The following is a 57,671-nucleotide window of genomic DNA, read 5'->3' as shown; positions in this document are numbered from 1 at the left end:
TCTATTTGTTTCAGAGTTCGGTATCCGACAGGTTGTCGTCGATCTGGGCCGCGATATCTTCATTGACGACATTGCTGATAACGTCAATGTTCTTATACCGCTTCATACCCGTACCGGCCGGAATCAGCTTACCGATGATGATATTCTCCTTGAGGCCGAGAAGCGGGTCCACCTTTCCTTTGATTGCCGCCTCGGTAAGCACCCTCGTCGTTTCCTGGAAGGAAGCCGCCGAAAGGAAGCTGTTCGTGGAGAGCGACGCCTTGGTGATTCCGAGCAACACGCGCGACGCGGTTGCCGGTTCCTTCCCTCCCGCGATCATCTGTTCGTTTTCCTTATCGAACTGGAAAATGTCCACAAGCTCGCCCGGAAGCATGGACGTATCGCCCGCATCCTCAATCTTACACTTTTTGAGCATCTGGCGTACGATGATCTCAAGATGCTTATCGGAAATTTCAACACCCTGCATCCGGTATACCATCTGGACTTCCTTCAGGAGGTATTCCTGAACGCCCTTGACGCCCTTGATTTTCAATATATCGTTCGGGTTGATCGAGCCTTCCGTGAGCTCGTCGCCCGCTTCAATCGTCTGCCCGTCCACAACCGTTACGCGCGAGCCGTACGGAATGAGATAGGTTTTCGCCTCTCCCGAATCGTTTGCCACGGTGATTTCACGCTTTTTGCGCGTATCGTTGATGGCGACCGTACCGGCAATTTCGGAAATAACCGCAAGGCCGCGCGGCTTCCGCGCCTCGAACAGTTCCTCGACACGGGGGAGACCCTGCGTAATATCTCCGCCGGCGACGCCGCCCGTATGGAACGTCCGCATCGTAAGCTGCGTACCCGGCTCGCCGATGGACTGTGCCGCGATGACGCCCACCGCTTCACCGATATCCACCGGTCCGCCTGTGGCCATGTTCGCGCCATAGCACTTCGCGCATACGCCATGCTCGCTCTTGCAGGTGAACACCGTACGGATATAAACCTCTTCGATGCCCGCCTTTTCTATCCGTTCGGCAATTTCATTCGTAATCATCTCGTTGGCCTTAATGATTACATTGCCGTCCTTATCAATAACATCCTGCGACGTATAGCGCCCGCGGATTCTGTCTGCAAGCGGCTCGATCACTTCCTTGCCGCTCGTATTCGTAAGCTTCCTGATCGGCACGCCCTGCACCTGTTCGCCAAGGCTTTCAAAGCAGTCCACCTCGCGTACAATAACGTTATGCGAAACGTCGACCAGACGGCGGGTAAGGTAACCCGAGTCTGCCGTACGGAGCGCCGTATCGGCAAGGCCCTTGCGCGCGCCGTGCGAGGAAATAAAGTATTCCAGAACGGTAAGGCCTTCACGGAAGTTCGCACGGATCGGGATTTCAATGATTTCACCGTTCGGGTCCGCCATGAGGCCGCGCATACCGGCCAGCTGCCTGATCTGGTTCGTGGAACCACGGGCGCCGGAGTTCGCCATCATATAGATGGGGTTGAACTCGTCAAGGCTCTTCATGAGCGCATCCGTAACCTTGTTGGTCGTTTCCTCCCAGACCTTGACCGCATTGTCTTTCTTCTCTTTATCCGTCAGCAGGCCGCGCTTATACTGCTTTTCAATCGTAAGGACGCGGTCTTCCGCTTCGGCAAGCAGTTTCTTCTTCGCCGGCGGAATCTTGATATCCGATACGGAAACCGTAATCGCGCCGATCGTCGAATAATGGAAGCCCTGCTTCTTGATATTATCGAGCACATGGGAAGTCCTTGTGGGCCCAAGCTTGGCGAAGCAAAGGTCAACCAATTTCCCGAGCTGCTTTTTGTCGATCAGCTGGTCTACCTCGAACTTCAATTCGTTTTCGGGGATGGAACGGTCCATATAACCGAGGTCCTGCGGGATTGCCTGGTTGAAAATCACGCGGCCCGTCGTCGTCTCGATGATACCCGTTTTCATCTCGCCGTTTACTTCTTTTGTCACACGGATTTTCACCATCGCCTGGAGGTCGATATTCCCCGTGTTGTATGCAAGGATCGCTTCATCCGGCGAAGCAAAGATGCTGCCTTCACCCTTTGCGCCTTTTCTATGGATGGTCAGGTAATAGGAACCGATGACCATATCCTGCGTAGGCGATACAACCGGCTTCCCGTCCTGCGGCTTCAGGATATTGTTTGCCGCAAGCATCAGGAACCTTGCTTCAGACTGCGCCTCCACCGAAAGCGGAACGTGCACGGCCATCTGGTCGCCGTCAAAGTCGGCGTTATATGCCGTACAGGCAAGCGGATGCAGCTTGATGGCGCGGCCTTCCACGAGGATCGGCTCAAACGCCTGGATTCCAAGCCTGTGCAGCGTAGGCGCACGATTGAGGAGCACCGGATGTCCCTTAATCACTTCTTCAAGCACGTCCCAAACTTCGGGGCGCACCTTTTCCACCATCCGCTTTGCGGATTTGATGTTATGGGCAAAGCCTTCCTCAACGAGCTTTTTCATGACGAACGGCTTAAAGAGCTCGAGCGCCATTTCCTTCGGAAGGCCGCACTGGTACATTTTGAGTTCCGGGCCGACCACAATAACGCTTCGCCCGGAATAGTCGACACGTTTGCCGAGCAGGTTCTGGCGGAAACGCCCCTGCTTGCCGCGCAGCATATCGGAAAGAGACTTAAGCGGCCTGTTGCCGGGGCCCGTCACCGGGCGTCCGCGCCTGCCGTTATCGATTAATGCGTCCACCGCTTCCTGCAGCATGCGCTTTTCGTTCCTGACGATGATGTCCGGCGCACGCAACTGCAAAAGCCTGTTCAGGCGGTTGTTGCGGTTGATTACACGACGGTACAGGTCGTTGAGGTCCGACGTCGCAAAACGTCCGCCGTCAAGCTGTACCATCGGGCGCAGCTCCGGGGGAATCACCGGGATAACGTCCATAATGATCCACTCCGGCTTATTCCCGGACTGGCGGAATGCCTCCACCACCTCGAGGCGCTTGATCGCACGGATGCGCTTCTGGCCCGTAGAGGTTTTCAGCTCCTCGCGCAAGGCCTTGGCTTCTTCCTCAAGGTCGACTTTTTTCAGCAGCACCTTGACCGCTTCCGCGCCCATGCCCGCCGAAAACGCATCCTCGCCAAACTTGGCCTGTGCCTCGCGGTATTCCTTATCTGTCAGCAACTGCTTGTATTCAAGGGGGGTTTCACCCGGGTCCGTTACGACAAAGGCGGCAAAATACAGCACCTTTTCGAGCGAACGCGGGGACATATCGAGGAGCAGGCCCATGCGGGATGGAATCCCCTTAAAATACCAAATGTGGGAAACCGGGGCGGCAAGCTCGATGTGGCCCATACGCTCGCGGCGCACCTTGGCGCGCGTCACTTCCACACCGCATTTTTCGCACACAATTCCCTTATAGCGGATTCTTTTGTATCTTCCGCAGTGACATTCCCAGTCCTTTGTCGGTCCGAAAATGCGTTCACAGAACAGTCCGTCCTTCTCCGGCTTCAATGTGCGGTAGTTGATCGTTTCCGGCTTTTTTACCTCGCCGTGCGACCATTCGCGTATTTTTTCCGGAGATGCCAAACCAATCTGTATCGAATCAAATGTATTGAGTTCAAACAAAGGTAACTCCACTCCTCTCTGCTATCTCAAAAAAATTATAAACCATTCATACGTCCGCGCCGGGTGCGCAGGGCGTTACATATCGTCGGGGTCGTCCATGCCTTCCGTATCGATGTTGAGGTCTTCGCTGATATCGATATCCTCTTCAAGGTCGCCGATCACATCGTCGTCAAAATCGTCAAAATCAATATCCTCGTCTTCAAGCAGGCCGATGTCCGGCAGGTCGAGCTCGTCCATCGAAATATCGTCGAGGTCCTCGATGACCATATCGCCCGCATCAAAGTCTTCGCCATCCTCCGGAAGGTCTTCCGCTCCGGCAATGTTGATATCGATTGCCATGCCGTCGTCATCGTCCGTTTCCTTGATGGCAATTTCGCCCCTGTCTTCGGAGAGCACCTTGATATCAAGGCCAAGGCTCTGCATTTCCTTAATCAGCACCTTAAAGGATTCCGGAACGCCCGGTTCGGGGATATTCTCTCCCTTAACGATCGCTTCGTACGTTTTGACACGGCCCACAACGTCATCCGATTTCACGGTCAGGATTTCCTGCAGCGTATTTGCCGCGCCGTATGCCTCGAGCGCCCACACTTCCATCTCACCGAAACGCTGGCCGCCGAACTGCGCTTTACCGCCGAGGGGCTGCTGCGTAACGAGGGAATACGGCCCCGTGGAACGCGCGTGAATCTTATCGTCCACCAGATGGTGCAGCTTTAAGATGTACATATAACCGACGGTAACGCGGTTTTCAAACGGCTCGCCGCTGCGGCCGTCGTAAAGCACCGTTTTGCCGTCGGGCGAAAGCCCGCTCTGCGCGAGAAGCTGTTCGATGTCTTCCTCGGAAGCCCCGTCGAATACCGGCGTCGCCACATTGAACCCAAGAGCGCGCGCCGCCATGCCGAGGTGAACCTCAAGCACCTGCCCGATGTTCATACGGGAAGGTACGCCGAGGGGGTTAAGAACGATATCAAGCGGACGGCCGTCCGGCAGGAACGGCATATCCTCCATCGGAAGGATACGCGAGATAACGCCCTTGTTGCCGTGGCGTCCGGCCATTTTATCACCCACGGAGATTTTCCGCTTCTGTGCAATGTAAACACGCACGAGCTTATTAACGCCCGCCGTGAGTTCATCCTTGTTTTCACGCGTGAATATCTTGACATCCACGACCACGCCGCCCTCGCCATGCGGCACCCGCAGGGAAGTATCGCGCACCTCGCGCGCCTTTTCACCGAAGATCGCCCGCAGGAGCCGTTCTTCCGCCGTGAGCTCGGTCTCACCCTTGGGCGTAACCTTGCCGACAAGGATGTCGCCGCTGCGAACCTCCGCGCCGATGCGGATAATACCGCGCGAATCGAGGTCCTTCAGCGCGTCTTCGCCTACATTCGGAATGTCGCGCGTAATTTCCTCCGGCCCGAGCTTCGTGTCCCGCGCCTCCGCTTCATACTCCGCCACGTGCATGGAGGTGAACACGTCGTCCTTTACAAGGCGCTCGGAAAGGAGCATTGCGTCCTCGTAGTTATAGCCTTCCCATGTCATGAACCCGATCAGCACATTTTTGCCGAGGCCAAGCTCGCCCTGCGCCGTGGAAGGCCCGTCGGCGACCACCTGCCCCGCTTCAATCTTCTGTCCTTCATATACGATCGGAAGCTGGTTGATGCACGTTCCCTGGTTGGAACGCGCAAACTTAATCAGGTGGAACTCGGATTCCGTTCCGTCGTCGTTTGCAATCACAATATTTTTTGCGTCTACGCTCTTTACGACACCGCTCTTCTTGGAAATGGAGAGCACGCCGGAGTCGTACGCCGCTTTATATTCCATACCCGTTCCAACCACCGGCGCTTCCGGAATCAGCAGCGGCACCGCCTGCCTCTGCATGTTGGAACCCATGAGGGCGCGGTTTGCGTCGTCGTTTTCAAGGAAGGGAATAAGGGAAGTCGCGACCGAAACAAGCTGCTTCGGCGAAACGTCCATCAGGTCCACTTCGTTCCTCGTTACCTCGACGATCTGGTCGCGCACGCGGCACATAACGCGCTCGCGTACAAACTGCCCGTTCTCGTCGATCGGCTCGTTTGCCTGCGCAACGATGAGGTCTTCCTCCTCGTCCGCCGTCATATACTGCACCTTATCCGTCACAAGCCCGTTTTTCTTGTCAATAATACGGAAAGGTGTTTCGATAAAGCCGTATTCGTTTATCCTTGCATAGGTGGAAAGAGACCCGATGAGGCCGATGTTCGGGCCTTCAGGCGTCTCGATCGGGCACATGCGGCCGTAATGCGAATGGTGAACGTCACGCACGTCAAAGCTTGCACGGTCACGGTTGAGGCCGCCCGGCCCCAGGGCCGACAGCCTTCTTTTATGCGTGAGCTCGGCAAGCGGGTTCGTCTGGTCCATAAACTGCGAAAGCTGGGACGAACCGAAGAATTCCTTGATGGAAGCCGTCACCGGGCGGATATTGATCAGGTTTGAGGGCGTCGCCACGTCCATATCCTGAATCGACATCCGCTCGCGCACCACACGCTCGAGCCTCGTAAGGCCGACGCGAATCTGGTTCTGCAAAAGCTCGCCCACGCTGCGCAGGCGCCTGTTGCCGAGATGGTCGATGTCGTCCGTCACGCCGAGGCCGTATTTAAGGCCAAGGAAATAACTGACCGAAGCGAACATATCGTCGATGATAATGTGCCGCGGAATCAGCACATGCAGGTTTTCCTTAATCGTTTCCTTAAGCTTTTTCTTATCTGCTCCGTACTCGTCAAGCATTTCTTTTAAGGCCGGATAATAGACCTTTTCATTGATCCCGACGTCCGCAGGTTTGAAATCGAGGTATCCCTTTGCGTCCACAAAGCGGTTGCCGTGTACGCGCGCCACCTCTTCCCCAACGGAAATATCCACCGAGGGAATGCCCGCGTTCTCAATCGCCAACGCCATTTTCGGCGTAATTACGTCGCCCGCGGAGGCAAGAAGCTCGCCGGTATCCTCGTTTACCACATTTTCTGCGGCAACCTGGTTTTCGATCCGGCTTGAAATCGCCAGTTTTTTGTTGAATTTATACCGTCCGACGCGCGCGAGGTCGTACCGCTTATTATCAAAGAACAGCGAACCGATCAAAATATTGGCGCTTTCCACCGTCGGCGGCTCGCCCGGACGCAGGCGCTTGTAAATTTCAAGCAGGCCTTCCTCCTTGACGGAGGTATTATCCTTTTTGATGGTAGCCTCGATATTAATATCGTCGCCAAAAAACGCGCGCAGGTCCGTATCCGTGGAAAGCCCCATCGCACGCAGGAACACCGTCACCGGAAGCTTCCTCGTCCGGTCTACGCGGATATACATGCAATCGTTGGAATCCGTCTCATATTCCAGCCATGCGCCCCGGTTCGGAATTACCGTGGAACTGAAGAGGTCTTTGCCCGTCTTGTCCTTCGCAACCCCAAAATAAACGCCGGGACTCCTGACGAGCTGCGACACGATAACGCGCTCGGCGCCGTTGATGATGAAGGTTCCCTTCTCAGTCATCAGCGGAAAGTCGCCCATGAACACTTCCTGTTCCTTAACTTCGCCCGTTTCCTTATTGAAGAGGCGCACCTGTACCTTGAGGGGCGCGGCATAGTTCACGTCGCGTTCCTTGCATTCCTCTACATCATATTTAGGTGAATCGGAAATGTGGTAGTCCACAAATTCAAGTACCAGGTTTTCGGAATAGTCCGTAATGGGGGAGATGTCTTTCAGTACTTCCCCAAGGCCCTCCTCTAAAAAGCGTTTGTAAGAGTTCTTCTGGATTTCGATTAAGTCCGGCATATCAAGAACTTCTTTGATCTTGGAAAAGGTCATTCTCTTATTCGTTCCAAACTTAACTTCATGCATACTAAACAACAACTCCTATATTTAAATTGATTATTCACGACCGAAAAGCACATGCACGTCTATCACACCGCTTTTCCAAACACCCCGGAATTGGCTTTCCAGAGGCATTTTGGCCCGGACCGGTAGAGCCAGTCCACCACAGTACAACTATGCTAATGCAGTTTACTATATTATCACAGGAAAAACAAGATGTCAACAAGAATTTTTTTGCCCTGCCGCAATTTTTTTCGTATCAGCCAAAGCATGTCCCGTTTCCTTCCCCGCTGCCGGAAAATTGGAAACGCGGGCGAGGCCGCCCGCGCTTTTCCCGCATTATTTTGTTTTGGCAAAAATCATCCGGCCCGCCGCGGTTTGCAGCACACTGGTGACAATCACGTCGAGCGTCTCGCCTTCCCGGCCCTTCGCTCCCTCCACGACGATCATCGTCCCGTCGTCGAGGTACGCGACGCCCTGGCTTGCCTCCTTGCCGTCCTTTACAATGGTAACCGACATTTCCTCGCCCGCCATCAGGATCGGCTTGACCGCATTGGCAAGCTCGTTAATATTGAACACCGGAACGTCCTGCACCGCCGCCACCTTGTTCAGGTTGTAGTCGTTGGTGACAACCTTGCCCCCGAGGTCCTTCGCCAGCTTCAAAAGCTTGATGTCCACCTCGGGCACATCCTCATAATCCGCGTCCGTAACCCGGACGGAATTCTTGAGCTCCTTTTGCATGCTGCTTAAAATATCAAGCCCGCGCCTGCCGCGCGTCCGCTTCATGGAATCGCTTGAATCCGCAATTCTCTGCAGTTCTTTCAGCACGAACTCCGGCACCACGATATCTCCCTCGAACATTCCCGTTTTGCAGATGTCAAGGATACGCCCGTCGATAATAACGCTGGTGTCAAGTATCTTCGGCGAAATAAAGGTTCCCGGTTCTTTCCGGGCCTCCGTTCCTTTTCCCGATTTGCGCGAATGCAGGAACGCCGTGAAATCAAACCGGCGGCGGACACCCATGGAAAGGCCGATGGACCCGAACACAAGGTATACGAGGATCGTAAGCGGTATCGATAACCACGCAATCGGGATCAGCCCGATAATAATGGAAATAAGCGCCGCCACCACAAGCCCCAGAATCAGCCCGATCGTTCCTGAAAGAAGCGTTACCGACGGCGTCGCCGCAAGCTTTGCCTCCACCTTTTTCGTGTTCTTTTCAAACGCGCCCGCCAAACGTTTGGATAAAATAAAAAATATGATTCCGGAAATAATTCCACTTGCGATATACGCGACGAATGGCACCCATGTCTGGAGCGTGCTGAAAAGGTCCGCCGATGCGAAGTAGTTGTACAGCGTCACCCCGAGGAGCACCAGCCCCGGGCCGATGAAGCATCCGACTACTACAATAAAGAGCCGCATCAGTTTATAAAACATCCTATCACTCCTTCCTATTTAATTTTCATAATATTAAGCCATACCTCCCGCTACAGGGAATGCTTACCAGTATAAAATAAAATTATGTCTTTTCTATGAACAATACCTTACAAATCTTAAAAAACCTTCGCGAGGACATCCGACAGCGTGCTGACGCCCTCCACCTTTGCCTTGTACTCCACGCCGCGTTCAAGACTGCTTTTGGGCACAAACACCCGCCCGATTCCCATCTTGGCACATTCGGATACCCGCTTCGAAAGCTGGGCCACATGGCGTATCTCGCCCGAAAGCCCGACCTCGCCGATGAAGGCCGTATCCCTCGGCACCCCGAGGTTCCTCAGGGAAGACACGATGGAAACCGCCATCGCAAGGTCCGCCGCGTGTTCGCGCACCTTGATGCCGCCCGCCACGTTTACAAAAATATCCTGCTGATACAGTTTTAAACCAATTTTCTTTTCCAAAACCGCACATATCATATAAAGGCGGTTCTGGTCAATTCCCGATACAAGCCGCCGCGGGATATTAAGCTGGGTATGCGCGCACAGCGCCTGGATTTCAAGCAGCATCGGCCGCGTGCCCTGGGTGGCGGCAAAAACGGAGACGCCGCTCATATCCTGCCCGAAGTCTCCCTCGAAAAGCATCGTGGGATTTTTTACCTCCATCATGCCCGCATCGCGCATTTCAAATACGCCGATTTCGTCCGTGGAACCGAAACGGTTTTTCACCGCGCGCAGGATGCGCAGGTTTGACGTGCGTTCCCCCTCAAAATAAAGGACCGTATCCACGATATGTTCAAGCACGCGCGGACCCGCAATCGCGCCCTCTTTGGTTACGTGGCCCACGATAAACACAGCTATTCCCATATGCTTTGCGGCCTGGGTAATGCGCGAGGCGCAGCCGCGCACCTGCCCGACGCTGCCCGGCGCCGAGGAAAGGCCCGCGTCGTAAAGCGTCTGGATAGAATCGATAATCAGGAATTTAGGCGAAAGCTGCTCCACCCCCGCAAGGATGCTGCCCACTTCCGTCTCCGCCATCAGGTAAATATTTTCTTCCACCCCAAGGCGTTTCGCGCGCATCTTAATCTGCGAGGGCGATTCTTCCCCCGACACATAAAGCACGCTCCCGTAGGCCGTCAGTTGTTTGGCCACCTGCAAAAATAGCGTTGATTTCCCGATCCCCGGTTCCCCGCCCGCGAGGGTAACTCCCCCCGGCACGACGCCTCCCCCGAGGACGCGGTCGAACTCTTCAATTTCCGTGCGGAACCGTTTCCCTGATTCCAGCGGAATTTTATCAAACGTTACGATGCGTCCGGGAACGGAGGTGCTTTTCCCCGCCGCCGCAGGCGCGGTCACGACGAGCTCTTCCACCATGGTATTCCAGCTTTCGCAGGACGGGCACTGGCCCGACCATTTCCCGCTTGCATATCCGCATTCGCTGCATATAAACTGCGTTTTGCTCTTTGCCACTTAAGTTCCTCCGTCAGTTTCCGGGCACATACGCATACTGGACCACTTCGTCAAGCACGGCGTTTTCGGTGGATTTGTCCGTTTCATCGTAATAGCAAACGCCGTTCCCGTTTGCCGAAGCAAGCCGGTTGCGCGTCACGTCGTTCGTGAGTTTCACCGTATCCGTCGAATTGGTATAGGCCACGTAAATCTGCCCGTCCTTGGAATAGGCCACAAAATTATCTCCAATGTCGTAATCGAACACGCCTTCCGCAAGCTTTGCCGGCTCGCCGCCCTCCGTGGATATCATCAGCGTACAGGAGGAGCTGTTTTTTTCTGTCCTGAACACAATTTGCTTTCCATTCGTTTTCGGCCCGTATACGGTATTTCCAAAATTGTAATCGTCAAATGTCGAAGTGTCCCCATCGAAAGCAATCCGCTTCAAAACGCTGTTCCCTTTGCCGTCCTCCACCGCCCATACCATGTCGGACTGTGAAATGTCCACGTTGCTGTTTCCCGTGGTCGGCTCATACAGCTTGATCGTCGCGGGCTCGCGCGTCTCTACGTTATAGATATAAAGGCGCTGTGTTTCTTCCCCCGCCCACTGCATGAAAGCGAGCCGGTCTCCGCTGATCGAAAGGCCGGGCGGGGCGTATGCATATTCCTTAATCAGGAACTGTTCGTCTTTTTCAAGGTCATAACCCAAAATCCGTCCGCCGCCGGTTACCAGGCTGTCAAGATAAACGGCAATGTTTCCCGACAACACGGGTGAAATGAAATTATTGTACTTTTTTTCCGTATTTGCGAGCAGCCGTTCCTCGCCCGTCCGGGTGTTGTAGACGACCACGCCGTCAAGCTGCTGGATATTTCCCTTCTGCACCTGGGTGGTAAAAATAATATTATCCCCGTCAATATACGGCTCGTTTTTGAGCTGGTATTTTTTATCAAAGTACATTTCCTCAGATTTGATTGCCTTGGGCGCGCCTTCCTCATCCAGGGAAAAGCTCGCTTCCACCTTCGGCTGGTAACGCAGCGAAGGGTCTACCCCCTTAATCAGGTCTTCCACCAGTGGAAATCCGAAAAATATAATCGCCAAAACACCCGCCGCAATCCCGGCGATAAACAGGACGACCCGAAAGCGCATCCAGAAATTATTCCGTTTGATGCGGCTGAGCATCATTGGCTGCCGCACGGTCGTTATGCTTTTATGCCTGTGTCTGCGCATACTTTCGTTTCCTTTGTGTTATTGCCGCTTTTTCTGGAGGATACACGCCGCCTGCGCGGCGGCGCCCTCGCCCCGGCCGACCGCGCCGAGGTATTCCGTCGTGGTCGCCTTTACGTTCACATAGGAACGCGGCATACCGAGCGCATTCGCAATGTTTTCAACCATCGCGTCGCGGTAAGGCATTACCTTGGGCTTCTGCATAATCAGCGTGCTGTCAATATTAATCACGCAATATCCATACCTGGCCAGCAGCGTTCCCACTTCCTTTAAAAGATCGATGGAATAGATATCCTTATATTTCGGGTCCGTATCCGGGAAGAGCTCCCCGATATCGCCCATACGCGCGGCGCCGAGGAGCGCGTCCATAATCGCGTGCACCAGCACGTCCGCATCGGAATGGCCGTCAAGGCCGAATTCGCAGGGAATCTCCACCCCGCCGATCACGAGCCTGCGCCCCTTTGCAAAGGCATGCATGTCAAAGCCGTTCCCAATCCGGATATCGGAGGCCTGCTGCTTACGGGCAATATCCTCTCCCTGCTCCACGTCGGCGCGGGTCGTGAGCTTGATATTGTCCGGCGAACCGGGCACAATATGCACTTCGTCGCAAATGCGTTCCACAAGCGACGCATCGTCCGTACCCAGGAAGCCGTCTTCCGCCGCCTGCGCATAGGCCCGCATAATGAGGTCGCGCGAAAAGGCCTGCGGAGTCTGCACGCATACCAGTTCCTCACGCGGAAGCGTTTCCTCCACCACGTTGCGCCTGGTACGCTTGATGGTATCCGTCGCCGGGATGGCGGTAACGCCGCTCCCGCAGCGGATGGCGCTCGCCGCGCAGTCGCGGATGATGCGCTCCGTCACAAAGCACCGTGCCGCGTCGTGGACCATTACGATGTCCGCATCGCCCGGCACAAGGCGGAGGGCGTTGGCCACGGAATGCTGACGCTCCCTGCCTCCTTCGCAGAAAACACAGCGGACGCCTTTAACGTATTTATTTGCCTTGCGTTCCATGGTTTCGCGCTCTTCCGGTTTACATACGACGATAATATCCGAAAAAAGTCCCGTCGCTTCAAATGTCTTCAGGCAGCGCACCACAGCGCTTTGTTCGTCAAATTTAATAAAAACCTTATTGGTATCCATTTTCATGCGGCGGCCGCTGCCCGCCGCAAGGATAATCGCACAAATCTTCATCGCCTATTCCAGCACCTCATACATTCCTTCGGCTTCCTGCTTCCTCGTTGTATCCACAAGGGCAAGCACACGCACGCGGAGCGGCTTCGAACCGAATTCAATGGTGATTTCGTCCCCCACCTTCACCGCATAGCTTGGCTTGCGTTCCTTTCCGTTCACAAGGACGCGGCTGCCCGCGCATGCGGACTGCGCCACCGTGCGGCGTTTTATGAGCCGAGATACTTTCAGGTATTTGTCCAGTCTCAAATCTTTATTCCTCGCTTACAGCAAATTGAAACAGGATATACGGCTGTACCAGCGTATGCCGTATATAGTTTCCGGCAAATATTGCCCGTTCGAACATTCGAAAAACTATAACAGTACATAGATAGTTATATTATATCTCTTTTTATGGCAAGATTCAATTGGCCGGCAGGCATGCGCTCCTGAATTTACGAATTGTTAAAATTATTCGCGCGGTACTCCCCAAAACCGGTCTGTTCCTGACGGCTCCTGTCAGATTGTTTTCGTGCAACAAAAAAGGCACCCACCTTATGGCGCTCGCCCCGCTCGCTTCCCAAGGGGAACACGCTGTTCCCCTTGGGTGATCCCCTCGCTCAATGTTGTTTTGCCCGGCGAAAACGCCGCCGCGCAAAACCGATTTGTTCCTGACGGCTCCCGTCAGATTGTTTTCGCACAACAAAAAAGGCACCCACCTTATGGCGCTCGCACTGCTCGCTTCCCAAGGGGAACACGCTGTTCCCCTTGGGTGATCCCCTCGCTCAATGTTGTTTTGCCCGGCGAAAACGCCGCCGCGCAAAACCGATTTGTTCCTGACGGCTCCCGTCAGATTGTTTTCATGTAACAAAAAAGGCACCCATTATTGGATGCCCTGTTTGCATTCTCAGCTTATTTTACAGCATCTTTGAAAGCTTTGCCGGCTTTGAAAGCGGGAACTGTGGAAGCAGCGATCTTGATCTGCTCCTTCGTCTGCGGGTTGATGCCCGTACGTGCAGCGCGCTTTCTTGCTTCAAACGTACCGAAGCCAACAATCTGTACTTTTCCGCCCTTTTTGATTTCTGCGATAATGCTGTCTGCAAATGCGCTCAGAGCAGCGTCTGCGTCCTTCTTGGAAATTCCGGCCTTTGCCGCGATAGCAGCTACGAGTTCAGTCTTATTCAAAACTTTACCCTCCTTGAGATTTTTTAATAAATTTCCGGGCGGAGGCCACTCCGCGCGGTTTGACACTGTGATGATTATAATACAATCAAATGCATAAATCAACCTATTTTTTCAGCATTTTTGCCTATTTCATCCGCTTTTTCACGCTTTGCACGCTCCCACAAACCGTTGAGCTCGGAAAGTGTGAGCCCGGCGAGTTCATTTTCCGCATACTTTTCCATCAGTGCCAGCCGTTCAATAAACTTTTCGCATGTTTTATTGAGGCATAACTCGGGATTGGTCTTTTTAAGGCGCAGGACGTTGATTACCGCAAACAGCAAATCGCCTGCTTCGCCCTCCATAGCGTCCTTTGTCCCGTTTTCAAGCTCTTCCTTCCATTCGGCAAGCTCTTCCTCTACCTTGGGGAACGCCGCGTTCGCATCGTTCCAGTCGAAACCGACCGCCGCCGCTTTTTTTTGCAGCTTATACGCCCGCATCATCGCCCCCATCGAGCGCGGTACGTCGCGCAGCACGGAAACAAAGGTCTCATTGTTTTTTTCTTCCCGCTTAATAGCTTCCCAGTTGGTAACGACCTCTTTCGCCGTATCCGCCCTGCCGTCCCCAAAAATATGCGGATGCCGGCGGATCATTTTTTTGCATACCGCCGTCGCTACGTCGTCAATATCAAATTCCCCGCACTGGCGCGCCACCTCCGCGTGGAACACAACCTGCAGGAACACATCGCCGAGCTCATCGTACAGCGCACAGATATCGTCCGCGTCAATCGCGTCCACCACCTCGTAGGCTTCCTCGAGGATATACTGGCGCAGGCTTTCGTGCGTCTGCTCCCTGTCCCACGGGCAGCCGTTTTCCCCGCGCAGCACCTTCATCACGCGCACGAGGTCGTAAAGCCCATACCGTTCCTTTTCATATAACGGGACCGCGGGCAACACAAAAATCCCGCCCGTTCCAAGCTCTATATTCCGGTCTAGGTCGTAAAGCTTCACCAGCGCGGATTTCCCGCCCGCGTAAAGCATTCCCCGGGTGTCCTCCGCGTAGTATTCGGACAGGGCGCACTTCACCCCTTCCGCAGAATAGGCATTATCCACGCCCGTAATGACCAGCGCACCCGTGGTGTCGAAAACCGCGCCGCCTATGTCCCGGGCGCTGAACACGCCGTATTCCCCAACCGGGAACTCGCTTCGCGCCGCAGTAACCGCCGCCGCGACTGCACTGCCGCAGGAAATATAGGTAAGGCTGGCCCCCTGCCGCAAAAGTTCCCGGATAAAACCGTTCGTTCCCGCATCGCCAAGCACACAAAAAACCACACTCCCGCGCGCCGCCTGCCCGATGCGTCCGGCGCCCGCGGCATACAGTGCGTCAAAATCCTCCGCCGTTTCAAACAGGTCGTCCAGCGTAACAATATTCCGGTTCCATTCCCGGACTTGTTTTGCGCATTCCGCCCGTTCACTTTGCAGGACAACGGCGTCCGCCTCCCGGATCGCGCGGGCAGCGCGCAGCGGCAGCATATCCGCTTCGGGCACAAGTTCTACAATCTGTAATTCCATCAGCTTCCACACTTTCCGTTCATCGTTATCCCAAAATTATATCCGCTTTCCTTCCTCTTTGCAACCAACGCCGGAAAAGCAGAAGAGGAAACCGATTCCGCATGGCGGCCGGGAAAACCATTGTTTCCAAGGAGGAATTCATCCGTACCTGCAGATAGGTACGGCAAATTCTTTGAGGTTCCCCCGAAAAATATTTCAGTACCTAATCATTTTTCTGTTGACATCGGCTTTCAATGGAGCTATATTATTTAATAAGGTGCCTAATCAATTGAAAGGAGCACGATGAAATGGATTCACACTTACAAAAAAAACTGATGGATCAATCCTTCCGTTTTTCCCGCCTGATGGGGCGTATCTATCACTTTTACCACAAACAGGGGGAAAACCCGCTGCTGCATCCCGGCCAGGGACGTCTGCTTTTCCAAATTCTTGAAAACGAGCCTGTCGGTCAGAAGGACCTTGCTTTCCTGCTCGACATCCGTCCCTCCTCCTTAAGCGAGCTTTTGAAAAAGCTCGAAGATAAAGGCCTTGTCGCACGCACGCCGGACGACAGGGACAAGCGCAATATGATTGTTACGCTTACGGAACAGGGGAAGGAGCTTGTGCAGCAGACAACGCAAGGCCGGGAGGCATTGGATGAAACAATATTCGGGGCGCTTTCCGAAGACGAACGGAAACAGTTTTCTTTCCTGCTCGGCAAACTGACAGATTCATGGCAGTCCGTCCTTGCGGAGGCAGGCGAACCCGAGGAACCGCTTGGCCGCGGTCCTCACTGCGGCCCCCGGGGAGGTTCGCCGGAGCATGGCCCGCACCACGGGCCATGTCCCGAAATGGACCCCCGCTTCCGCCGCCACCACAAAGGCGCATGGGATGAGCGCTTCCGTAACTGGGGCCGCTGCGAATAGCATTTCCCCTGGAACGATACTTCCAAAAAGGGACTGTACAAAATCTGTACAGTCCCTTTGTTTTACCCTGTTCAGCTTATGCAAATGTGGAGAGCCGGTCCGGATAGGTCTTGATGCTTTCCTCACTCTTCCATTGCTCGATCGTTTCATCCTGATGCGCCGTCTGTACCTCATTCAGCTTTTTGCTGGTGATGCTTTCTTTCACATCTTCAAAGGGCACTTCTCCGCCGCCCTCGCTCGTATACTGGATGATATGGTAGCCGTAATCCGTCGGCACAAGGTCGGAAATCGAACCCACGGACGGAAGGGCCATCGAGGCCGTTTCAAACGGTTCCACCATGCCCGAGCCCGGGAATACGAGATAGCCCTTCGTTTTCGCCGGTTCAGACTTCATTCCGGTATCCGTGCCCAGTTCTTCAATCAGCGCGTCAAAATCTTCGCCGGATTTCGCGCGTGCAAGCGCGGCGTCCGCGGAATCTTTGATTTTAGCAAGCTCTTCCTGCAGCTTTGCGTCCGCTCCTTCGTCGTCCCCATTCTGGCGCAGGGTTTTAATTTCACTCTGTACGTCGTCGGGCAGGCCGATCAACAGGTTTTTGACATACCGCGCGCCCTTGGGCTCGTACACCACCGTGCCGGAATTTTTATACGTCGTATAGGCTGTCGCGTCTTCTTCAATCGCAGGCTTCTGCGTTTCCATCAGCTCGTCGTAATATGCTTTCGCTTCTTCCTCGGAATAGCTCACTTCCCCGTTCAGCTTTTCCACTTCCGCATTGATCGCATCCGTCTTGATCGAATCTTCAACCGCTTTGTCGATATCCTTATATCCGTACAACTCGGAATATTTTGCATACTGCTCTTCGATATAAGCGTCCTTATCCGTGATTGTATCGTCGGCGTTCGCCGTATCCTCAATGCCGCTCTTAAGGCTTGCAAGCGTATCTTCAATGCCCTTCCGCTTTTCCGCGCGCACTTCTTCCGTATCCTCGACAAGGCCGTCCGCCTGCGCGTGCTGGTACAAAAGCTCGCCCTTTACAAACTGGTCGAGCATATCTTCCTTCATGGCTGTAAACTGCTCCGCGCCATATTGCTCGGCAAACTGTTCCCGCGTCATACCATAAACCGCAAGGTTCATATCGACCTGGTCCATCACCTCGCCTTTGGTGATCTGCGTCCCGTTTACCTCTGCCACAACCTGTGCGCGGTCTTTATCTTCGTTGACCGATACCATGGAACACGATGCAAGCGCAACGCACAGGACGGCGCACACTGCCGTTACCATGATTTTTTTCATTCGATTCATAATTGCTATTGTTCCTTTCCAATAAATGCATAATGGATATATTATACAGGATGTCCCCATATTTTGCAACGCAGGCCCATTATACGGATTTCCATTCAACCCTTCCGGCGGCGCATCTTTATCCCACCCAAAAACTCAAGGAACGCGTTCGTATCAAATCCCTTTTCCGTCCGATAAACAAGCGTCGGCGGGGTCGACGGTCTCAGTATAACATCATTTGCGCGTCCGCTCACCATTTTTAACAGTTTCTTTACATTCGGGTTCACCGTTTCCGAATATTTCAGCTCGATTCCGTCCGCCTTCTTAATCACGCTGGCAATCCCGGCGGCAGCCGCATAGCTTTTCACCGTCGCCGTAACGATCAGGTTGTTGACCTCTTTCGGGATTTTGCCGTAGCGGTCGGCGATCTCCTTCGCCGCGGCCTTTGCGTCCGCTACCGTCTTGATTTTTGAAATCAGCTTATAGATATCCATCTTATCCGTCTGGCCCGCGATATAGCTGTCCGGAATATAGGCGGGTACGCCAAGCTCTACCGAGGTTTCAAATTCCGCCTCCACATGCCTGCCCCTTGCCGTTGCAACCGCCTCGCGCATCAGCTTGCAATACATGGCATAGCCCACGGTCGCCATATGCCCGCTCTGCTCCGGCCCTAAAAGGTTCCCCGCGCCGCGAATCTGCAAATCCCGCATGGCAATTTTAAATCCGCTCCCAAGCTGTGTAAACTCACGGATCGCCGCCATGCGCTTGGCCGCGTTTTCCTTCATGCTGCCGTCGCCAAGATAGGTAAAATAGGCATATGAATTTTTATCCGAACGGCCCACGCGCCCCTTCAGCTGATAGAGCTGTGAAAGGCCGAATTTATCCGCCTCATATACAATGATCGTATTCACGCTGGGGATATCGATACCGCTTTCAATAATCGTCGTGCACACAAGCACGTCGTATTCCCCGTCGATGAACCCTCCCACGACGCGCTCGAGCTCAGCCTCGCCCATCTGCCCGTGCGCGGCCGCAACCCGTGCCTCGGGCACATTGCGTTTCACATCGGCCACAAGCCGGTCCATTTCACTGATCCTGCGGCATACAAGGTAGGCCTGTCCGCCCCGGCCGATTTCGCGCATAATCGCGTCGCGCAGAAGTCCGTCCGAATAGCGCATCACATAGGAATACGGTTGTTTGCGCATGGAAGGCGGCGTATCGAGCGTACTCATATCCCGGATACCCACGAGCGACATTTCGAGCGTACGCGGGATCGGCGTCGCCGAAAGCGTCAGCACGTCCACGCTTTGTTTCAAAAGCTTGATCTTCTCCTTGTGCGTCACCCCGAAGCGCTGCTCTTCATCCACAATCAAAAGCCCCAGGTCGTTGAACTTCACGTCGCCCGAAAGAAGCCGGTGGGTGCCGATGATAATATCAATTTTTCCCCGCCGCAAATCTTCCAGCACTTGCTTGTGCTGTCCCTTGGAAAACCGCGTCAGGCCCGCGATGGTCACGGGAAAATCATGGAACCGTTCCCGGAAGGTCTTTAAATGCTGCCGGGCGAGCAGCGTCGTCGGTACGAGCACCGCCACCTGCTTGCCGTCCCCCGCCGCCTTCATCGCCGCGCGCATAGCGACCTCCGTCTTGCCATACCCCACATCCCCGAGCAAAAGCCTGTCCATCACGCGGGGAGATTCCATATCTTTTTTGATTTCCTCGATACTCTCCCGCTGTCCATCCGTTTCCTCATATTCAAAGGCGTCTTCGAACTGCTTTTGCCACACCGTATCCTCCGGGAAAGCATGTCCCTTGCTTTCAAACCGCTGGGCATACAAATCCACAAGGTCAAAGGCCAGTTTTAAAGCCGATTCGCGCGCCTTTGTTTTGGCAGTTTCCCATTCGCGGCCGCCGAGCCTTGAGAGCTGTGGCGGCGCATCCTCGCTGCCGATATATTTCTGCACGCGGTCGATCTGCGCGGTGGGAATATAGAGCTTGTCTCCCCCGCGGTATTCGATTTCCATATACTCCGCGACCGTCCCGCCCGCTTCAAGCGTTTTGAGCCCAAGGTATTTCCCTTTGCCGTGCACGTCGTGCACCACAAAATCCCCGGGGGAAAGATCGCTGAAAATATCTTCCTCCGCATGCTGCCGCTGCTTTTTAACCGGCGCTTTCTTTACGCGCCCGTAAATATCATTCGCACCCAGCACGAGGAGCTTTCCCGATGGAATTTCAAATCCATAGGAAACATATTCCCCGCTGACCGAAAGCGGGGACGACATTTCCTTTTCCACAGGCGCGATTACGTCAAGCTCCGCAAGGGCGGAGGAAAGCGCCTGCGCCTTGCCCCCCGCAAACATGCGCACGGAATAGCCGTGTTCCCGCCGTCCCAGCAGGTCCTTTGCAAGCTGATCCACACGGCCGCGGTATTCCACCGCCCCGTGCATCTCCATATCCACCTCGCCCACCGTTTTCAGCCGTGCGTTTTTCGTGCCCGCCATATCGATGATATCGGCGTTTTTGTTTTTAATAAGCGTCCGCAGCTCGCCCATGCTTTCGCCCTGGACAGGAAAGGCGTCGCCTTCCGCCGTAACGTGGGCGACCATATCCGAAAACTCCGTCAGGATGCGTTTTCCCTCGCCGTAAATCCGTTCAAAATCATCAAACAGGAGGAGGGCGTCCGGAAAATAATCCGTAATATATGCCGGGGGAAACATCACCGGCAGGAAAGTTCCGGCGTTTTCAAAATTGCCGTATTCCTCCACATCCGCCATGATGCTGTCCGCAAGCTTTTTGTTCTCCTGCTGTTCGAGATAGCTGAACAGCTTTTTCTTTTCCTCTTCGCCCAGCACCACCTCGCGCGCCGGCGGCAGGAGATATTCTTTCGCCGGTTTTCCCGCCGACCGCTGGGTCTCGCTGTCAAAGGTGCGGATGCTTTCAATTTCATCGTCAAAAAACGTAATGCGCAGCGGCATTTTGGAATCAGGCGGATAAATATCAAGGATTTCCCCGCGCCGCGCAAATTCCCCGCGCGAATAAACGGTTCCCACGCGTTCATATCCGTTCCGGGTAAGCTCCTGCATTAGCGCTTCGCCGTCATAGCTGCTTCCCGTTTCAAGCAGCAGGCAGGTCCCGTTAAACTTTTCCCGCGGGACAACTTTCCCGAGAAACGCGCGTATGGAAAGGAATACCGGTTTCCTTACCGCCCCGGCATTTTTCATGACCTTTACGCGCACGAGTTCTTCATCGCGCCCCTTGGCCTGTGCCGCGCGTATGGAATCATCGTTTTCAGGGAACAGTACGCCTGCCGCGGCCGCATATTCACGCGCCGCCTGTTCCGTATTTGTGACGCACAGCACCTGCCTGCCTGCGCTCCTTGCAACCGCTTCGGCAAAATATGCCTTGGCATGCGGGGTAACGCCAAAAACCGAGCAGGGCAATTGCCCTCCCCGGATACATTTCAATACATCCTGGAACGCGCCGCTTTTTATAATCAGCGGGCTTACCGCGTCGTTCAAATCACGCTTCCTTTCATTCAATAAGCATTGCTATTTATTAAATTTCGCCTGGGCACGCGCAACACCTTCGAGCACGATACTTTCGCAGGCGTCCGCCGCACGGCTGAACAGTTCCTGCGCTTCGTCGCGCTTTTCCTTCTCAAATTTTCCCAGCACATGCCCGATCAGGTTTCCTTCCGGTTTGCCGATCCCGATTCGGATGCGCGGGAAATCGCCGGAACCGGTATAGCCGATAACCGACCGCATTCCATTGTGCGTTCCCGCGCTGCCCTTTTCACGAATGCGCAGCGCGCCAAAGGGAATATCGATATCGTCATACATCACGATCAGCCGGGAAAGGTCGGCATTGTAATAATTGAGAATTCCGTCCACCGCATAGCCGCTGTTGTTCATAAAGGTCGTCGGGCGGATCAGCATGACCTTCTCGCCGCCGATCATTCCCTGCCCGGCATGTGCGTCAAATTTTGTCGACTTCAGCTTGATACCATGACGCCTGGCAAGAATATCCAGTGCCTGGAAGCCCGCGTTATGCCGCGTATTTTTATATTTCAGGCCCGGATTCCCGAGCCCGGCGATAAAATACATAGATTCCTCCAAAAATGCAGAATAAGCCCCGCGCTTCCTCTTCCGGCGGCAACGCTTTTATTTCCGCTTATCTTTCCAATCCGTCTTTACAGTCTGCCTGCTTCGCGCATTCGCTCGTCACAACTCGCCTCTTTGCTTGTTTCGCCGCGCCGCGGCAAAACTTCGCTCTGTCGGCGGTTGCTCCTCTTCCCCGTCGAACCCACTTCGTTGGGCTTCGCCGGGGTCCCCTTTTTGCCTTTGCTCCGCGCTTCCTCTTCCGGCGGCAATGCTTTTATTTCCGCTTATCTTTCCAATCCGTCTTTACGGTCTGCCTGCTTCGCGCGTTCGCTCGTCACAACTCGCCTCTTTGCTTGTTTCGCCGCGCTGCGGCAAAACTTCGCTTTGTCGGCGGTTGCTCCTCTTCCCCGTCGAACCCACTTCGTTGGGCTTCGCCGGGGTCCCCTTTTTGCCTTTGCTCCGCGCTTCCTCTTCCGGCGGCAACACTTTTATTTCCGCTTATCTTTCCAATCCGTCTTTACAGTCTGCCTGCTTCGCGCGATCGCAAAGGCGTTATCCGGAATATCTTCCGTGATGGTGGAGCCTGCCGCGATATATACGCCGCCGCCCACGCTGACCGGCGAAATCAGATTCGTGTTGCATCCAATGAACGCATCATCGCCCACGGAGGTGCGGAATTTGTTTTTCCCGTCATAATTTACAACCACAACGCCGCAGCCCACATTAATCCCTTTGCCAAAATCGGAATCGCCAATATACGTAAGGTGGGATACCTTTGTGCCGTCGCCAATCGTTGAATTTTTGATCTCCACAAAATCCCCGATGCGGCAATGGCTGCCAATATGCGAATCCGGGCGCACATATGCATTTGGCCCTACGGTGGAATGTTCCCCGATTTCCGCGTTTAAGACCACCGAGTTCTGCACCTGTGTGCCGCTTCCGATTGCGCTGTCTTTGATACGCGAGCCGGGATAAAGGGTCACGTCTTCGCCAATCCGGGTGTTCCCTTCAAGGGTAACGTTCGGATAGATAACCGTGTCCTGCCCGATTTCGCAGTCCGCGCCAATATAGGTGTTTTTCGGATCGATCAGCGTTACGCCGTTCCGCATATGCTGCTCAAGGATACGTCCGCGAAGAATTTCTGAAATTTGCGCAAGCTGTACCCGGTCATTCACACCCATGCATTCCTGCGCATCTTCCGCAATATAGGCCCCTACCTTCTCGCCCCGCGCATTCAGCAAGCCGACAATATCCGTCAGGTAATATTCCCCCTGCGCGTTCGCCGGCTTGATTTCTTTCAGGCATTCCAGCAGAAGCGGCGTGCATACGCAATAGCACGAAGCGTTGACCTCTTTGATTTCACGCTGTTCTTCCGTCGCGTCCTTTTCCTCTACAATGGCGGTTACGTCCCCGAGCTCATTGCGCAGTATCCTGCCGTACCCATACGGGTCCTCAAGCTGTGCGGTAAGCATTGTGCAGGCGTAATTGCCTTTTTCAGCCGCATCCACCAGCGCGCGAACCGTCCCGGCACGCAAAAGCGGCATATCCCCCGCAATGATAAGCGTATATCCCGTAAAGCCTTCAAGCTCCCGGGCAGCGCACATGACGGCATGCCCGCTGCCTTTGCGTTCCGCCTGCTCCGCATAGGACGCCCCATCGCCAAGGCGCTCCTTTATTTCGTCCATTCCCCGGCCGCACACCACGACACATTTCTTTGCATCCACTTCGCGCACCGCATTTACGACCCACTCGAGCATACTGCGCCCCGCCGCTTCATGCAATACCTTCGGTATCCTGGATTTCATACGCGTTCCCTCGCCCGCCGCAAGGATTACCGCCATACATTCTTTCATAACCGCTTCTCCATCGTCCTTTACTTTTTTACCCCAACTTTGTTTATTATACACAAAAGCAATTCCCTATGCAAAACAAAAAAGACCCTTCCCGGCGGAAGGGTCCCGTTTCTGAAACTCAAAATTCTTCGTGCGCAGCGGTCGCTTCTTCGTCCGGCAGGTTTTCATACTCCTTGAGTATGATCTGCTGGATCATTTCGCGCGTATCCGAGTTGATCGGATGCGCGATGTCTTTATACTCTCCGCTGGGTGTTTTCCTGCTGGGCATTGCGATAAACAGGCCGCTCGCACCTTCGATGATCTTCATGTCGTGGATCACAAACATGTCGTCGAACGTCACCGAAACGATCGCCTTCATTTTCCCCGTACCGTCAATTTTCCTGATGCGAATATCTGTAATTTCCATTCTTCAATCCTCCACCTTGTTGTTAGACTATGCCGCTCTCCAAAAGCGGCGCTAAGCAAATCCACCCCATTGATTTTACTCAATTTTAATCTAGCACATTTCGCGTAAAATTGCAACCGTCGCGCATCAGCAGGCCGAAATCTCTATTTTTGTCTCGCTCAGTTCCTCCAGTTCAAAAATCGCCTTATATCCGCTGATCCGTTTTTTCTGTGGATAACGGTTCACAATGGCCGCCCCAACGCCCACCACTTCGATATTGAATTCCGCAAGCATATCGCAAATTGCCCTTATCGTACCGCCGCCCGCAATAAAATCATCGACCACAAGGGCGCGCGTCCCCTCTTTTATCATCCGCTTGGAAAGCGACATCGTTTGCAGCCTTCGGGACGAGCCCGAAAGATAGTTCATTGAGAAAACGGAGCCGTCCGTAAGCTTGCTTTCCCTTCGCGCGATGGCGAGCGGCAGGTTCAAAATACGCGCAACGCTCATGGCGAGCGGGATGCCCTTGGTTTCGACCGTCACGATAAAATCCGCCTTCGCCCGGGAAAACCATTCCGCCATAATCTGGGCCATCCCGTCCACATAATAAGGCGTACAGAACAAATCCGCAATGTACATATATCCTCCCGGCAGGATGCGGGAAGTGTCCCTCATTTTTTCCGTCAGCTCCTTCAAAAGCAGCAGACGCGTATTTTCAGGCATTTGCGGCACATAGCGGATGCCTCCGTGCGCGCCCGCCACCGTTTCCACGCGCCCGATTCCCGTATCCGCGAACACCTGTTTAATGACTGCCGCATCTTCGGAAAGGCTGGATTTTGCCGCGCCGAACATTTCCTGGAAAAATTTAAGCGGATAGAGCTTATTGGGATTTTTGGCGAGGATAGCGCACATAGCCGCGATCCTTTGCTTTTTGTTCTGCATTTTCCCTCCCCTATACGGACAATTCCATCACATGATCGTCCATCACGAAGCCGCCGCCGATCTCTTTGCAGATATCCTCCGTATTGGTAAAGCCGAGACGTTCATAGGCCGCAACAGAGGAGGTATTATTCTTGGCGACGGTAAGCCGGATGCTTTTCAGGCGCAGTGCCCGCGCCATTTCGCGCACTTCGTTTACCACATCACGGGCATACCCTTTTCCGCGGTATTCCTTTAAAAGGTAAATCTTGCTGAGGAACATTTTCCCCTGCGGGTTGTTGGGTTCTATGGCAACATATCCCACGTTTACTCCCAGCACGCGGACCAGGTAATATTCACAGCCCCGCGCGTCCGCTTCCCGGATGGCCGCAACCGACTGGAAATGCTCCAGCATATACTCGATCTGGTCGCTGGAGATGATTCCCGCATAGTGTTCCCGCCAGATGGTATGCGCCAGGTCTGCCGCCGCAAGGAATTCGCGTTCGCGGCTCACGCGTTTCAACTTCGCCTTTGCCATTACCGCGCGTTCCAATCCCGGAGAAACGCTTCCACGCTGCGGTCGCCCGTCGCTTCCGCTCCCTCCGAAAAATAACATGCGGGAAGCTGTCCAAGTTCCCTGTGATATTTTACGCACTCGCAACAAAGTCCCATTTTTGAACAATGGAACGAGCAATTGCACATATTCTTATTTTGTTCCTTTCTGCATTCCATCCAAAACACCTCATTTTCGCTTTTTTTTGAAATACGAGCTTAGCATCTGCGCACATTCCGCTTCCAGCACGCCGCCCGTAACCTCCGGCTTATGGTTGAGTTTCCCCTCGGCCAAATCGTACAGGGTCCCGAACGCTCCGGCCTTCTTATCATACGCCCCAAAAACGACGCGCGGAATCCGCGCGTTGACCGCAGCGCCCGCGCACATGGGACAGGGCTCGAGCGTCACATACAGGGTGCACCCGGGAAGCCGCCAGCCGCCGAGCACCTTCGCCGCTTTCGCAATCGCGCTGATTTCAGCATGGCAAAGGGGATTTTTGTCCGTTTCCCGGGTATTGTGCGCCGCCGCGATTACCTGCCCGTCGCGGACGATTACCGCACCGATCGGCACCTCGTCAATTTTCTCCGCAAGAAGCGCCTGTTCAATTGCGGCATGCATCCATTTCTCGTCATTCACTGGCGTTCTCTCCTCCGCTTGTTTCGAGCGAGGAAAACAGCAGGAATCCCTCGTCAAAAGAATCCTTCGCCGCTTCTAAAAAAGCATGCGCGGCATCCTCGTCGTCTTTTACGGCATCCATACTTTCCTGCAAAAGGCGCGCCGTACCGACAAAGTTTTCATTGATTTCCCGTATTTCCTTATCCGGCGTATCCAAGGAAGAAAGCTCCCGTTCCAGTGTTTTCATATCCGCCCTTACATAAAGGGTCAGCCCTCCGTTTTCCATTTGCTGCAAGCCCGTTTGCAGGCGGGTGATCGCGTCGAGGTCGTTGATAAAATTGTCGTATCGGTCGGCAGGCGTAAGAGAGCAGGCGCCGAGCATCACTGACAGCACAATTGCAATGACGAGAATAAACTTTTTCAAGCAGTTGCTTTCCTCCGCATTTTTTCTTTTATTATACGAATTTCATTATGATATTGCAATTGGCAGTGCTTTTTGGTAAAATAAATTCCGTCGCACGGAGGAGTATCGAAGTGGTCATAACGGGCGCGACTCGAAATCGTGTAGCCTTAACGGGCACGTGGGTTCGAATCCCACCTCCTCCGCCAAAAAATATGAAACCCTGCGAAGCGGGGTTTTATTTTTTTGATGAAAGGATAAGAAACCCACGTGGGTCCATGCAAGGATAAGCCATAGGCGCAGTCCGCGCTATCCCACCGAATTCATTCCGCTAACGCTCCATTCGAGTTCAGCGGGGGCCGTTTATCTGCATCTATTTTGATTGAACTGGTTGGTCTATGTTAAAATATGAATTTTTAACGGCCTTCAAACCAGTTTTTTATCTTTTACCCTCTTAAAGACGGGCGATAACGCCAAATAGCAAATGGGGAAAAATACAATATTGCCGATTGCATGCAGCGCGTCGAAAGGAATCCCCGCGATGTAATACGTCAGGAAAAATGTCCAGCCGTATAATAACTTTTCCCACGATACGATAAAACCAAAAATAAACCCGCACAAGCCCGACCACAGCGTGTACGGAATGACCTTTCTCTGCTTAACATGCCTGTTAATCGCAAAGGTAACCAAAACGATCAAAGCCCATGCCGCAATCTGGAATATTACATAAGGGCCTATTCCCAGCAGGAGCGCGGACAGCAGGGTGGTTGTGACCACAACCTGCAGGGCAATATAAAGGCCGAAGAATATTGTCGTTATGATTATAATCGAAGTTACCGGCTTTATATTCGGAAGAAACTGCAGCACAATTCTGGACGCCACATTAACGGCCGACAGGATTCCTACCAGGGCTATATTGTAAGATTTCGTCATAAAACCCTCATTTCACAATGAAAAAGCAGGGCAGGTAAAAATACCCGCCCCGCATGGAAAGATTACTTTTTTCTCTTTTTAATGACCCTGGAGTAGACTACACCCGAAATTACCAAAAATGCCGCGATTACCGCAACCAGCACAATCATCATGGTCGGGTCCTGCGAATCCTTATTCTCCTCTGCGTTCTTTTCCACATAAGTATCATCAAAGCCTTCCGAATCAGGGGCCTGACCGCTTTCCGAATGCCCGATATCCGCATCGGCATTCGCGCTGCCGCCGGAACCGTTTGCATCCGGGGCAGGCGAAGCGCCCGTCGTCAAAGCGTCCCCGCCGGCCGGATCAAGACCGCTTCCGTTTCCCTTGGAACCCTGATTTGAATGATTCCCCGTTGAACCTGCGTTTACCTCCGGAGAAGTCCCGGAACCGTCGGGATCGGCAGGATTCATCGGGTCCGCGGGATTTGCGGGCCTGGCGGGATTTGTTGGATTTGCCGGTTTTGTTGGATTAATTGGATTTGTTGGGGTTGACGGATTTTCCGGTTTTGTCGGTTTAGACGGCGTCGACGGATTCTCCGGGAAAACCGCGCCGGGTTCCTTGGTGTAATCGCGGGTGTACTTGATTGCAACAACATCCCCCTGTTTCAGGGTATACCCATTCATATAAACCAGGGGCATCGCGCCGTTAACGGTGTAAATCCACCCGGAATTCGGGCCGCCGTCCCGTTCCGCCAGAGTGTTGCCATGGGGGTCGGTGATCGAGCGGATGTAACTTCCTACCGAAGAATACGTGTAGTTATGTTCTGCCATAACCTTGCGGAAAAGCCCGAACACCGTTGTGCCGGCTTCCAGATTTGATACTGTCGCATTAATCAGGCTGCCGCCCGCCTTCGTAAATAGCGCGGCCCGCGCCGAACGTGCGGCGGGCTGCGAATCCGCTTCAAAATCGGCCAGAACCAGCGTAGCGGAAATAGGAGCGTTGATATCCGTAATTGCCTGGGCGCGAAGCCCGGTCAATTCCTCCGGCGTGCGTTCAACATGGTTTACGCCTTCCGCCATAACGTATTCACATACGGGCTGGCGATAGAGGGGCTCAAACGCCTCGTACCCTGCCGTCCCCTTGAATTTCAGCCAATATTTACCGAATATCGAATGCGTCAGGGAACTGCTGATCCGGACAAAGGTGTCTTCCTCCGGTTTTGTGAAATTAAGGGTTTCATGGTCCAAAACGGCCGGGTCGCTGGAACGGAACGCCCTCCACGCCTCCTGGTCTGCCCATCCGTCGATTTCATCCGCAATAATTCCATCATTGGTTCTTTCAGCGTCGGTATAAATCCACTGTATCGAACCGCCGTTTTCCGCCGTACTTAAAGCCGCCTCCTGGAAGGGGGTTAATTTGCCCGTAACGGAATAATAATCGTCGTAAGCGGAATTATTCAGGCCCTCAAAATAATTGTCCTTAACGAGCGTCATCAGGGACAGCGCGGAATCAATTTCTTCCTGTGTCAGGGGCTCGACCATGAACTTGTATTCACGGGACGCGGAAACCCCCTTTGCGGAATCGGTAATTGTTATGGTGACCTCCACTTCCCCGGCAGGATTGCCGGGAAGCGGGCGGTAAACGAAAGACCTCGCCGCATTCGCCACATCAGGGCTTTCGATGATATCCTCATTGGCGCTTGAAATGGTGACGGGGAAATACTTTCCGTCCACGCCGAAATTTCTTGTCGTCGGATACTGGATATCGTTATAGACGGTATAGACGCCGTCCGCCGCGACAAGCCGTTGCTTTGTCACATAATCCGAAAATCCTGTCGATGCAACCCCCGCGTCGATTTTTTCGAGAAGCTCTCCCCGCAGTGCGTCGACCTCTTCGCTGGAAAGCGGCGGGATTTTAAACGTAAAGGTCTTGTATAAAATAATATCCGGTTCGGGAGCGGAGGTGAACTGGAAATTGAACCGTGCCGTCAAGGTGACGGTTTTGGCATTTTCTCCCCGGATCACCTTTCCCACATAAGGGTCAAACAACGTTTCGGGCGTTCTCTGGTTCTCATCGCTTATGGAAACCACCGCCGGGTCTGAAGACGTCCATGAGACCTGCACCCACTTTTTATCGTCGACAACCTTGGGCAGAACCAGGTCGGAAACGATATTATCTTTGTCGTTAGTCCCCAATATGGTGTCTTCCGTAACGCCGGGAAGAATTTCATCCCGCATCGCCGTCCTGACTTTCTCTCCATCCCACGGGATGTTGACGACCAAATCCCTGACCTCTTTTGAAGCGTCGCCTTTCTCCAGGTTCAATGTAACCTTGTATTGGGACATTTTAACTGTCGGCAGGCTGTTCGGATCGGCATAGAAGAATTCCAGAGAGCCATCCTGGTGTATAGAGCCGCCGCCATAAATCTCTTCCATCGATTTTATGGTGACCGCAATATCACCAAAGCCCGCCTTTGCAAGGTCGGCATTCACCATATCGAGGATATTTGTGTCCGTTCCATAAACCGGGCGGAGGGGGCCGTAGTCGTCGTCAAAAATGCTGGCGGCGTTATCCACTTCCTCCATATCCGGGGTATACGCTTCAGCGGCAAGGAGGCCCCTCGTATCCATTGCGCTGCGGAGGACTTTCGTGCCGCTGAGAATTTCCACATAGACATATTTTCCCGCTTCAAACGACCCGTCGCCGGGAATCAGGTAATCCTTGCCCGTTGCCCCCGATATATCCGCCGCGCCGGAAGAATTGTACCGCCATTTGAAATTCAGTTCAGGATAGTTGTCAAAGTCGTAAAGGGAGCCGCCAAGCGTATAAATCTTCACCGTCGCCAATTCGCCCAGCACGGGGTATACGCCATGCGCAGGATCGGCGTTCACTACTTCCGCATATGTGATTTGGGGGATGACCGACACATCCCGCGCGTCCGTATACGTCTCTCCGCCCGCAGTCACCGCAACTTCAACCCGGATTACCCCGCCGCCTGTCAGGGCTGCCAGGATAATGGCGTTATTGTTGTTCTCCGGGTGGGATACGGCAACCATCTCTTCAAGGGGAATAGAACCTTTCAGGACCGTTGTTTTCCACACAATGCCGGTGATATCCTCTTCCTTGATATCCTGGAGCGCGAGGGTAACCGTGGTCTGGTTCGGAGTTACTCCCTGCTCAACAAAGATGGCCGTCGCCCCGCCCAGGGTAACCTTGGGATCGGGCGTTGGCTCTGTGCCGCCGCCCCCGGCCTGCCATCCCAACACAGGCCAGCCATCCCCGTTGGCCTTGTAGGCGCTGCCTAAACCGGCCAAAAGCTCCGCCGGTGTGGAAAACTGGAAACAATCATTTGTTGTCCCCGTGCCTGTTCCGGACAGGTTGGCTTGGTATCCGCAATGGCTCAGTGTGGCCGATGCATAAAGAAAGTCTGTAATCTCCGCCGCCGTAGACGACCCGGACAGGGCGCCTACGCTGTAGCAATAACTGCAGTTAAAGTTGTTTTGCATTTGGCCTGCTATCCCGCCCGCCCTTGTTTTGCCGCTGATATCGCCCGTATTATAGCACTCAAGTATTGCGCCGTATTTTCCGTAGCCCGCTATCCCGCCCGCGTAAGGGCCGGAAACCGCGCCGTTGTTCACACAGCCGCGGACCGTGGGGTTGTTGGCCGCAGAAGAATTATTAAAGTAACCGACGATGCCGCCCGCATAGCCGCTGGAAGCCTTGGTATTGGTAACCGAGCCGCTGAAAGAACAATTGAGGATTGTCCCCTTGGCAAGAGCGCCCGCAATTCCGCCGACATTGGTGGACGTGGAAGTGACAGCGCCGCCGACGGAAAGGTTCTTTACAACCGCTGCAGGGTCGTTTATATAACCAAACAGCCCGGCAAAGTTGAAAGTTGCATTGACGGAAAGGCCGGTAATGGAATATCCCGCGCCATCGAAACTGCCGCCAAAATAAGTGGTCGCATAACCGTCCCCGCCGCCAATGGGCACCCATTCCATATTGTTTAAATCAATATCGGCGGTCAGCATGGCATTGATTTGGTTGCTGCCCGCGTTCACCGTATTCCGGAACCATGCCAGTTCCTGCGGGGTACCGATCTGGTATACTCCGCCGATGCTGGTTGGTTCCGCTGCGGAGGTTCCGTCCCACGGGCCGTCCAACGACAGGGACTGGATTTCAACCATTGGTATCCAAACGGCATATATCGTCGCATTTCCGGTGAATTGCGTTTCTTCCGTAATTAAGGATAAAGACTCTACGTCCCCATAGGTGAAATTTTCGGGAAGAACGGTTTCTTCCTGTGTCCACCCCAAAAGGAAAAACTGCTCTTTTTCCGCAAAAGGAATTTCAGGCAGGAATCCCCTTTCATCTGTTTGGACGGTTTCAGCCCCCGGCAAGCCGCCCATCGGGTTAAGGGTAATCGTAAAGGGCGCTTTCGCGGTTATCGCGGTGTTGGGGGAAGGCTCATCCTGTCGGGGGTTCCCAATACTTCCGGACGAATCCTGCGGCGCGGGAGTTTCCGGCGGGGCTTCTTCCGGAATTTCCTGCCCAGCTTCCGCAGGGGCGCCCTCCGTTAAACCGGCATCCGTGCTTTCCCCGGCCGACTCCCCGGAAGTTTCCTCCGAAGAACCCGCCGCTTCCATGCTGGTATGCTCTTCCGGCATAGGAGATTCCTGCGCCGACGCCGTTAAAGGAAACAATAATGTCAGCAAAACAGAAATTACAAGAATCATTGAAAGTGTACGCTTTTTCATCTTACTTCTTCCACCTTAATTTATGAGACAAAAAAAAGAGAGTATGACCCCTCTTCTTCAAAACCCGTGCCGTCGCTCGCAGCACAGGAAAACAAAGAAGACCTGACTCCCCATCCAAAATGGGATTACAGTGGCGGGACCGTGCCGGAATCTCACCGGACTTCCACTTACTGTTCAGTTTTTATGCCCCACGTTATCGTGCAGGCCTTGGCAATTGCCTTTCGTTAAAAGTATAAATCCTCGGCGTATAAAATGCAACCGCGGCGGGCCAAAAAAGAGAGTTGGTCAATGCTGCCGCAATACAAAACAGCCGCCATATACGGCTGTAAAACAAACAGGCAGCCGGAAAGCGGCGTGTCCCACAGCAATGCCATGAAATGTGCCGCCTGCCGGCTGCCTGCATTTTGCCTATAGGGAAGTCATGCTGCCCGGGGTTCCCGGCGCTTTCCCCTATCCTGCCAGATTTCCGTTTTCATTCCCTTCCATTGACGCCAACGCCTGTTTTTTGCGGAGGTTCGCATAGAATTTAGCGGACATCGAATCCAGGATCAGCGCAAGCAATATGAGCAGGCCCTTTGCGATAATCTGGTAGTTTGTTTCCACTCCCAGCAGGTTCAGCCCGTTGCTCGTAAGCCCGATTACCACCGCGCCGAACACGGTGCCGATCATATTCGTGTTTCCGCCCAGCATGGACGTGCCGCCAATGACCACCGCGGCAATTACATCCAGTTCCATGTTGACTCCGGCATTGACCTGCGCGGAGGCGGTCCTCGCCGTCAGGACGATTGCCGCCACTGTCGCGCAAATACCCATATTCATAAATATGCCAAACCTGGTTTTTAGTATGCTTATGCCGCTCGCCCTTGCAGCATCCGCGTTTCCGCCCACCGCGATCACATACCTGCCGAACATCGTCCGGTTGGCGACAATATACATAATGAAGATCATTACCGCCATCATATACACGGGGACGGGGATTCCCAGGAAATATCCCTGCCCCAGGAACACAAATTCGTCGGGCAACCTGGTTATGGGGGTCATTTCGGTTAATATGTAAATGAGCCCCCTGAATAGGGATTGCGTCGCCAGCGTGACCACAAACGGCGGCAGCGAGAAGACGGAAATCACTGCGGCGTTCAATGCGCCGCACCCAATCCCGACCGCAAAGCCGCACAGTATGGCGACAAATACAGGCGCATTCGCTTCCCGCATCAGCAGCGCCATAATAACCCCGATAAAGCCGACCATCGAACCGACGGACAGGTCGATCTGGCCGGACGCGATGACGAACGTAAAGCCCAGTGCAACAACGACATTCACGCAAATCTGGCGCAATACATTCAGCAGGTTCGTCGGCGTCAGGAAGGCTTCCGACAACAGCGACATCACGACAACCATGATGATAACCATTAAGAACGCCTTGTTTCCCATCAAAAGAGTATTGATAAAGTTTTTTCCTTTTTTATTTGCCTGCAATTTTTCCATGTTCAAACCCTTCCAATCGTAGCTTATTTATGATATACCAAATGCATTGCTCACAAGCGTAACCTGATCCGCTTCTTTTCCATCGCATTCAAAAACAATTTTCCCGTTGCGTATCACCAGGACCCTGTCCGACATCGCCAGTATCTCCGGCAGCTCGGAAGACACCAGGATAACCGCTATGCCCGCGCTTGCCATTTTATCGATCAGGGCATAAATTTCCTGCTTTGCCCCCACGTCGATTCCGCGCGTCGGCTCGTCCAGAATCAGTATTTTAGGATTGGTCAGAAGCCACCTTCCCACCATCACCTTCTGTTGGTTTCCCCCGCTCAACTGCCCAATCAGGTCGTGGGGAGAGGAATATTTAATGGACAGCGTATCCGATTCCTCGCCGAATACTTTCAGTTCCCTTTTTTTGTTGAACATCCCCAGCCGGTTGCATACGCGCTTGAAGCTGGCTATGGTTGTATTCGCAACCACCGACAGCGCATAAATCACACCCAGCCGCAAACGGTCTTCCGTGAGCATGCCCACGCCCAGCTTGATCGCGTCGACCGGCGATTTAATATCCACTTCCCTGCCGTTCACGAACACCTTTCCGGACGTATACCTGTCTATCCCGAATATCGAACGCATGATCTCCGTCCGGCCCGCGCCCATCAGGCCGTAAATCCCGAGGATTTCCCCGCTGCGCACTGAAAAATTCACGTCGTAAAAATCGCCGGAACCCGTGAGGTGCTCCACCCGGAGCGCTTCGCCTTTCATTTCCGCCTTGTGCTTCGTGAACATATCCTTAAGCTCCCGTCCAACCACCAGGTTCATCAGCTTTTGGTTGGTCAGCCCCTTGACCGGGAGCGTATCGACATACGACCCGTCGCGCAGCACTGTGACACGCTGGCAGATTGCAAAAATCTCATCGAGCTTATGCGATATGAACACAACCGTAACGCCTTCCGCGGTCAGCTTGCGCACGATGGCGTACAGCAATTCAATTTCACGCATTGTCAGCGCGGAGGTGGGTTCGTCCATGATAATAATATTCGCCCGGTACGATATCGCCCGCGCAAGTTCTACAAGCTGCATCTGCGCAATGCTGAGCTCCCTGACATTTGCGGCCGGGTCAATTTCAATTCCCAGTTCCAAAAGCAATTCGCGCGTGCGTTCATACCGCAGCTTTTTATCGATCAGGCCGCCTTTTGAAAAGTCGGCCTCCCGGCCCAGCCAGATGTTCTCCGCCACGTCCATTTGCTGTACGAGGCTTATTTCCTGGTGTATCATGGAAATTCCGTTTTTCAGCGCTTCGGCGGTGTCCTTGAATTCAATTTTGCGGCCATTGTATATAATTTCGCCTTTTTCCGGCCTGTGGATTCCGATCAGTATTTTCATCAGCGTCGATTTTCCCGCGCCGTTTTCCCCGATCAGCGCGTGGACCTCGCCTTTTTCCAGCCTTAAGGATACGTCCTTGAGCGCCTGTACTCCCGCAAATACTTTAGTGATGCCGGTCATCTGTAATATTGTATCAGCCATATCCTTCTCCCCCGTTCAGGGTTTTGGAAGGGAATGCCCCAAGCGGCGGGGCATTCCGCTTCCAACCACATCATTGATTATGCCAAACTTCCCCGCGTGTCTTTTTGATACTGCAGGTATTCCTCGATATTATCCTGTGTCACGCACCAGGTCTTTTTCACATAGTACTCGTCGCCGAGGTCTTCGCCCTGGTACAGCTTGATGCAGCAGTCGATCAGCTCGCTCGCATAGTCAAACTGGTCCACGCCGATCGTGCAGGCGATTTCGCCTTTTTGGATCATATCCAGCGCATCGGGCGTGCAGTCTATGCTTGTTACCAGTGTGGAATCAAGCTTATTCGCGCCTTTTAACGCCTGTACAATGCCGACTGTCATCTCATCGTTGGCAGAGGATACGTAATTCAGCTCAGGATACGCCTGAATCCAGTCTTCTACGATGTTCATGGCCTTATCCGCATACCATTCGCCCGGCTGCGTATCGAGTATCGTCATACGGTCCGGGTGCGCTTCCGCAAATTCAACGGTCCTGTCGCCGCGCGGCAGCTGCGGCAGCTGGTTCAGCCCGCCGTATACGACGCCGGTGTTGAGGTGCACGTCGGGATTTTTCTCAAGATAGTCGCTCAGGAATTCATCACGCAGGTCGGCATACAGCTCTTCATTGGAACCGAATACCGTCAGGTCAACATCTTCCGGATGTCCCATATCACAAATATCGACGACGATCATGCCCGAATCATGCGCTTCCTTGACAACCGGGGCCGCGCCGTCGCTGTCGACGCCGAACATAATCAGTATGTCGTACCCCTGCACCATCGCCGCTTCAACCTGCCCGATCTGTGTCTGCTGGTCTAGCTGTGCATTGAAAATCGTATATTCAATTGTATATCCCCTGTTTTCGCTGTTTATTTTATCTACGTTGGCTTTGATAAAATCGGAAAACTCCCTCTGGGAACCGTCCTGGTTGGGGGCGCAGTGCGCAATTTTGATGACGTTCCCTTCCCCGGTATTCCCGGCGGCCTCTTCGCCGCCGCTTCCCGGCTCAGACGCCTGCTCCGTCCCGCCTTCCCCTCCGGGTGCAAGGGACTCCTGTGCCGCGGGGCCCTGGCATGCCGTCATGCACACCAACAGCATTACCACAACAATTACCAGTGTTACTGCTTTTTTCATGTTCTTTCCTCCTCATATGCTAAGTGTTACAGGCTGTTTTAAGTGTGCCTGCCGCCACTAATTTATTTGATCGGCGGGCTGCCATACGCCCGCCGATATTGTTCAGGTCCTGACCGGCTCCTTTGGCCGCGATTTTTTTGCAAAGCATGTCCGTCCTGCAACCGCGCCGGTAAATTCCTGTTTGCGTCAATTTCATTTTGGGAAAATTATTTGGTATTGCTCCCGCGTCTGCTTATGGCGCAGGGCTTTAAATGTTTTGCGCCGGTATCCCGGTGCCTTATGAAAATGATAAAATGAGGCCATATCAATTACAATATGGCGTATCTATCATTTGGTGAGACATTTTTCTTGGAATAAAAACAGCCTGGTTTACAAAAGGGCAAAAAAGCTGATCCGTGGACTTTCATGCACCCATCATGGGGCAAGCCCACTCGGGGCAAGTGAATGGGATTTTCATCCCGAATAAGTATTTTTTACCATGCAGGTACAATCGCAATAACCCGTCAATTTTTCCGTGGCGGAGGAACAGAGCACAATGCCTGTTCCCCGGCTTTTCAATTTATTTATGTAATGGAATGCATCCGCTTTCATATCCGCATCCATTCCCATCAGGAAATCCTTCATAACGACAATCGCAGGCTTTACCGCATCCCACTTGATCCGCGGGATCATCGCGCGCGTTTCCGCGCCAACCTCGCAGGGAAACAATTTCTTATATTCGCCGGGCAGTCCGTTATCGATCAAATATTCATTTGCCGCAAAATCGCACCACCGCCGGTTTATCAGCCCATATTTGAGTTTTTCCCGCAGTTTTATCAGCAGGATATTATCGCCGATCGTCAGGTTTTCAAATACCATTTCGGGCGAATCATACCGCGTCAGACAGGCAATTCCGTTTTTCACTGCCTTTTCCCGCGAATTCAGGCGCACAAGCGTTTCGTTGATATAAATATCCCCGCTGTACTTTTCCTCGCCGTTCAAAACCCGCTCAATGAGCCCAAACCCGTTGCCATCCGGATCAACAAAATTGATGGCTTCGCCCTTCCTCAATACCGCATGTTCAATAAGGCAGCCCCGGATGCCCACGTTTTCCATCCGCAGGACAATTTCGCTTCCGCCCTGCGCATCCATGTGGGTGCCGGCATTCCCCTGCTTTTTCACAAAAATGCTGTTCGCAATGCTTTTCTCGAATTTGTCCTTATGGTATACTCCATCCACTTTTCCCGCGCGCATAATGTACAGCCTGTCGGCGACGTCCATCAGCACATTCGTGTCCATACCGATCAAAACCACCGTCTTGCCGTCCGCGGCAATATCCTTCAGCAGCCTGTAATATTTTTTGTTTTTCTCTTTTTCCAGCGGCGTAATAACATTTCCCAATATAATGATTTTCGCTCCCATTATGGTCGCCCGCATAATTTCTACAATGCTTTTTTCATAGGCGTCAAGCTGGTAGGTCTTTTTGTTGGGGTCAATCTCCACGTTGTATTTTTTCAGGATTGCGGCCGCCGCGCGGACCATCTTTTTCCGGTTCACCCACCGGCCTTTTATAACGGGCGGATTTGTCGTGCAAATGCTTTCCGCAACAATAAAATCAACATGCAGCTTGGGCGTCGGGTCAATATAGTAAACCCCGTACCTTGCCATATCGGTTTTATGGTCAATTTCTACCGGTTGTTCAAAAACAGAGAGCGTCCCCTCATCCGGCGCCGCCCTGCCCGAAAAAATTTCCGCCAACGTTAAAACGCCCGAATCATGCGCCCCTGCAATTCCCAGTATCTCTCCCTGGTACATGCGGATAGAGACCGATTTCAGTTCATATCCTTTATTGAGTTTTTTTGAAAGGTTATTTATAAACAGTGACTCTATTTTCATGCCGCCGCGTCCTGCCTGTCCGGGTCATATTGTCATGATTTTAGCGCTAAACATTCGGAACCCTATTAACAAGAAATGATTCCTGCCTTTGGGCTGGGAATACTCATTATATATGTGGAAACGCATTGCATGCGTTTCTCCATACAAAGAGGTCTTCCCTTAATAGGCTTCTATACTTTTTGATCGCAAAAAGTATCAAAAACTCCGGCGGCCCACACCGCCGACTGTTCCGCCGCAAACGGTTTGCGGCGGCGTAACTGCGGAGACTTTTGCTACATCGCTCCTACGGTATGCAACAAAAACTTACGGATATCATTCTATATCTTTGGCACCACAATCTCCACAGTCGTTCCATACCCTTCTATGCTGCTGATCGACAGGTTCCCGGCATCCCCAAAATACAGCTTCAACCGCTGGCTCACATTCTGCAGAGAAATTCCGGATTTCTTTCCCGGATTTCTTTGGCTCACCTTCTCCATCACATATTCGGTTTCCTCCAGGCTTTTCCTGATTTCCTGCAGCTTGCTTTCAGGAATTCCCCTTCCGTTGTCTTCCACCGAAATAATCATTTTGCTCAGGGTCGTCGTCGCCCTGATCGTGATAATCCCCGTCTCGAGCGAGTCCTCGAGCCCATGCTGTATCGCATTTTCAACAAGGGGCTGCAAGGTAAGCACGGGCAGTGAATATTTCAGTATGTCGTCTCCTTCGTCGTCAATCTCCCACACGGTATGGAAACGGTCGGAAAACCGGTACCACTGTATTTTCAGGTATGCCTTTACGTTTTTCACCTCGTCGGCAAGGGTCGCCACCTCTCCCGGCCGCGATATGCTGTACCTGAATATGGAGGCGAGCGACTGTGTCATGTCGGCCACTTCCGGCACATCCCTGTTGATTGCATAATTCCTTATCGTATCGAGCGTATTATATAAAAAGTGCGGGTTGATTTGGCTTTGCAGCGCATAGAGCGCCACTTCCGCGCCAAGCAGGCGCGCGCGCGGTTCGATATTGATATCGCATGCTAATTTCCTGACCATTTTCCCCAGCCACCCCAGGTTATCCATCATCAAGATAATATCGTCGCCATTCGCCTTGTTTCCCAGCAAATCATTCTCGTTCATGCATTTCAAAAGATTGATTAATTTTGTCAGCGGAACCAGAAGGGTCAGAATATTATACAAGGCGCAAAAAACAAATACGCCCGTCACGGCGGCCAGGGTAATGATTATGGCCGTTCCCCCGGCGGAAGAATACAACACGCCGGCGCAATATACAAAGACCGCAACCGGAATCGCAACCGTGCAGATCGCGGTCACGACGCTTAGCCTCGCTTTTCTTTTCATGCTGTCATAAATATTGTTCATAACGACCCTTCTCAATTGTCTGATGATTTTAATTACGCATGGAATTTCCTGTATTCAATCGGCTTTACGCCCACAATTTTTATAAAAAGCCTGCTGAAATATTTTTCGTCGGCATACCCGACCTCGTGCGCAATTTCCGCAACATTCATCAGGGAGGTTTTCAGCAGTTTTTTTGCTTCCTCTATCCTTACCTTCGTCAAAAAATCCAAAAAGTTCATGCCCGTCTGCTGTTTAAACATTGCGCTGAAATAATTGGGGGAGAGGTAAACCATCCCCGCCACCTCCTGCAGGGTGATCGGCGACGCAAAATGTTCCAGCACATACTCCTGGGCGATTCGTATCGGCTTCGGCGTCTTGTTTTCGTTGCATTCGTTCACCGTGTGGAACACCCGCTCTATGAATCCGGCAATCCTGGCCTCCAGGCGCTCCAGCGTATCGGAATTGTCTATGAGGTCCTCGATTTCTTCCTCATCGGGATAATCCCGTTCCTCAATCATTCCCTTTGCCGTCAGCATATGCTTTACCATCCTGATATAAGATCGTGCAAAATCATAGACCCAGCCGTAATCGCCCGTTTTTCCCACTTGCTCGTCTACAAAATCGGCAAAGAGCTCCGCAATCCTCTTGCCGTCCGGTTTTTCAACCAGCAAGGCCAGGTTTTCCCTCGCCTCCCGTGGGAAAACCGGCGCGGCTTTCCTTTTTCGCATCTTACGCAGCCTGGCGTAATCGCACGCGGTGAAAAGAGCCGGGTCAAGCCGGTTGTTAATCACCTCCGCCGCCGTCTCAATGGAGCGCAGGATATCCCCGACAGACTGTACGCATTCGCCAAAGCCCATCGCAAAGCTCAAAAAATTATATTTATACCCTTCGTTTATCAGGAAATCATTCAAATAAATAATTCCGTGGTCCTGGTTGTTCCAGAAAGCGCCCGGCTCCATTCCCTGCGGGAAAAAAATCATAAAATATATCCGCATTCCCTCCTGCGCGCAAATCGTTTCCAGCCCGCTGCCGCGGAGCACATCGTCGATTGCCTGCCCCGCTTTTTCCAGTAATGATTTTATGTATGAAACATGGTCTTTCATGTCGCTTTTGCTGTCCGCTTTTAAAACGGCGACGCAAAAGTTACCGAATCCGCCGGTATTGATGAGTTCCTCCGTCATCAGGCCGGGATCAATTTTTTGGGTTTGGACAATCTTTAAGAGCCATTCCCTCCGAAGCTTGATTAAGCTGTTTTTCAGGTTTTGTTCAATATTGACAATATACTTTTTTTGTTCCGTCTCCCCCGCCTTTTTTTCCACCGCTTCCCTGAAAACGCGGTGTAATTCGTCCCGGTCCACGGGCTTCAAAAGAAAATCCTGTACGCCGTATTTCAGCGCGTTTTGCACATAATCAAACAGCCTGTAGCCGCTCAGCACTACAACTTCCATTTTGGGGAACGCTTCCCGGGCTTTTTTAATCAATTCCAACCCGTCAAGCCCGGGCATCCTGATATCCGTTATCAGCATATCCGGCCTTTTGTCCAGCACCATATCATAGGCTTCCAGACCGTTGCGCGCTTCTCCTACAACTTCAACACCGGGATAATCGCAGAACTTTTTAATAAGGTCTAAAATATTTTGCTCATCATCGGCAATTACTATACGCAGCATATTATATTCCTCTATTTCTTAAAACCGCAGTAAATGATTCTGTCTTGAATAATCAGAGAATTCCCGGGCTAAAATGATGGTACGGGTGATGTTAACTATGGTGTTATTATATCATCGGGCAATAAAAGATTACAAATTAAAAGATTACAAAGCGTCTTGTTTTTCGGGCAATTTTAATTATCACGGCAAAGGGCCCCGCTTGCTCCGTACGGCAGCCAAACAGGGCCTTTCCCACTTATCCCGCGTGATTTACTTTTTCCGGTATTTCTTAAGCAGCTCAACGCACTTTCGCGTTTCCTCCTCCGCATCGTCCTCCGGCCTGATATCCGGAATCCATCCTTCGTATTCGATGCACAGGTGATGGTTGATTTCACTCTCGCCAATTGCCTTCATCATTTCATGGATCGGGAAATGCGGCTCTTCGCCGTTTTCATCTATGGACAGCAGTTTGGCATGGATATACGGCGAATAGGGCAGGCATTGGGTAAACGTTTCAATCGTTTCCGGCTCCGATGGCGGCGCACCCGGCGTTTCCTGGTGGATTAACGGAATATCGGGCGTATCGACGCGCCATGCTTCAAAGTCGGGACAGATTGTAAAATAATCGGATTTCAATGATTTTTGCAGCCTCATCATCAGGCTGGGCGTATGCTGCCGCGCAACCTCCGCCGCTAGCCGCACATCATACTCCTCCGCAATCGGCACAAGCTTTTCATATACCCGTTCATACATGTCATAGGCCTCGTCAAGGCCCACCCCGGGAATATTCAATATCGTCGGCAGCGCCAAATATTTTGCACCCAGCGACGCGGTCACCGCAATGAATTTCTTAACCGTTTCCGTCGTCCATTCAAGCGAAGCGGAATAACTCGCGCCAATCGGGTCAACAAAAAACCATGTGCTGAATATTGGCAGGCCCGCGTTTTTGGCCATCTTTTTTATTTCGTTCAATTTTGCCAGATTCGTATCCGGATAGACGGGCAGGTATTCTTCATACAAATCCAGGCCGTCCACCCCCATACGCGCAATCATTTCAATCATTTCCGGCAGCTGCACCCCTCTCTTAAATGTCAGCTGCTGTAAGCTCCATGTAGAAACGCCAATTGTACTATACATAATAACCCCTCCTCATAAGGTGACAGTTCCGGTAATTGTCTGGTGCCTGCGCGGCCATTTCCCTTCCGCATCCAGCAGCATGCCTACTTCCAAAAGCGGCGCAACCACTTCACAGGCAACTTCATGGGCGCCGGGCGCCAATTCGCCCTGCATTTTAACATGCAGGTATGCGGGTTCCATGATGTACCAAAAAATATCTTTGATCGTGGACATATGCTCCATACCGATCCGCTGGTCCCTCAGTTCAAAAATTATGTCCTTTTTCGGTATGTCCTGTCCGTCAATTTTAACATTCAGCTCGGTGAACCATCCCAGGGGATGCACCGCATGCAGGGTTTGGTTTTTTAGCCTTATGCTGTAATACTCCTCCCCCCCAATCGCAGTCTTCCCCATAGAGCCCGAAATCATACCCTTCTCAATGATAAAGCTTTTTCCCGCCGGCATTTCAAATCCTCCTTTGAATTATGGCTTGTTTTGTGTTATAGATTCCTATGTTTTTAAAATTGATGTTATGTACGTACGGCAGGCTTCCCCGCCCCGGGGCGGGCGCTTCTGTGTTGAATACCCGGGCGGCAAAACGCGGCAAACCTGCCTTCCAGATAACCTTCCCGCCTGTCCTGAAGTGCTTTCAGTATAATCCCGCAGGCCGCCGCAAACAATGAGACTATATTACGATTCAGTCGGACATCTTTCCTGATTATTGTAAAAAATATACAGGCTGCGGCGAACGAAAGCCGCGGATGAATTGCAGTATGGTTCGCGAAACCGGCAGTATACGGCAACCAAGCCGGGCCTCGGCGTTGCCCATACTGCGCCGTTTCACGCCGCATGATTGCTTTTATAAAACCAATCAGATATAATATGATTATGGTGAAGCCGGGCCCGGTTTTCGGATGGTTGGTTTGCAATATAATATTTACTGAATCGGGTATTTTAACAGGCGGGCTGTAGCGGAAAAAAGGAGAATAAGCATGGAGCAATCAACAAATCCTGCCGGAGGGTTCGGGGATCGGCAATATTTCGAATGGATGCTGGACGAATACATCGGCAATGCATATATCAGCGACATGGAAAGCTACGAGCTTTTGTACCTGAATAAATCTGCCTGTGAAGTCCTCCGCAGGACTCCACAGGAGGTCTTGGGAAAAAAGTGTTACGAGGTCATCCAGGGAAGGACTTCCCCCTGCCCCTTCTGCACCAATCATCTCCTGACCCGGGACGAATTTTACGAGTGGGAATTTGATAATCCGGTTCTCGGACGAACATTCATAATCAAAGACCGGATTGTCGACTGGAACGGGCACCGCGCGCGTCTCGAGCTGTCGCACGACAATTACAGCACGGAATACAAGCTGGCCAAAAAAGACCGGGAGCGGGAAGCCATCCTGCGCACGATTCCCGGCGGCTTTGCCCGCGTGGATGCACGGGATGCAAAGACGGTCCTTTGGCATGGCGGCGGATTTCTGGATATAATCGGCTATACGGAGGAACAGTTTGAAAAAGAACTGAATTCCCAATATACCTATGTGCATCCGGACGATCTCGAACGTGCGGTCAGGACGATGCAGAACGCCAGGGATACGGGCGAAGACACGGTAATTGAGGCGCGTATCGTTACCCGCAGCGGGGATACCAAAATCCTCATGATGACCTTCAGTTACGTCGACGCAAAGGACAGCTGGGATGAAATTCCCTCCTTTTACAGCGTGGGGATCGACGTCACACGCGAACGCGAGGAGCAGGCGCGGCAGCGCCAGGCCCTGGAAGACGCCTATCAGGCGGCGCGGGTGGCAAGCTCTGCCAAAACCAATTTTTTATCCTCTATGTCCCATGATATCCGCACCCCCATGAACGCAATCATGGGCATGACCGCCATTGCGCAAATGAACCTGGATTCCCCCGAAAAGGTGCACGACTGCCTGAAAAAAATCGGCGTCTCCAGCCGGCACTTGCTGAGCCTGATTAATGAAGTGTTGGATATGTCTAAAATAGAAAGCGGAAAAGTCGATCTTTCGCCGGAAGACGTCGACCTTTCCGAGTTGATGCAGAACGTTGCGGATATGTGCCGTCCCCTGATTTCCGAAAAAAACCACGAATTCCAAATCAGCGCCGGACGCGTCCAGCATGAAAAGGTCGTGGCGGACGGGGACCGCCTGCAGCAGGTTTTGATGAACCTGGTTTCCAACGCCGTGAAATATACCCCGGAGGGCGGGACAATCAGCCTGCGGATCAACGAATTTTCCTCCCCGCTTCCCGGTAAGGCCCAATATGAATTTGTCCTCACGGACAACGGCATCGGCATAGCGGAAGAATTCCTTCCCCATATTTTCGAGCCTTTTTCACGTGCCGAAGATACCCGCATCAGCAAAATCCAGGGAACGGGCCTCGGAATGGCAATCACGGAGAATATTGTGCGCATGATGAACGGCACAATCGGGGTGAAGAGCCAGCTTGGCGCGGGCAGCCAGTTTACCGTTTCCGTCCCGCTGGAATTATTGGACGAAGAAGAGCATTCCGCGGAAGAGCTCGCCGGTTTGCCCGTGCTGGTGGTGGACGACGACGCGGTCGTATGCGAAAATGCCGTCGCACTGCTAAACGAGCTGGGTATGCGGGGGTCCTCGGTCCTGTCGGGAATCGAAGCGGTTCCCACAATTGTCCGCGCCCATGAAACGGGCGACGATTTTTTCGCGGTGATCCTCGACTGGAAAATGCCCGATATGGACGGCCTCGCCACCGTAAAGGCAATCCGGTACAGGCTTGGCCCCGATGTTCCCATTATCATTATTTCGGCATACGATTATTCCAATATTGAAGAGGAGTTCATCAAGGCAGGAGCGGACGCTTTCATCACCAAACCCCTCTTTAAATCAAAAATGCTGCACGTGCTGGAACTGTTTTGCTTCGGGAACGGCGCAGATACGGACAGCCCCGCGCCGGAGGAAAAGTCCGCCCTGGCGGGCAAACGGGTATTGCTGGTCGAGGACAACGACCTCAACCGCGAGGTCGCAGCCGAGCTGCTGGAAATGGAAGGAATCCTTGTGGATTCGGCGGAAGACGGGCGGCGGGCGGTCGAAATGTTCCGTTCATCGGCGCCGGGCACATACGCCGCAATCCTGATGGATATCCAGATGCCGGTTATGGACGGTTACGAGGCCACGGAAGCGATTCGCGCCTCGGGCCGGGAGGACGCAAAAAAAATACCGGTCATCGCCCTCTCCGCAAACGCCTTTACAGGCGATGTCAGCAAAGCGCGCAGCGTCGGTATGAACGGCCATATCGCAAAGCCGATAGTAGCGGAGCGCTTGAACGAAATATTGCTTAAGTGGATGGGCTGACAGGCCCGTCCTGGTTTTCCATATCGCTTTCCACCGGTGAAAGCACGGAAATGGCGCTTTCCGCCGTGGAATCATAAAAACAATATTGCCTGCGCCCGCGCTTTTTCGCGGTATAAAGCGCCTGGTCCGCCCGGTGAAAAAGCTGTTCATAGCTTTTGCCGTCCTGCGGGCATACGGCCACCCCCATGCTGACGGATATTTCAAAGCCCTCGTACACGCCGCTGATGGCTTTATAGATGCGCCTCACGATGGGTTCCGCTTCGCTGCGGTAATTTGTAAAAATCAGGAATTCATCCCCGCCGATGCGCGCGGCGATATCTCCCTTGCGGACGCTTTTCGCAATCAGCCGCGCCACCTCTTTCAGTACGCAGTCCCCAAACATATGGCCATGCCGGTCGTTCGCGGCCTTAAAAAGATCGATATCCAGCAATAGGAGGGCGCCCTTTTCGGCGCTGCCTTCCGCCAGCACTCCTTCCGTCAGTTCCCGCGCGGACAAATGGTTGCTAAGGCCCGTCAGCGAGTCCTGGGTCGCCCGCTGTCTAAATGTCTCGAGCTGCATGCGTTCCTCGTGGATATCCGTAAATTTACCGATTGCCCCCGTCATCACCGGGTTCTCCGTCCCGGTCCATAGAGGACGGGCGAACACTTTATGCCAGCGCCACTGACCGTCGATGTTGAGCGCATAAGCGGCGCTTACAATCGGGTCCTCCGGGCTGGCATTTTTAATGCGGGAATATAAGTCGTCAAAATCGTTGGCGCTGAATATTGTTTGCAGTCCCTTATGATACCGGGGATGGGCGATCAGCTCGCTGAGGCCCAGATGGTGGGAACCCCAGTCGGAAATGGTCAGCAGCTCCGTATCCATGCTGTATTCAAACAGGATTTCCCGCGACATGGAAGCAAAAAACTGGAACTTGGTCCTTTCCTGCTCCAGCAGGGCAAGGGTCCGGCTGGACGCCTTTCCGCCTCCCGGCAATTGAGTGGGCATCACATAGGTTTGCGGCGCTCCGCTTTGCCCGGATTCGCTTTTCCCAATCTCCTTCAAAATCTGCGGGCCAACCTCCGCAAGGCATTGCAGCAGCAAAGGGCTGAACGCGCCGCATTCCCCGTTTTGGATCATCTCCATCGCCTTGTCGTGGGGATAGGCGGGTTTATAAATTCTTTCGTTTGTCAGCGCGTCGTATACGTCGGCCAGTGCGACGACCTGCGCCGCAATTGGGATATCGTCGCCCTTGAGGCCGTCTGGATAGCCGCCGCCGTCGTACCGTTCATGGTGCCAGCGGCAGATATCGTGGGCCACCTGCACCAGTTCTTCCTTCTGCCTGCCCGGAGCGTTTTCCAGAATCCGCGCCCCGATGACGCTGTGCGTCTTCATCACCTCAAACTCTTCCGGGGTTAATTTTCCGGGCTTGTTGAGGATTTCTTCAGGGATCGATATTTTCCCGATATCGTGCAGCGGCGAGACGTTCACAATCAGCGCAATTTTCGCGTCCGTCAGGTAATACCGGTCCGTCATTTTCGCGAGATGCCGCAGCAAAAGCTCCGTAATTTTGCGAATATGCAGCACATGGAGGCCGCTTTCGCCGTTGCGGAATTCGACAATATTGGAAAGGATTTCCACCATCAGGGAATTATTTCGTTCCTTCTCCACGATCTGCTCGGTTACCATCTCCTCCAGCATCTTCTGCTTGGCATAGAGCATGATGGTGTTGCGCGCGCGGCGCCGGATCGTCTTTTCATCGAAAGGACGGCTGATGTAGTCGGCCGCCCCCATGTCGTAGGCCCGGTCGATATACGTCGACGAGGTCTCGGCCGAAATCATGATAACCGGAACGTTGTCCATCCATCCGTTTTCATCCATTGCAGACAGCACTTCAAAACCGTTCATTTCCGGCATAATAATATCCAGCAGCACGAGCGATATTTCGGCGTGCTTCGCTTCCAGTATGGACAGGGCCTCCCTGCCGTCGCCTGCCTCCAGTATCTGGTATTGATCCGTCAGGATGTCGGCTAGCATCGAGCGGTTAATTTCCGCGTCGTCTACAATCAGAATCTGATATTTCCGTTCCACGTCAAACTCCTTGACCCAAATAATCGCGAACCGCCGCCTCTGTCCGCTCGTAATCCTCCGTTACCTTTTCAAAAAAACGCCGCGTATCCCCATCCGGGCTGCCTGGCCGCAGGTTTTCGGTCAACAGGACACAGGAACGATACAGCGCCGTAAGGCTCAGGTTCATGCAGATTCCTTTCATTGTATGTACCGCGCGAAAGGCAGCCTCATACTGTTCATCCACGATTGCGCCGCGCAATATCTCGAAGCTTTTATCGTTCAAAAACATTTTCAGGAAGCGCTCTACCCGTTCCTCGCTTTTAAACCTGCGCATGATGTCTTCATAATCCGCCCCGATGGCAAAATAACATTCTTTCAGATTCATTTGCGCCTCCTTAATCATATTATACTTAATCACATTATACCTGTCCCGGTCAAATAAAACAATCGCTTTCCAATAAATTCCGACTTATCAGGTCGTGTTTTTTGGAATACCGGGATTTCACCTTAATCTGGAAATTTTGCAGACATATCGGTATAATAAAATAAAAAGCTTGAAAGGCGATACGCCATGTCTTATATAAACAGCCAGGAACAAACCATTTACCGAAGCCTCGCAGGCCAGATTCAGCTTGGGTTTTACGACGACGGGGAACGTTTTCCGTCCGCCCAGGAGGTCGCCCGACGGTATGGCGTTTCCTATTGCCCTGCGCAGCGGGCGCTTAAGGCGCTTGAAAAGGACGGGCTTTTAAGGCTGTGCCGCGGGAAGGAAACCGTCGTCCTCAAAAAACCATATCGGAATTACCTTGAAAGCGGCGTATTCCGCCAGCGTGCCGCCGCGCTCGGCGACCTTTGCAAAACGCTGGAGCTGCTTTCCCCTTCCATTTGCATGGAAGGTCTGCTCCATATGGATTTTTCTTCTTTTGACCAAGCCGAAAACGCCTCCCATCCCGGGAAGCGCCTATACCGTTTATTTGAGCAATCCCTGCGCGCGCTGGGCAGCCGTACGGCCCTGAACCTTTATTACGACGTCGGCTCCTTCATCGAGAGCGCCTTCCTCGATATCCTGTCCGCCTGCTATGGCAAAACCGGGGCGGACGCCCGCCTGCAGGAGATGGCGGATACTTTTGTCCGCAGCCTTGAGGATTGTAAAAACGGCTCCTGCCCCGCTGCAAAAGGGCGGCACGACCGTTTAGGCGGGCAATTTTACAAAGAACTTACCCGGTATCTGGAACAGGTGCCTGCCAGTCCCGCGGAATCCCGGGAGCCTTTCTGCTGGGAGCCCCATAAGGGCCGCCTGCAATACTGTGAAATTATTGCGATCGACCTGATTTGCAAGGTGAACCAGGGAATCTATCCTGTCGGCACCCTTTTTCCCACATGCGGCGCTTTGGCTGATACATACCATGTGGCGGTCATCACCATTCGGCGTACGGTTGCACTGCTCAATAAATTGGGGATTTCCCAAACGCTCAACGGCGTGGGAACGCGAGTCGTCAAAAAAGGGGACGCTTCCCTCGTATATAAATTGAAAGATTTGATGATGGAGGATAACCTCAGGACCTTCCTGGAAGCGCTTCAATTGCTTGCCATCACTTCCGGGCCGGTCCTTCTTGACGTATTCCCCTATTTTTCCCAGGACACCCTCCATACAATCTCTGCCGCCGTCGCCTCGGAAGGGCAGTTGACAGCCATGATCGCAACCATCGGCGCCAGCCTGCAGGCGGTGATCCGTTGCAGCCCGCAGGCCGCCCTGCGTGAAATTTACGAAAAGCTCACATTGCTGCTGCTCAAAGGCAGCGTATTCCGCCTCGATACAACCGGGGAAGAGCCGGTAGCCGGCTGGGAAGGGATTTCCAAGGATTTACAGGAAGCCCTCCGGCAAGGGGACGGCGACCTCTTTGCGGCGACCTTCTCCCGGTTAATCCGGAAAAATTTTACCATGATGAAACAAAATTTACTGAATTTTGGGGTCTCCGGCATTGAGGAAATATCCGATCCGTCGGGCCCTCCGGACTGATTGGTATTAGTACCAATCGTGTTTTTCATTGCGGTCAAGCGCATTGATCCTTTCCATTTCTTCCTCTGTCAACTCAAAGCCAAAGATATCTTGGTTTTCCCGGATATGGTCGGGATTACTGGAACCCGGTATGACGACTACGCCTTTTTGCAGGTTCCATCTGAGGATCACCTGCGCTGAGGTTTTGCCATGCACTTGCGCAATCCCGGAAATGACTTCATCGCCCAGCATCTCTGCCGTATGGCCTCGCCCGCCAAATGGATACCAACCTTCCACGACAATTCCTTTTTCCTGTATGTAGGGAATGATGTCGTTTTCCTGATAGTAAGGATGGATTTCGTTCTGAACGACCGCTGGCATGATCGTGATTTTCGGCAAAAATTCCTCCAGTTCTTCCACATACCAGTTCGAAAGACCGATAGAACGGATTTTCCCGTGTGCTACGGCCTGCTCCATTGCTTTGTAAGCCTCCACATCATTGTCGCCGGGGTGGTGCAGGAGCATTAAATCGATGTATTCCACATCGAGCTTCCCGAGCGCCTCGTCGATGGCTTCCTGCGCATTGGCAAACTGGCTGGGGTACAATTTCGTCGTGACAAAAACTTCCTCCCTCGGAACGCCCGATTCCCGAACCGCCCGCCCCACGCTTTCCTCGTTATGATACATATAAGCCGTATCGATCAGCCTGCCGCCCGCCTCCAGTAATGCTGAAACGGAATTGAAGCATTCCTCGTCCGACAGGCTGTAAGTGCCAAGGCCGACGACCGGCATCTCATATCCGCTATTCAGCAGTACGGTTTTTGTTTTAAAATTGAACGCTCCGCCTTCTTGGGCGCTTTCCTTTTGAAGCTGTAAGCCCCCAATCCAATTATTTATAGTATCCTTTGATGATCCTGCGGCAAACCGTTCGCCCGGCAGCCATGTCGTAGATTCCGGGCAAAGGCCATGCAGGCTGGTATCGCTCGAGCCGATATCGCTGCTGTGCGAAGTGCAGAACGGCACGATGGTTTTGCCGCTGAAATCATAGCTTTCCAAAAACGTGCTGACGATCCTCGGGGCTTGTCCATGCCAAATTGGATAGCCGAGGAATATCGTATCATAATCCTCTATATTTGCAGCAGAACCGGATATTGCCGGTCTGGCACTGGAATTGCTTTGCTCCTGGTTTGCGCGGCTGGATGAATTATTATAATCCAAATCTTCTTGCGTATAGGGCGTTTCGGGCGTTATCTCATAAAGATCGGCGCCCAATATCCCGGCCGCATATTCCGCGATCGTCTTTGTTGTTCCCGTACAAGAAAAATATGCGATCAAAATATTCGTACTTTCCATTTCGATTTCTGGCGGTTGAGCCGTTTCGGAAGGGTTTTCTGTTCGGGGCGGCATTGTTTCTTCCTGATTTGTTGCGATCATTCCCGCATTTGTCTGGTCTATGCTGCAAGATGAAAAACAAAGCAGGATAAACAGCGAAAGACATAACGCTAAATATTTTTTCATTTTTTTAAAGCCCTTTCTTATTTGTCTATATGTGGATCAACAGTCCTTATCGTTTTGGCGGGAACGCCGCCCACGATCGTATTTTTAGGAACGTCGCGGGTTACAACGGCTCCTGCCGCTACAACGGCCCATTCGCCAATGGTAACTCCCTGTAGGATCGTTGCATTGGAACCGATCCACACATGAGAGCCTATTTTGATCGGCGCATAGTGGTTTTTTCGATTTTGCGCCGGATCAAGGTCATGGTTGATCGTTGCAAGCACCACATTATGTCCGACCAACACACCGTCGCCAAGCTCAATTCCACCCTGGTCCTGGAAATGGCACCCGGAATTGATAAAAACATCCCGGCCAATTTTGATGTTTTTTCCAAAATCCGTGTAAAACGGGGGAAATAGTCTGAACGTTTCGTCTATCTTCTTTCCGGTCAGCTTTCCCATGATTACCCTGATCTCCTCCGGCGTGTGATACCGTGTGTTCAGCTCCATGCCAATTTCAATTGCTTCCTGAAAAAGCTCGCTGGCATACCGTTTACATTCCAGATCACAATTTTCATCCTCATAAAAACTATTTATAACATCTTTTACTGTCAAAACGACCTTCCTTTCTGCCGCCCCTTTACGCCATATTCTTTTGCAAGGTTTTCATAAAATTCTCTTTTCAAGACTGATATTTTAACTTTTTTCAAGATATTTTACCCCGCTTTATCAACGATAGGATTTATCAAATATTCCTGCACAGTCTTCGTCCGTCATTTCGCAAGGATTCGCTAAAAACAACCCTCCCATTGTTTCCCGCGCATTTAAAGCCAGCGTCATGGATTCATGCGGTTTGAAGCCGTATTGACTCATTTTCAGGTCATCCACTCCACAAGCTTTTTGAAGCTGTATCAAGGCGGAAATGAAATCTCCAGGTTTGTCGGCTTTCTCAATTCCCATTGCCCGCGCCATCTTGACAAACTGCCCATCGCAGGCGTGTTTCTCAATAAAGAACTCATAAAACGCTTTTGAAATCATAATAAGACCCGCTCCATGCGGAAGATTGGGATGGTAGGCGCTCATGGCATGTTCCATAGAATGTTTCGCTGTTGTACTGGTAAGCTGCATTGCAATTCCGGCTATGGTGCTGCCGTAGGCAATATGTTCCCGCGCTTCCAGGTCGTTTCCATTTGCCACGGCACGGGGAAGATACTTCGCAATATTTTCAATCGCGGAAAGGGCTGCCATTTCGCTCATAATATTGATGCCGCTTGAAATCATAACCTCCGTATTGTGGAACAGCGCGTCAAACCCCTGATATGCGGTATATTTTGCGGGAACGGTTTTCATCAATTCCGGGTCTACGATGGCAAGCGTAGGATAAAGCCGCTCGTCACCGCCAAACCCAATTTTTTCATGGGTATCTGTTTTCGTAATAACGCCCCAATGATTGATTTCTGAAGCTGTCCCCGCAGTCAGTGGAATTGTGACAATAGGTAAAGGCGCGTTCACAAGCGGCTGTTCCTTGCCTGAACCACCGGACACATAATCCCACAGATCACCGGGATTGGTTGCCATTGCCGCTATCGCAATGGCCGAATCCAATACAGCGCCGCCTCCGAGGGCCACAATAAAATCGCAATCATTTTCCCGCGAGAACGCGGCCCCCTCCATCACAACTTCCTTCGATGGATTCTCATGAATATTCGCGCATACAGCATACTCTATACCCGCTTTGCATAGCTGTTCCTGCGTCCGTTCCAACGCGCCCGACAATTTCGCGGATTTTCCGTTTGAAATCAGTAATAGAGCTTTGTTGCCCGGCATGTTTTGAATGCCGAGTTCATTTATTTTTCCAATCCCAAAAATAAGCTTTGTGGGTATAAAAAAGTTAAAATTCATATTCATAAAAATTCCTCCAGATCGTTTATTTAGAAATCAGGACATTAGACAATATATCTGCTTTTGTCTCCTCATGTGTCCAGTATAAGATTCAAAACAATAGATATCAAATACATATATTAAATGGATAGCGATACTTGAAAAGTATGGACTAGGCTGATAAAATATTTTATGAAACGAGGTGTATATATGGATATTCGAGTGTTGCAATATTTCCTTGCAGTTGCGCGGGAAGAAAATATTACGCGGGCAGCAGAAACGCTTCGCATGACGCAGCCGCCTTTATCCAGACAGCTAAAAGAATTGGAGGACGAATTGGGCAGGAAGCTTCTCATTCGCGGGAGCAAAAAGGTCACCTTGACCGAGGACGGGATGCTTCTTCGGAAACGTGCGGAGGAAGTGATTGACTTGATGGAAAAGACAAAAGCGGAAATCAGCTCTTCCGGTGAAAATATCAGCGGCGATGTTTATATTGGCGGCGGGGAAACAGACGCAATCGCCTTCATTGCGCAGGCGGCGAGAAATTTGCAGAGGGAGCATCCTCTGATTCGCTACCGCATTTACAGCGGCGACGCCTCCGACGTTACAGAGCGGCTTGACAAAGGCCTGATCGATTTTGGAATTTTGGTCGAGCCTGTTGATATTGCGAAGTATGATTTTATGCGGTTTCCTGTCAAGGATACATGGGGTGTCCTCATGCGTAAAGACAGCCCCTTGGCAAAGCAGGAATCCGTCCGCGCGGAAGATTTATGGGATAAACCGTTGATTCTATCACATCAAACATCCGACAGCAGCGAGCTGTCTGCATGGTTGAAAAAAGACACATCAAAATTAAATATTGTAGCAACCTATGAATTAATCTATAATGCTTCCCATTTTGTAAAAAAAGGTTTTGGTTATGCAATCGCTTTGGATAAACTGATCGATACAACGGGAAACAATGATCTCTGTTTTAAGCCGCTCCGTCCTGTATTGGAAGCCGGACTGTGTATCGTATGGAAAAAACGTCAGGTATTTTCAAGAGCAGGTAAGAAATTTTTAGAGGAATTACGTGATATCATTATGAAATCCACAATATAGCAGTATTTTCGCCTTACCGCAACCACAAGCGCATAGACTGCTTATAATTTTATGGAAAATTGGTTCATTGATTCCTGTGTGGAGAGTTTGCCAAGCTGTTTGCCGTGAAGCATTCCCGTCTTTCAAGGCCGCCCATACGCTCCGTTTTCCTTTTGATATTTTTCGTAGGCAAGCAAGCCTTCTTCCATATCGAGCACCTCGGCATGGGCCCCGAGATAATCGAGCACATAACAACGGGTAAAATTCTTCCGGGCCACCACTTCGCCCAATTCCCTGTTCGCCAAAGACAGGAACCACGGGAACTGCGCCTTTTTCCTGTCGTACTCCGCCGTCACCAATAAAAGGTTGGCCGTCTTGTAATTGTGGCGTTTGAAGTATTCCTTTTCGTTCTTTTCCCACATTTTCGTAACCAGTAATTCTTTCAGCCGGTCCATATTTTCCTCAAAGCTGGTAATCAGGTGAATCCGTTCCTCCCCGGGGCGGCCATGCTGGAACAAATCCTCAAAATGGGCCTCTATCATCCGGTAAGCGTCCTTATTCCCAAAAATCGTAACGATTTCAAACATATGCGTTCCTTCCGAATCGCGCACAATAAAATCGCCGGGGTCATGCGGCTCGATTTTGCGGTATGTCCTGTGGAGCCGTTCAAAGCATACCAGCAGATGAAACAATTCCACCCTTTTTTTAAAGCGTTCCGCCGCCGACGGCACATTATATTTTGTGACCAGCTTTTTGCACTGCTCGGCTATTTTTTTCTCTTTCGGGATATTCATGCCTTTTACCTTATGCCCGCATCTCCTGCCGTGAAAATAAATTCCGTCCGTTTCCTATAGTGTATCATTTTTTCTGTCCCCGGGACGAATTTTTTTGAAAATCCATTCCGGAAAGATAGCAACAGACCCGGTGCAAATTTTGCAGGCGACGGCTAAAAAGACGATCTCCTTCCGGCTCGGGCGGCATTTTCAGGAGACAAAAAAAGGGCATTCAGGGGCGGCTGCATAAGACAGTATGAGTATTTGAAACGGTATAGCGGTTTTCCGCTATGCCGTTTCTTCGTTTTGGGTGAATGTAGTCGGCGGCAAAATCCCCACAAAGTTATACGCGATCTCAATGTCCTGCGTTCGTTTTCCGCCATTTTTAACAGGTGCATGGACAAATACCTTGTCCACCAGTTCATTGAGGATTGTTGGGGTGAGTTCTTTCAATCGAACATACTTCCTGCACTTCGTCACAAAACGTTGAATGTCCGTCACCTGTTGTTCCTGTTCGTTCAGTTCTGCTTGCAAGGCAACAGTCTTTTCCCGCAACTCTTTTTGCTCTTTCTCATAATCCTGCGAAAGAGTGAAGAACCGTTCATCTGCGAGTTTGCCTGTTACGTTATCCTCATACATTCTCTTGAATAACACGTCCAGTTCATGGGTACGCCTTTGAGATTTTGCGAGTTCCTTTTGTTTCAATGCCGTCGCTTTTTTGTACTCTTTTGCCTGTGAAATGCCCATACACCGTACAAACTGTTGCTCGTAACGCGCAACATAATCCAATACATATTGCAGGTGAAGCAAAACCATTTCTTCCAGTACAACAGCACGGATATAATGTGCCTCGCATTTGTCCATTGCTTTACGGGAAGCGGAGCAGACAAAGAAATCTTGCCGCTTTTCAAACTGATTCGTTGTGCAGTAGTACATCTTGGAACCGCAGTCCGCGCACACCGCTATCCCCGCGAACATATTACTTTTTCCTGTCTTGGTCGGGCGGCGTTTGTGGCGGCGCAATTCCTGTACCTTTTCCCATGTTTCGCGCTCAATGATCGCTTCGTGTGTACCCTCGAATACAAGCTGCTTTTCCTCTGGATTGAATAAAGTCTTTTTACTCTTGTATGACTTTTTGTAAGTCTTAAAGTTCACCATACAGCCTGTATACTCTTTGCGTTCGAGAATGTATGCTACTGTATCGGCCACCCACGCGCAGCGCCCGTTTTCTACCATGACCGGATAACTTCTTCCTTGACTTTGGAAGTATGCGGCGGGAGTTAAAATTTTGCGTTCTGTGAGTATTCGCGCAATCTGTGTCGGGCCGTTTCCGTCCATGCAAAGGCGGTAGATTTTTTTAACCACATTTGCCGCTTCCTCGTCCACAATCCACTTCTTTTTGTCGTTGGGGTCTTTGAAGTAACCGTAGGGCGGATTGGTGCAAAGGTATTCTCCCGCCTGTCCTTTGGATTTCATGACCGCGCGGATTTTCTTGCTTGTGTCTTTGGCGTACCATTCGTTGATGATATTGCGGAACGGTGTAAAATCATTGTCGCCTTTTTCGCTGTCTACGCCGTCGTTGATCGCAATAAACCGCACATTCTTTTCTGGAAAAAGCACCTCCGTATACAGCCCCACTTGCAGATAGTCCCGTCCAAACCGCGACATATCCTTGATGATAACAGTGGACACATTTTCCGCCTTGACCTGTTCCAGCATAGCATTGAAGCCGGGGCGGTCAAAGGTCGTTCCGCTCACGCCGTCGTCTACAAAGAATACGGGATTTTGGAAATGGTTTTCTTTGGCGTATTTTTCCAATATATTCTTTTGGTTTTGTATGCTGTTGCTCTCGCCGTCCAGTTCATCGTCCCGCGACAGGCGGCAATACAAAGCCGTGATATGGTCAGTCTGCTTCATTACAAATCCTCCTTTTCATGCAGGCTGCCAATACAGGATTCAATTTCGTTTTCCATGACGCGATACAGCTTTTGCGTCAATGGTTTTGTACCCTTGTAAATCCCTGTGACCGTGTAAATTGTCGTGCCTTTTTTGATTGATAGATTGATCGCGGGCAGGACAAATGCGGTCGGGTTCTTTACAACGATACTGTTATTTACGATTCGTGTTTTGCTCATGGGTTCCTCTCCGTTTCGTGATAGACTAGAGGGGTTTGGGGATTCTCCCCAACAAGCAATTTTGATTCATGGACGCGTAAGCGGTCATGATTCAAAATATGGAAGTGTCAATACACTTCCTATGCTTGCTGGTAGACCGAATATCCCGTATATGTCCCCTCATTACTAACACAATCCGAAACACCCAAAAAGGAACCTTTTTTAGAAATGTTTATAATTTATTTTGCTTTTTCAATTTACGCAGACGCTTGATTCTCTTGTCCCATTGATTTTTTTCTTCGATCAAAATATCTGTCACGCGATCAACGATCTGCCGACCGCCGATTTCCTGTAATTTCTCACTATATAGTTGGAGCAAAAGACGCTTACCTGTTCGCTCAATGACAGGGTCATCTGTCGATATAAGCATGACAGGTAATAAAGCTTCATATCCATTAAAATGATCTAAGTTGATTTCCAACATAAGATCGCTGTATATGAGATGGTCTTCAAACCGCATTAGGTTTTGGATTCTTTCTAATCCCTCAACATTTTGCTCTAAACATTCCAATACTTTTTTATTTGACATGATTATTTCTCCTTAGATAAAATCAGAGTCCCGTTGGACACCATTATATCATAGAGATAATTATATAATCAAGAAAAAGATGTGTCTAAT

At 52.0% G+C, this 57,671-nt stretch carries 42 protein-coding genes, 1 tRNA gene and 1 riboswitch; of the genes, 5 read left to right on the top strand and 38 right to left on the bottom strand.

Annotation, left to right across the window (positions count from 1 at the left end):
• Window positions 1–10: 10 nt before the first annotated feature.
• From rpoC to mazG, 9 genes are all read right to left on the bottom strand, one after another.
• The gene (rpoC, locus tag BBD38_RS10615; RefSeq protein WP_066688020.1) at window positions 11–3,580 is read right to left on the bottom strand and encodes a DNA-directed RNA polymerase subunit beta'; all 3,570 of its coding nucleotides are present in this window, start codon (window positions 3,578–3,580) and stop codon (window positions 11–13) included.
• 75 nt (window positions 3,581–3,655) lie between these two features.
• Entirely contained in the window at window positions 3,656–7,438 is a 3,783-nt protein-coding gene (gene rpoB / locus BBD38_RS10610; RefSeq protein WP_066688017.1) for a DNA-directed RNA polymerase subunit beta, read from the bottom strand.
• Window positions 7,439–7,750: 312 nt separating this feature from the next.
• On the bottom strand, window positions 7,751–8,848 hold the full coding sequence (locus BBD38_RS10605) for a PIN/TRAM domain-containing protein (protein WP_066688014.1): 1,098 nt from the start codon (window positions 8,846–8,848) through the stop codon (window positions 7,751–7,753).
• Window positions 8,849–8,964: 116 nt separating this feature from the next.
• Entirely contained in the window at window positions 8,965–10,314 is a 1,350-nt protein-coding gene (gene radA, locus BBD38_RS10600) for a DNA repair protein RadA (protein WP_066688012.1), read from the bottom strand.
• 13 nt (window positions 10,315–10,327) lie between these two features.
• Window positions 10,328–11,518 (bottom strand): TolB-like translocation protein, encoded by a 1,191-nt coding sequence (locus BBD38_RS10595; protein WP_066688009.1) that lies wholly within the window; start codon window positions 11,516–11,518, stop codon window positions 10,328–10,330.
• A gap of 18 nt (window positions 11,519–11,536) precedes the next feature.
• Window positions 11,537–12,706 carry a bifunctional 2-C-methyl-D-erythritol 4-phosphate cytidylyltransferase/2-C-methyl-D-erythritol 2,4-cyclodiphosphate synthase gene (locus tag BBD38_RS10590; protein ID WP_066688007.1) on the bottom strand — a complete coding sequence of 390 codons (1,170 nt, stop codon included), beginning with the start codon at window positions 12,704–12,706 and terminating at the stop codon, window positions 11,537–11,539.
• A gap of 3 nt (window positions 12,707–12,709) precedes the next feature.
• Window positions 12,710–12,952 (bottom strand): RNA-binding S4 domain-containing protein, encoded by a 243-nt coding sequence (locus BBD38_RS10585; protein WP_066688005.1) that lies wholly within the window; start codon window positions 12,950–12,952, stop codon window positions 12,710–12,712.
• Window positions 12,953–13,594: 642 nt separating this feature from the next.
• Entirely contained in the window at window positions 13,595–13,933 is a 339-nt protein-coding gene (locus BBD38_RS10580; RefSeq protein ID WP_258107099.1) for an HU family DNA-binding protein, read from the bottom strand.
• Window positions 13,934–13,965: 32 nt separating this feature from the next.
• Window positions 13,966–15,414, bottom strand: a complete 1,449-nt coding sequence (gene mazG, locus BBD38_RS10575; protein ID WP_066688003.1) for a nucleoside triphosphate pyrophosphohydrolase — start codon at window positions 15,412–15,414, stop codon at window positions 13,966–13,968.
• A gap of 287 nt (window positions 15,415–15,701) precedes the next feature.
• Between mazG and BBD38_RS10570 the strand changes: the two genes are divergently transcribed.
• Window positions 15,702–16,319 carry a MarR family winged helix-turn-helix transcriptional regulator gene (locus BBD38_RS10570; RefSeq protein ID WP_066688001.1) on the top strand — a complete coding sequence of 206 codons (618 nt, stop codon included), beginning with the start codon at window positions 15,702–15,704 and terminating at the stop codon, window positions 16,317–16,319.
• 76 nt (window positions 16,320–16,395) lie between these two features.
• Here BBD38_RS10570 and BBD38_RS10565 read toward each other — a convergent pair whose 3' ends face one another.
• The 10 genes from BBD38_RS10565 to BBD38_RS10510 form a co-directional block, all read right to left on the bottom strand.
• On the bottom strand, window positions 16,396–17,610 hold the full coding sequence (locus BBD38_RS10565) for a peptidylprolyl isomerase (RefSeq protein ID WP_066687999.1): 1,215 nt from the start codon (window positions 17,608–17,610) through the stop codon (window positions 16,396–16,398).
• A 104-nt stretch (window positions 17,611–17,714) separates the two neighbouring features.
• On the bottom strand, window positions 17,715–21,113 hold the full coding sequence (gene mfd / locus BBD38_RS10560; RefSeq protein WP_066687997.1) for a transcription-repair coupling factor: 3,399 nt from the start codon (window positions 21,111–21,113) through the stop codon (window positions 17,715–17,717).
• 30 nt (window positions 21,114–21,143) lie between these two features.
• Window positions 21,144–21,698, bottom strand: a complete 555-nt coding sequence (gene pth / locus BBD38_RS10555) for an aminoacyl-tRNA hydrolase (protein WP_066687995.1) — start codon at window positions 21,696–21,698, stop codon at window positions 21,144–21,146.
• Between the two features lie 485 nt (window positions 21,699–22,183).
• On the bottom strand, window positions 22,184–23,548 hold the full coding sequence (gene glmU / locus BBD38_RS10540; RefSeq protein ID WP_066687987.1) for a bifunctional UDP-N-acetylglucosamine diphosphorylase/glucosamine-1-phosphate N-acetyltransferase GlmU: 1,365 nt from the start codon (window positions 23,546–23,548) through the stop codon (window positions 22,184–22,186).
• Window positions 23,549–23,666: 118 nt separating this feature from the next.
• Window positions 23,667–23,954 (bottom strand): septation regulator SpoVG, encoded by a 288-nt coding sequence (gene spoVG, locus BBD38_RS10535; RefSeq protein WP_066687985.1) that lies wholly within the window; start codon window positions 23,952–23,954, stop codon window positions 23,667–23,669.
• 126 nt (window positions 23,955–24,080) lie between these two features.
• Window positions 24,081–24,875: a pur operon repressor gene (purR, locus tag BBD38_RS10530; protein WP_066687982.1), complete on the bottom strand. Its 795-nt coding sequence runs from the start codon at window positions 24,873–24,875 to the stop codon at window positions 24,081–24,083.
• 10 nt (window positions 24,876–24,885) lie between these two features.
• Window positions 24,886–25,389 carry a GNAT family N-acetyltransferase gene (locus tag BBD38_RS10525; RefSeq protein ID WP_066687979.1) on the bottom strand — a complete coding sequence of 168 codons (504 nt, stop codon included), beginning with the start codon at window positions 25,387–25,389 and terminating at the stop codon, window positions 24,886–24,888.
• Complete coding sequence (locus tag BBD38_RS10520; protein ID WP_066687976.1) at window positions 25,389–25,583, bottom strand: DUF6485 family protein; 195 nt, start codon at window positions 25,581–25,583, stop codon at window positions 25,389–25,391. Before BBD38_RS10520 ends, BBD38_RS10525 begins: the two co-directional genes overlap by 1 nt.
• A 10-nt stretch (window positions 25,584–25,593) precedes the next feature.
• Window positions 25,594–26,022: a nucleoside deaminase gene (locus BBD38_RS10515; protein WP_066688051.1), complete on the bottom strand. Its 429-nt coding sequence runs from the start codon at window positions 26,020–26,022 to the stop codon at window positions 25,594–25,596.
• A gap of 10 nt (window positions 26,023–26,032) precedes the next feature.
• Window positions 26,033–26,443 (bottom strand): hypothetical protein, encoded by a 411-nt coding sequence (locus tag BBD38_RS10510; RefSeq protein WP_066687973.1) that lies wholly within the window; start codon window positions 26,441–26,443, stop codon window positions 26,033–26,035.
• Between the two features lie 96 nt (window positions 26,444–26,539).
• Here BBD38_RS10510 and BBD38_RS10505 point away from each other — a divergent pair.
• A tRNA-Ser gene (locus tag BBD38_RS10505) sits at window positions 26,540–26,628 on the top strand.
• A gap of 217 nt (window positions 26,629–26,845) precedes the next feature.
• On the opposite strand, the gene BBD38_RS10500 is transcribed toward BBD38_RS10505, so the two are convergent.
• The 10 genes from BBD38_RS10500 to BBD38_RS10455 form a co-directional block, all read right to left on the bottom strand.
• On the bottom strand, window positions 26,846–27,352 hold the full coding sequence (locus tag BBD38_RS10500; protein WP_066687971.1) for a DUF6580 family putative transport protein: 507 nt from the start codon (window positions 27,350–27,352) through the stop codon (window positions 26,846–26,848).
• A gap of 62 nt (window positions 27,353–27,414) precedes the next feature.
• Window positions 27,415–32,088 (bottom strand): DUF4430 domain-containing protein, encoded by a 4,674-nt coding sequence (locus tag BBD38_RS14840; RefSeq protein WP_066687969.1) that lies wholly within the window; start codon window positions 32,086–32,088, stop codon window positions 27,415–27,417.
• 60 nt (window positions 32,089–32,148) lie between these two features.
• Window positions 32,149–32,275, bottom strand: a riboswitch (adenosylcobalamin (AdoCbl) riboswitch).
• Window positions 32,276–32,538: 263 nt separating this feature from the next.
• Window positions 32,539–33,573 (bottom strand): ABC transporter permease, encoded by a 1,035-nt coding sequence (locus BBD38_RS10490; protein ID WP_066687967.1) that lies wholly within the window; start codon window positions 33,571–33,573, stop codon window positions 32,539–32,541.
• Window positions 33,574–33,600: 27 nt separating this feature from the next.
• On the bottom strand, window positions 33,601–35,097 hold the full coding sequence (locus BBD38_RS10485) for a sugar ABC transporter ATP-binding protein (RefSeq protein WP_066687964.1): 1,497 nt from the start codon (window positions 35,095–35,097) through the stop codon (window positions 33,601–33,603).
• A 77-nt stretch (window positions 35,098–35,174) separates the two neighbouring features.
• Complete coding sequence (locus BBD38_RS10480; RefSeq protein ID WP_066687962.1) at window positions 35,175–36,263, bottom strand: sugar ABC transporter substrate-binding protein; 1,089 nt, start codon at window positions 36,261–36,263, stop codon at window positions 35,175–35,177.
• Window positions 36,264–36,716: 453 nt separating this feature from the next.
• Complete coding sequence (locus BBD38_RS10475; protein ID WP_066687960.1) at window positions 36,717–38,138, bottom strand: ATP-binding cassette domain-containing protein; 1,422 nt, start codon at window positions 38,136–38,138, stop codon at window positions 36,717–36,719.
• A gap of 317 nt (window positions 38,139–38,455) precedes the next feature.
• Window positions 38,456–39,499 carry a sensor histidine kinase gene (locus BBD38_RS10470; protein WP_066687957.1) on the bottom strand — a complete coding sequence of 348 codons (1,044 nt, stop codon included), beginning with the start codon at window positions 39,497–39,499 and terminating at the stop codon, window positions 38,456–38,458.
• A gap of 32 nt (window positions 39,500–39,531) precedes the next feature.
• On the bottom strand, window positions 39,532–41,148 hold the full coding sequence (locus BBD38_RS10465) for a response regulator (protein WP_066687954.1): 1,617 nt from the start codon (window positions 41,146–41,148) through the stop codon (window positions 39,532–39,534).
• A gap of 249 nt (window positions 41,149–41,397) precedes the next feature.
• A complete protein-coding gene (locus tag BBD38_RS10460; RefSeq protein ID WP_066687951.1) occupies window positions 41,398–42,264 on the bottom strand; it encodes a sugar phosphate isomerase/epimerase family protein in 867 nt (288 codons plus the stop codon).
• A gap of 12 nt (window positions 42,265–42,276) precedes the next feature.
• Complete coding sequence (locus BBD38_RS10455) at window positions 42,277–42,708, bottom strand: C-glycoside deglycosidase beta subunit domain-containing protein (protein WP_066687948.1); 432 nt, start codon at window positions 42,706–42,708, stop codon at window positions 42,277–42,279.
• 527 nt (window positions 42,709–43,235) lie between these two features.
• Between BBD38_RS10455 and BBD38_RS10450 the strand changes: the two genes are divergently transcribed.
• Window positions 43,236–45,599, top strand: a complete 2,364-nt coding sequence (locus tag BBD38_RS10450; RefSeq protein WP_066687946.1) for a PAS domain-containing hybrid sensor histidine kinase/response regulator — start codon at window positions 43,236–43,238, stop codon at window positions 45,597–45,599.
• Here BBD38_RS10450 and BBD38_RS10445 read toward each other — a convergent pair.
• A complete protein-coding gene (locus BBD38_RS10445; RefSeq protein ID WP_082989614.1) occupies window positions 45,583–47,670 on the bottom strand; it encodes a bifunctional diguanylate cyclase/phosphohydrolase in 2,088 nt (695 codons plus the stop codon). The two genes, BBD38_RS10450 and BBD38_RS10445, sit on opposite strands and share 17 nt — an antisense overlap.
• 1 nt (window position 47,671) lies before the next feature.
• Complete coding sequence (locus BBD38_RS10440; RefSeq protein WP_066687944.1) at window positions 47,672–48,034, bottom strand: Hpt domain-containing protein; 363 nt, start codon at window positions 48,032–48,034, stop codon at window positions 47,672–47,674.
• Between the two features lie 186 nt (window positions 48,035–48,220).
• On the opposite strand from BBD38_RS10440, the gene BBD38_RS10435 reads away from it, so the two are divergent.
• A complete protein-coding gene (locus BBD38_RS10435) occupies window positions 48,221–49,669 on the top strand; it encodes a GntR family transcriptional regulator (protein ID WP_066687942.1) in 1,449 nt (482 codons plus the stop codon).
• A 6-nt stretch (window positions 49,670–49,675) separates the two neighbouring features.
• On the opposite strand, the gene BBD38_RS10430 is transcribed toward BBD38_RS10435, so the two are convergent.
• The 3 genes from BBD38_RS10430 to BBD38_RS10420 all read right to left on the bottom strand — a co-directional run bounded on the left by BBD38_RS10430 (window position 49,676) and on the right by BBD38_RS10420 (window position 53,052).
• Window positions 49,676–51,001 carry an aldo/keto reductase gene (locus BBD38_RS10430; protein ID WP_235829128.1) on the bottom strand — a complete coding sequence of 442 codons (1,326 nt, stop codon included), beginning with the start codon at window positions 50,999–51,001 and terminating at the stop codon, window positions 49,676–49,678.
• 182 nt (window positions 51,002–51,183) lie between these two features.
• Window positions 51,184–51,654: a DapH/DapD/GlmU-related protein gene (locus BBD38_RS10425; protein WP_066688046.1), complete on the bottom strand. Its 471-nt coding sequence runs from the start codon at window positions 51,652–51,654 to the stop codon at window positions 51,184–51,186.
• 219 nt (window positions 51,655–51,873) lie between these two features.
• Window positions 51,874–53,052 carry an iron-containing alcohol dehydrogenase gene (locus BBD38_RS10420; RefSeq protein WP_066687930.1) on the bottom strand — a complete coding sequence of 393 codons (1,179 nt, stop codon included), beginning with the start codon at window positions 53,050–53,052 and terminating at the stop codon, window positions 51,874–51,876.
• A gap of 183 nt (window positions 53,053–53,235) precedes the next feature.
• On the opposite strand from BBD38_RS10420, the gene BBD38_RS10415 reads away from it, so the two are divergent.
• Window positions 53,236–54,126 (top strand): LysR family transcriptional regulator, encoded by an 891-nt coding sequence (locus BBD38_RS10415; protein WP_066687927.1) that lies wholly within the window; start codon window positions 53,236–53,238, stop codon window positions 54,124–54,126.
• 122 nt (window positions 54,127–54,248) lie between these two features.
• Here BBD38_RS10415 and BBD38_RS10410 read toward each other — a convergent pair whose 3' ends face one another.
• From BBD38_RS10410 to BBD38_RS10395, 4 genes are all read right to left on the bottom strand, one after another.
• On the bottom strand, window positions 54,249–54,899 hold the full coding sequence (locus tag BBD38_RS10410; RefSeq protein WP_066687924.1) for a hypothetical protein: 651 nt from the start codon (window positions 54,897–54,899) through the stop codon (window positions 54,249–54,251).
• Window positions 54,900–55,166: 267 nt separating this feature from the next.
• Window positions 55,167–56,795, bottom strand: a complete 1,629-nt coding sequence (locus tag BBD38_RS10405; protein ID WP_066687918.1) for a recombinase family protein — start codon at window positions 56,793–56,795, stop codon at window positions 55,167–55,169.
• The gene (locus tag BBD38_RS10400) at window positions 56,795–57,013 is read right to left on the bottom strand and encodes a hypothetical protein (RefSeq protein WP_066687915.1); all 219 of its coding nucleotides are present in this window, start codon (window positions 57,011–57,013) and stop codon (window positions 56,795–56,797) included. Before BBD38_RS10400 ends, BBD38_RS10405 begins: the two co-directional genes overlap by 1 nt.
• A gap of 211 nt (window positions 57,014–57,224) precedes the next feature.
• Window positions 57,225–57,581, bottom strand: coding sequence for a hypothetical protein (locus tag BBD38_RS10395; protein ID WP_066687912.1), 357 nt, complete (start codon window positions 57,579–57,581; stop codon window positions 57,225–57,227).
• Between the last annotated feature and the right edge of the window lie 90 nt (window positions 57,582–57,671).

Origin of the sequence: Christensenella intestinihominis, assembly GCF_001678845.1 — a bacterium.
Taxonomy (GTDB): Bacteria; Bacillota; Clostridia; order Christensenellales; family Christensenellaceae; genus Christensenella; species Christensenella intestinihominis.
This window is presented reverse-complemented; position numbering and strand designations above follow the sequence as displayed.

What these genes read in the sequence shown, in the direction of transcription:
- BBD38_RS10480 (WP_066687962.1), bottom strand. Translation starts at nt 36,263, where the DNA reads ATGAAAAAAGCAGTAACACTGGTAATTGTTGTGGTAATGCTGTTGGTG.
- mazG (WP_066688003.1), bottom strand. Translation starts at nt 15,414, where the DNA reads ATGGAATTACAGATTGTAGAACTTGTGCCCGAAGCGGATATGCTGCCG.
- BBD38_RS10590 (WP_066688007.1), bottom strand. Translation starts at nt 12,706, where the DNA reads ATGAAGATTTGTGCGATTATCCTTGCGGCGGGCAGCGGCCGCCGCATG.
- BBD38_RS10525 (WP_066687979.1), bottom strand. Translation starts at nt 25,389, where the DNA reads ATGGCAAAGGCGAAGTTGAAACGCGTGAGCCGCGAACGCGAATTCCTT.
- BBD38_RS10420 (WP_066687930.1), bottom strand. Translation starts at nt 53,052, where the DNA reads ATGAATATGAATTTTAACTTTTTTATACCCACAAAGCTTATTTTTGGG.
- BBD38_RS10415 (WP_066687927.1), top strand. Translation starts at nt 53,236, where the DNA reads ATGGATATTCGAGTGTTGCAATATTTCCTTGCAGTTGCGCGGGAAGAA.
- BBD38_RS10465 (WP_066687954.1), bottom strand. Translation starts at nt 41,148, where the DNA reads ATGCTGCGTATAGTAATTGCCGATGATGAGCAAAATATTTTAGACCTT.
- BBD38_RS10520 (WP_066687976.1), bottom strand. Translation starts at nt 25,583, where the DNA reads ATGGAATGCAGAAAGGAACAAAATAAGAATATGTGCAATTGCTCGTTC.
- BBD38_RS10490 (WP_066687967.1), bottom strand. Translation starts at nt 33,573, where the DNA reads ATGGAAAAATTGCAGGCAAATAAAAAAGGAAAAAACTTTATCAATACT.
- BBD38_RS10475 (WP_066687960.1), bottom strand. Translation starts at nt 38,138, where the DNA reads ATGAAAATAGAGTCACTGTTTATAAATAACCTTTCAAAAAAACTCAAT.
- BBD38_RS14840 (WP_066687969.1), bottom strand. Translation starts at nt 32,088, where the DNA reads ATGAAAAAGCGTACACTTTCAATGATTCTTGTAATTTCTGTTTTGCTG.
- BBD38_RS10515 (WP_066688051.1), bottom strand. Translation starts at nt 26,022, where the DNA reads ATGCATGCCGCAATTGAACAGGCGCTTCTTGCGGAGAAAATTGACGAG.
- spoVG (WP_066687985.1), bottom strand. Translation starts at nt 23,954, where the DNA reads ATGGAAATTACAGATATTCGCATCAGGAAAATTGACGGTACGGGGAAA.
- BBD38_RS10460 (WP_066687951.1), bottom strand. Translation starts at nt 42,264, where the DNA reads ATGTATAGTACAATTGGCGTTTCTACATGGAGCTTACAGCAGCTGACA.
- BBD38_RS10440 (WP_066687944.1), bottom strand. Translation starts at nt 48,034, where the DNA reads ATGAATCTGAAAGAATGTTATTTTGCCATCGGGGCGGATTATGAAGAC.
- pth (WP_066687995.1), bottom strand. Translation starts at nt 21,698, where the DNA reads ATGTATTTTATCGCCGGGCTCGGGAATCCGGGCCTGAAATATAAAAAT.
- BBD38_RS10455 (WP_066687948.1), bottom strand. Translation starts at nt 42,708, where the DNA reads ATGCCGGCGGGAAAAAGCTTTATCATTGAGAAGGGTATGATTTCGGGC.
- BBD38_RS10405 (WP_066687918.1), bottom strand. Translation starts at nt 56,795, where the DNA reads ATGAAGCAGACTGACCATATCACGGCTTTGTATTGCCGCCTGTCGCGG.
- BBD38_RS10435 (WP_066687942.1), top strand. Translation starts at nt 48,221, where the DNA reads ATGTCTTATATAAACAGCCAGGAACAAACCATTTACCGAAGCCTCGCA.
- BBD38_RS10395 (WP_066687912.1), bottom strand. Translation starts at nt 57,581, where the DNA reads ATGTCAAATAAAAAAGTATTGGAATGTTTAGAGCAAAATGTTGAGGGA.
- BBD38_RS10450 (WP_066687946.1), top strand. Translation starts at nt 43,236, where the DNA reads ATGGAGCAATCAACAAATCCTGCCGGAGGGTTCGGGGATCGGCAATAT.
- BBD38_RS10470 (WP_066687957.1), bottom strand. Translation starts at nt 39,499, where the DNA reads ATGAACAATATTTATGACAGCATGAAAAGAAAAGCGAGGCTAAGCGTC.
- BBD38_RS10485 (WP_066687964.1), bottom strand. Translation starts at nt 35,097, where the DNA reads ATGGCTGATACAATATTACAGATGACCGGCATCACTAAAGTATTTGCG.
- BBD38_RS10400 (WP_066687915.1), bottom strand. Translation starts at nt 57,013, where the DNA reads ATGAGCAAAACACGAATCGTAAATAACAGTATCGTTGTAAAGAACCCG.
- BBD38_RS10425 (WP_066688046.1), bottom strand. Translation starts at nt 51,654, where the DNA reads ATGGAGCTGAACACACGGTATCACACGCCGGAGGAGATCAGGGTAATC.
- BBD38_RS10410 (WP_066687924.1), bottom strand. Translation starts at nt 54,899, where the DNA reads ATGAATATCCCGAAAGAGAAAAAAATAGCCGAGCAGTGCAAAAAGCTG.
- BBD38_RS10430 (WP_235829128.1), bottom strand. Translation starts at nt 51,001, where the DNA reads ATGGAAAGTACGAATATTTTGATCGCATATTTTTCTTGTACGGGAACA.
- purR (WP_066687982.1), bottom strand. Translation starts at nt 24,875, where the DNA reads ATGCAGAACAAAAAGCAAAGGATCGCGGCTATGTGCGCTATCCTCGCC.
- BBD38_RS10605 (WP_066688014.1), bottom strand. Translation starts at nt 8,848, where the DNA reads ATGTTTTATAAACTGATGCGGCTCTTTATTGTAGTAGTCGGATGCTTC.
- glmU (WP_066687987.1), bottom strand. Translation starts at nt 23,548, where the DNA reads ATGAAAGAATGTATGGCGGTAATCCTTGCGGCGGGCGAGGGAACGCGT.
- BBD38_RS10595 (WP_066688009.1), bottom strand. Translation starts at nt 11,518, where the DNA reads ATGCGCAGACACAGGCATAAAAGCATAACGACCGTGCGGCAGCCAATG.
- BBD38_RS10500 (WP_066687971.1), bottom strand. Translation starts at nt 27,352, where the DNA reads ATGACGAAATCTTACAATATAGCCCTGGTAGGAATCCTGTCGGCCGTT.
- rpoB (WP_066688017.1), bottom strand. Translation starts at nt 7,438, where the DNA reads ATGCATGAAGTTAAGTTTGGAACGAATAAGAGAATGACCTTTTCCAAG.
- BBD38_RS10565 (WP_066687999.1), bottom strand. Translation starts at nt 17,610, where the DNA reads ATGAAAAAAATCATGGTAACGGCAGTGTGCGCCGTCCTGTGCGTTGCG.
- BBD38_RS10570 (WP_066688001.1), top strand. Translation starts at nt 15,702, where the DNA reads ATGGATTCACACTTACAAAAAAAACTGATGGATCAATCCTTCCGTTTT.